This window comes from Lysobacter sp. CFH 32150 (assembly GCF_022758295.1).
Classification (GTDB): domain Bacteria; phylum Pseudomonadota; class Gammaproteobacteria; order Xanthomonadales; family Xanthomonadaceae; genus CFH-32150.
Window position 1 is genome coordinate 1 of record NZ_JALDWJ010000013.1, and the last position, 48,727, is coordinate 48,727.

The 48,727-nt window shown below is 63.9% G+C and carries 42 protein-coding genes and 5 tRNA genes; 32 read left to right on the top strand and 15 right to left on the bottom strand.

Going from position 1 to position 48,727, the window contains the following annotated elements; all coding sequences use genetic code 11:
• The 3 genes from MO486_RS15945 to MO486_RS15955 form a co-directional block, all read left to right on the top strand.
• Positions 1-299 (top strand): proprotein convertase P-domain-containing protein (locus tag MO486_RS15945; protein WP_242910276.1); only part of this gene is annotated, 299 nt, incomplete at its 5' end.
• Positions 300-799: 500 nt separating this feature from the next.
• A complete protein-coding gene (locus MO486_RS15950; RefSeq protein WP_242910286.1) occupies positions 800-3,010 on the top strand; it encodes a M4 family metallopeptidase in 2,211 nt (736 codons plus the stop codon).
• A gap of 193 nt (positions 3,011-3,203) precedes the next feature.
• The gene (locus tag MO486_RS15955; RefSeq protein ID WP_242910288.1) at positions 3,204-5,420 is read left to right on the top strand and encodes a M20/M25/M40 family metallo-hydrolase; all 2,217 of its coding nucleotides are present in this window, start codon (positions 3,204-3,206) and stop codon (positions 5,418-5,420) included.
• A gap of 66 nt (positions 5,421-5,486) precedes the next feature.
• Here MO486_RS15955 and MO486_RS15960 read toward each other — a convergent pair whose 3' ends face one another.
• The 3 genes from MO486_RS15960 to wrbA all read right to left on the bottom strand — a co-directional run bounded on the left by MO486_RS15960 (position 5,487) and on the right by wrbA (position 6,965).
• A complete protein-coding gene (locus MO486_RS15960; protein WP_242910290.1) occupies positions 5,487-5,972 on the bottom strand; it encodes an asparaginase domain-containing protein in 486 nt (161 codons plus the stop codon).
• A gap of 73 nt (positions 5,973-6,045) precedes the next feature.
• Entirely contained in the window at positions 6,046-6,378 is a 333-nt protein-coding gene (locus tag MO486_RS15965; RefSeq protein WP_242910291.1) for a DUF2069 domain-containing protein, read from the bottom strand.
• Complete coding sequence (gene wrbA / locus MO486_RS15970; protein WP_242910293.1) at positions 6,375-6,965, bottom strand: NAD(P)H:quinone oxidoreductase; 591 nt, start codon at positions 6,963-6,965, stop codon at positions 6,375-6,377. The genes MO486_RS15965 and wrbA overlap by 4 nt, the downstream gene beginning before the upstream one ends.
• A gap of 164 nt (positions 6,966-7,129) precedes the next feature.
• Between wrbA and MO486_RS15975 the strand changes: the two genes are divergently transcribed.
• The 3 genes from MO486_RS15975 to MO486_RS15985 are packed head-to-tail and all read left to right on the top strand — an operon-like array spanning position 7,130 to position 9,227.
• Entirely contained in the window at positions 7,130-8,395 is a 1,266-nt protein-coding gene (locus MO486_RS15975; protein ID WP_242910302.1) for a YihY family inner membrane protein, read from the top strand.
• Between the two features lie 5 nt (positions 8,396-8,400).
• The gene (locus tag MO486_RS15980; RefSeq protein ID WP_242910329.1) at positions 8,401-8,958 is read left to right on the top strand and encodes a redoxin domain-containing protein; all 558 of its coding nucleotides are present in this window, start codon (positions 8,401-8,403) and stop codon (positions 8,956-8,958) included.
• Positions 8,958-9,227, top strand: a complete 270-nt coding sequence (locus tag MO486_RS15985) for an acylphosphatase (protein ID WP_242910331.1) — start codon at positions 8,958-8,960, stop codon at positions 9,225-9,227. The genes MO486_RS15980 and MO486_RS15985 overlap by 1 nt, the downstream gene beginning before the upstream one ends.
• Positions 9,228-9,269: 42 nt before the next feature.
• Here MO486_RS15985 and MO486_RS15990 read toward each other — a convergent pair whose 3' ends face one another.
• The 6 genes from MO486_RS15990 to MO486_RS16015 form a co-directional block, all read right to left on the bottom strand.
• Positions 9,270-12,551 (bottom strand): EAL domain-containing protein, encoded by a 3,282-nt coding sequence (locus MO486_RS15990; protein WP_242910350.1) that lies wholly within the window; start codon positions 12,549-12,551, stop codon positions 9,270-9,272.
• A complete protein-coding gene (locus tag MO486_RS15995) occupies positions 12,530-13,339 on the bottom strand; it encodes a response regulator (protein WP_242910351.1) in 810 nt (269 codons plus the stop codon). The genes MO486_RS15990 and MO486_RS15995 overlap by 22 nt, the downstream gene beginning before the upstream one ends.
• Before the next feature lie 5 nt (positions 13,340-13,344).
• The gene (locus MO486_RS16000; RefSeq protein WP_242910364.1) at positions 13,345-15,216 is read right to left on the bottom strand and encodes a PAS domain S-box protein; all 1,872 of its coding nucleotides are present in this window, start codon (positions 15,214-15,216) and stop codon (positions 13,345-13,347) included.
• A gap of 405 nt (positions 15,217-15,621) precedes the next feature.
• A complete protein-coding gene (locus tag MO486_RS16005) occupies positions 15,622-16,386 on the bottom strand; it encodes a sterol desaturase family protein (RefSeq protein WP_242910366.1) in 765 nt (254 codons plus the stop codon).
• Positions 16,386-17,207 carry a DUF2145 domain-containing protein gene (locus MO486_RS16010; RefSeq protein ID WP_242910375.1) on the bottom strand — a complete coding sequence of 274 codons (822 nt, stop codon included), beginning with the start codon at positions 17,205-17,207 and terminating at the stop codon, positions 16,386-16,388. The genes MO486_RS16005 and MO486_RS16010 overlap by 1 nt, the downstream gene beginning before the upstream one ends.
• Entirely contained in the window at positions 17,204-17,635 is a 432-nt protein-coding gene (locus MO486_RS16015) for a hypothetical protein (RefSeq protein ID WP_242910389.1), read from the bottom strand. The genes MO486_RS16010 and MO486_RS16015 overlap by 4 nt, the downstream gene beginning before the upstream one ends.
• Before the next feature lie 123 nt (positions 17,636-17,758).
• Here MO486_RS16015 and MO486_RS16020 point away from each other — a divergent pair, with 123 nt between their 5' ends.
• Positions 17,759-18,490, top strand: coding sequence for a helix-turn-helix transcriptional regulator (locus MO486_RS16020; protein WP_242910391.1), 732 nt, complete (start codon positions 17,759-17,761; stop codon positions 18,488-18,490).
• 4 nt (positions 18,491-18,494) lie between these two features.
• On the opposite strand, the gene ppk2 is transcribed toward MO486_RS16020, so the two are convergent.
• From ppk2 to hemA, 6 genes are read right to left on the bottom strand one after another with little or no spacing between them, the layout of a single operon-like run.
• Positions 18,495-19,274 carry a polyphosphate kinase 2 gene (gene ppk2, locus MO486_RS16025; RefSeq protein WP_242910492.1) on the bottom strand — a complete coding sequence of 260 codons (780 nt, stop codon included), beginning with the start codon at positions 19,272-19,274 and terminating at the stop codon, positions 18,495-18,497.
• A complete protein-coding gene (locus MO486_RS16030) occupies positions 19,271-19,630 on the bottom strand; it encodes a helix-turn-helix domain-containing protein (RefSeq protein ID WP_242910494.1) in 360 nt (119 codons plus the stop codon). The genes ppk2 and MO486_RS16030 overlap by 4 nt, the downstream gene beginning before the upstream one ends.
• A gap of 3 nt (positions 19,631-19,633) precedes the next feature.
• Positions 19,634-20,152, bottom strand: coding sequence for a molybdenum cofactor biosynthesis protein B (gene moaB, locus MO486_RS16035; RefSeq protein WP_242910516.1), 519 nt, complete (start codon positions 20,150-20,152; stop codon positions 19,634-19,636).
• 52 nt (positions 20,153-20,204) lie between these two features.
• A complete protein-coding gene (locus tag MO486_RS16040; protein ID WP_242910518.1) occupies positions 20,205-20,651 on the bottom strand; it encodes a GNAT family N-acetyltransferase in 447 nt (148 codons plus the stop codon).
• A 37-nt stretch (positions 20,652-20,688) separates the two neighbouring features.
• A complete protein-coding gene (gene prfA, locus MO486_RS16045; protein ID WP_242910540.1) occupies positions 20,689-21,774 on the bottom strand; it encodes a peptide chain release factor 1 in 1,086 nt (361 codons plus the stop codon).
• Entirely contained in the window at positions 21,771-23,039 is a 1,269-nt protein-coding gene (gene hemA / locus MO486_RS16050) for a glutamyl-tRNA reductase (protein ID WP_242910549.1), read from the bottom strand. Before hemA ends, prfA begins: the two co-directional genes overlap by 4 nt.
• A gap of 84 nt (positions 23,040-23,123) precedes the next feature.
• Here hemA and MO486_RS16055 point away from each other — a divergent pair, with 84 nt between their 5' ends.
• The 25 genes from MO486_RS16055 (at position 23,124) to tuf (MO486_RS16175) (ending at position 48,727) form a co-directional block, all read left to right on the top strand.
• Positions 23,124-24,797, top strand: coding sequence for a tetratricopeptide repeat protein (locus tag MO486_RS16055; RefSeq protein WP_242910556.1), 1,674 nt, complete (start codon positions 23,124-23,126; stop codon positions 24,795-24,797).
• A complete protein-coding gene (gene lolB, locus MO486_RS16060; protein WP_242910573.1) occupies positions 24,794-25,420 on the top strand; it encodes a lipoprotein insertase outer membrane protein LolB in 627 nt (208 codons plus the stop codon). The genes MO486_RS16055 and lolB overlap by 4 nt, the downstream gene beginning before the upstream one ends.
• Complete coding sequence (gene ispE / locus MO486_RS16065; protein ID WP_242910580.1) at positions 25,417-26,334, top strand: 4-(cytidine 5'-diphospho)-2-C-methyl-D-erythritol kinase; 918 nt, start codon at positions 25,417-25,419, stop codon at positions 26,332-26,334. The genes lolB and ispE overlap by 4 nt, the downstream gene beginning before the upstream one ends.
• Positions 26,297-26,373 (top strand) — tRNA-Gln (locus tag MO486_RS16070). Before ispE ends, MO486_RS16070 begins: the two co-directional genes overlap by 38 nt.
• A 78-nt stretch (positions 26,374-26,451) precedes the next feature.
• Complete coding sequence (locus MO486_RS16075) at positions 26,452-27,411, top strand: ribose-phosphate diphosphokinase (protein WP_242910610.1); 960 nt, start codon at positions 26,452-26,454, stop codon at positions 27,409-27,411.
• A gap of 89 nt (positions 27,412-27,500) precedes the next feature.
• Positions 27,501-28,172: a 50S ribosomal protein L25/general stress protein Ctc gene (locus tag MO486_RS16080; protein ID WP_242910612.1), complete on the top strand. Its 672-nt coding sequence runs from the start codon at positions 27,501-27,503 to the stop codon at positions 28,170-28,172.
• 48 nt (positions 28,173-28,220) lie between these two features.
• On the top strand, positions 28,221-28,802 hold the full coding sequence (gene pth, locus MO486_RS16085; protein ID WP_242910628.1) for an aminoacyl-tRNA hydrolase: 582 nt from the start codon (positions 28,221-28,223) through the stop codon (positions 28,800-28,802).
• A gap of 80 nt (positions 28,803-28,882) precedes the next feature.
• Positions 28,883-29,974 carry a redox-regulated ATPase YchF gene (ychF, locus tag MO486_RS16090; protein ID WP_242910667.1) on the top strand — a complete coding sequence of 364 codons (1,092 nt, stop codon included), beginning with the start codon at positions 28,883-28,885 and terminating at the stop codon, positions 29,972-29,974.
• 38 nt (positions 29,975-30,012) lie between these two features.
• A tRNA-Tyr gene (locus tag MO486_RS16095) sits at positions 30,013-30,098 on the top strand.
• A gap of 45 nt (positions 30,099-30,143) precedes the next feature.
• Positions 30,144-30,217 (top strand) — tRNA-Gly (locus MO486_RS16100).
• 48 nt (positions 30,218-30,265) lie between these two features.
• Positions 30,266-30,341: transfer RNA gene (locus tag MO486_RS16105), tRNA-Thr, on the top strand.
• 58 nt (positions 30,342-30,399) lie between these two features.
• Positions 30,400-31,590: an elongation factor Tu gene (tuf, locus tag MO486_RS16110; RefSeq protein ID WP_242910681.1), complete on the top strand. Its 1,191-nt coding sequence runs from the start codon at positions 30,400-30,402 to the stop codon at positions 31,588-31,590.
• 120 nt (positions 31,591-31,710) lie between these two features.
• A tRNA-Trp gene (locus tag MO486_RS16115) sits at positions 31,711-31,786 on the top strand.
• Between the two features lie 37 nt (positions 31,787-31,823).
• Positions 31,824-32,204 carry a preprotein translocase subunit SecE gene (gene secE / locus MO486_RS16120; protein ID WP_242910768.1) on the top strand — a complete coding sequence of 127 codons (381 nt, stop codon included), beginning with the start codon at positions 31,824-31,826 and terminating at the stop codon, positions 32,202-32,204.
• Positions 32,205-32,218: 14 nt separating this feature from the next.
• Positions 32,219-32,791, top strand: a complete 573-nt coding sequence (nusG, locus tag MO486_RS16125; RefSeq protein WP_242910703.1) for a transcription termination/antitermination protein NusG — start codon at positions 32,219-32,221, stop codon at positions 32,789-32,791.
• An 87-nt stretch (positions 32,792-32,878) separates the two neighbouring features.
• Positions 32,879-33,307 (top strand): 50S ribosomal protein L11, encoded by a 429-nt coding sequence (rplK, locus tag MO486_RS16130; RefSeq protein ID WP_242910709.1) that lies wholly within the window; start codon positions 32,879-32,881, stop codon positions 33,305-33,307.
• Between the two features lie 3 nt (positions 33,308-33,310).
• Positions 33,311-34,003, top strand: a complete 693-nt coding sequence (gene rplA, locus MO486_RS16135; protein WP_242910718.1) for a 50S ribosomal protein L1 — start codon at positions 33,311-33,313, stop codon at positions 34,001-34,003.
• A 367-nt stretch (positions 34,004-34,370) separates the two neighbouring features.
• Positions 34,371-34,904 (top strand): 50S ribosomal protein L10, encoded by a 534-nt coding sequence (gene rplJ / locus MO486_RS16140; RefSeq protein ID WP_242910726.1) that lies wholly within the window; start codon positions 34,371-34,373, stop codon positions 34,902-34,904.
• A gap of 66 nt (positions 34,905-34,970) precedes the next feature.
• Entirely contained in the window at positions 34,971-35,339 is a 369-nt protein-coding gene (gene rplL, locus MO486_RS16145) for a 50S ribosomal protein L7/L12 (protein WP_242910728.1), read from the top strand.
• 227 nt (positions 35,340-35,566) lie between these two features.
• Positions 35,567-39,763 carry a DNA-directed RNA polymerase subunit beta gene (rpoB, locus tag MO486_RS16150; RefSeq protein ID WP_242910736.1) on the top strand — a complete coding sequence of 1,399 codons (4,197 nt, stop codon included), beginning with the start codon at positions 35,567-35,569 and terminating at the stop codon, positions 39,761-39,763.
• Between the two features lie 65 nt (positions 39,764-39,828).
• Positions 39,829-44,043 (top strand): DNA-directed RNA polymerase subunit beta', encoded by a 4,215-nt coding sequence (gene rpoC, locus MO486_RS16155; protein WP_242910738.1) that lies wholly within the window; start codon positions 39,829-39,831, stop codon positions 44,041-44,043.
• A 342-nt stretch (positions 44,044-44,385) separates the two neighbouring features.
• On the top strand, positions 44,386-44,760 hold the full coding sequence (gene rpsL / locus MO486_RS16160) for a 30S ribosomal protein S12 (protein ID WP_242910746.1): 375 nt from the start codon (positions 44,386-44,388) through the stop codon (positions 44,758-44,760).
• A 52-nt stretch (positions 44,761-44,812) separates the two neighbouring features.
• Complete coding sequence (rpsG, locus tag MO486_RS16165) at positions 44,813-45,280, top strand: 30S ribosomal protein S7 (RefSeq protein ID WP_242910753.1); 468 nt, start codon at positions 44,813-44,815, stop codon at positions 45,278-45,280.
• Between the two features lie 134 nt (positions 45,281-45,414).
• Positions 45,415-47,505, top strand: coding sequence for an elongation factor G (fusA, locus tag MO486_RS16170; protein WP_242910766.1), 2,091 nt, complete (start codon positions 45,415-45,417; stop codon positions 47,503-47,505).
• A gap of 31 nt (positions 47,506-47,536) precedes the next feature.
• Positions 47,537-48,727: an elongation factor Tu gene (gene tuf / locus MO486_RS16175; protein ID WP_242910681.1), complete on the top strand. Its 1,191-nt coding sequence runs from the start codon at positions 47,537-47,539 to the stop codon at positions 48,725-48,727.

A 48,727-nucleotide genomic window follows, 5' to 3' on the forward strand; every position in this document is an offset into this window, starting at 1 on the left:
CGACCGGCATTTCGAGTCCGATCGCGGTGTCTGGCCGCACCGGCAATGCACCGACGAACGCGTCGATCTCGGTCAACGTGGTGCATCCGTATGTCGGCGACCTGAAGCTGGACCTGATCGCGCCGGATGGCACGGTCTACAACCTGCGCAGCAACACCGGTGGCAGTGCCGACAACATCGTCGAGACGTACACCAAGGATCTGTCGAGCGAGCCGCTCAACGGCACCTGGAACCTGCGTGCGGTGGACAACGCCGGTGCCGACGTTGGTTACATCAACAGCTGGAGCGTCACGTTCTGATTGCTCAACATGCTCGATTGAGCATGTTCACGTAGTGACTTATGCTCGCTTTACGACCCCGGCCATGTGCCGGGGTCTTTTTTTGCGAATCAATATTTCGCAATCGCCTGTTGCGACGCAGCACAAGCGAGAAGTTAATTCTGTAAACATGCGCCGCCGCTATTGCGTTGCAGCGCGGGCTCAAGCACGCATTGAAGCCATTTCCAGTCGCGTTCTGTTGCGTAGCGACAGCATCTCCTTCACGCGATCAAAACAATTGATTTCGTGCGCATTGACGTATCAGCAGGCGCGTCCTAGCGTCCGACGGTCGCCACGGGCATACCGCTTGTGCCGATATCCGAAGACATCTGCCTCCATCACGCCTTGTGACACTGGCGTGGGTGGAGAGGACATGCAGGTGACAGGGGCGGATGCAGGACCGCAGTCAGGAGGCCGCAATTTCGGCCATTTCGACACTCTATCGGGGGTAACAATCTGTGAATCGTGAACATTCGCTACGGATGCAAGGACTCGCTGTCGCCACTGCTCTAGGACTTGCCGCAGGTGCGGCTACAGCTGCCGATCGCATCGATCTTCATCGCCAGGACATCAATCAACTCAACGCGCAATACAAGTCCGCCGTCGCAAGCAGCGGCATTGCCGCCATGGCGCACAGTCGCCACGAGCAGTTGCTGCAACTCGATCCCGAGTCGCGCCTCGTGCTCAAGAGTCGTAATACCGACCACGGCGTGCGCAACACGCGCTACCAGCAGACCTTCCGCGGCATCCCCGTGTTCGGCGAGCAGGTGATCGTCAGCGAAGACGGCAACGGCAACGTGCGCACGCTGTTCGGTCGCAAGGTCGAAGGCCTGGCCGGCGAATTGCCGGCGACGAGGGCCAAGCTGGACAAGGCCCAGGCCCTGGCGATCGGCAAGCGTGCCGGGATGGGCGTCCGCGCCACGTCGCTGATCACCCGGAACGAGAAGTCCGAGCAGATGATCTTCATCGACGACAACGGCCGTGCGCACCTGGCGTATGTCGTGTCGTATTTCGCCGATGCGGCGAAGGGCGGTGCGCCGACGCGTCCGTTCGTGATCGTCGACGCCAACAGCGGTGCGGTGTTGAAGCAGTGGGACAACCTGCAGCACGCGCTGATCGGCACCGGCCCCGGCGGCAACCAGAAGACCGGCCAGTACGAGTACGGCACCGACTTCGGGTTCAACGACGTGACGCAGAGTGGCAGCACCTGCACGATGAACAACGCCAACGTCAAGACGGTCAATCTCAATCACGGTACCAGCGGCAGCACGGCGTTTTCGTACACCTGCCCGCGCAACACCGTGAAGACCATCAACGGCGCGTACTCGCCGCTCAATGACGCGCACTACTTCGGCGCCGTCGTGTTCAACATGTACCAGGCGTACATGAGTGCGCCCCCGCTGACTTTCCAGCTGTCGATGCGCGTGCATTACAGCAACAACTACGAGAACGCGTTCTGGGACGGTTCGTCGATGACCTTCGGTGATGGCGCCACGACCTTCTATCCACTGGTCAGCCTCGACGTGTCCGCGCACGAGGTGTCGCACGGTTACACCGAGCAGCAGTCGAACCTGACCTATTCCGGTCAGTCCGGCGGCATCAACGAAGCCTATTCCGACATCGCCGGCGAAGCGGCCGAGTTCTTCATGCGCGGCACCAACGATTTCAACGTGGGCGCCGAGATCTTCAAGGCCAGCGGTGCGTTGCGCTATATGTGCAATCCAACCCAGGACGGCCGGTCGATCGACCATGCCTCCAATTACACCAGTGGCATGGACGTGCACCATTCGTCCGGCGTGTACAACAAGGCGTTCTGCCTGTTGGCCAAGACGGCTAACTGGGACACCAAGGAAGCGTTCCAAGTCTTCGCCCGCGCCAACCGCGACTACTGGACTGCGAGCACCAACTTCAACCAGGGTGCTTGCGGTGTGGAAACGGCAGCGACCGACCTGGGCTTCACCAAGGCCGATGTCACTGCGGCGTTCACTTCGGTGGGCGTGAGCTGCGGCGGCGGTGGTGGTGGCACCCCGACCCCGTTGACCAACGGGGTGCCGGTCACTGGCATCAGCGGCGCGGCAGGCAGCGACAAGTTGTATACGCTGGTCGTGCCGGCGGGTGCTTCGGGCCTGAAGTTCATCACCAGTGGTGGCACGGGCGATGCAGACCTGTACGTGAAGTTCGGCTCGGCGCCCACCACGAGCAGCTATGACTGCCGCTCGTATGGCAGCACCAATGCCGAGACCTGCAACATCGCCACGGCCCAGGCTGGCACCTACTACGTGTTGATCCACGCCTACTCGACGTTCTCGGGTATGAGCCTCACCGGCAGCTACACCACCGGTGGCGGCGGTACGCAGACCTACAGCAACACCACCGACTACACGATCAGCGACAACGCCACGGTGGACAGCCCGATTACGGTGTCCGGTCGCAGCGGCAATGCCCCGAGCAACGCCTCGGTGACGGTCGCGATCGTGCATACCTACATCGGTGACCTGAAAGTCGACCTCGTGGCCCCGGACGGTTCGCTCTACAACATCCACAACCGCACCGGCAGCAGCACCGACAACATCAACAAGACGGTGACGCTGAACCTGTCGACGGAAGCGTTGAACGGCACCTGGAAGCTGCGCGTCAACGACAACGCCAATCTGGATACCGGCAAGATCGACAGTTGGAGCGTGACGTTCTGATCGTTAGCGATCGGTAACGACCATTGCAACAAGGCAACCCCGGTTTCGGCCGGGGTTGCCGCATGCAGATCCACGCGGCGCGGCATGCCACTTCGATGGCTCGCGCACATCCCACACGAACGATGGCCAGCATGGATGGCGGCGCGTCCCGCCGTGGAAGACATCCCATGCGGCCAGGACCAGGAGTGTTCTGATGAAACTGCACAGCATCCTTCTTGCCACGCTGGTGGCCGCCGTATTCGGCGCACCAGCTTTGGCAGGAAATTCCCATTCGCACGCCGGGGCCGAGCTTGCCTCGCTCCAGCTCGAGCGGGATCCGTTTGCGCCCGTCTACATCGTCACCTCGCGCACTACCTTCGACGGCATTCGCACGATCGCCCGCAATGGCGAGGCACGCCGCGACAGCGTCGGCACCGCCTTGGTGGTCTCGGAGATCAAGGCGCACCAGCTCAGCGAAGTGAGCGAACACATCCACCAGCGCGAACTGCGCTGCGGTGGCTACTTCGCTTTCAAGAGCCGTGCCGAAGCCGATGCGTTCATCCGCTCGGATCGCTCGGCTGAAATCGCGCAGCGGTCGTTGCTCGTTACCTACACCATCGACAACCAGGCGACGGTCAATCCCTGGCTGCCGCTGACCAGCGAAACCAACATCTACAACACCATCAACCACCTTTCCGGCTACCAGAACCGTTACTACACCAGCCCCACCGGCAAGACTTCGGCGGAATGGATCCGTACCACCTGGCAGGGCCTCGCGGGGTCGCGTACCGATGTCAGCACCGAGCTGTTCTCGTGCGGCACCTGTTCGACCCAGCCCTCGGTGATCCTGACCATCCAGGGCGCGGAACTCCCGAACGAGATCGTGGTGCTCGGCGCGCACCTGGATTCGATCAACTCGTCCGGGGGTGGCAGCACCACGCAGGTCGCCCCCGGCGCCGACGACGACGCGTCCGGCATCGCCACGCTGACAGAAGTCATCCGCGTGGCCCTGGCCAGCGGCTGGCAACCCAAGCGCACGGTGAAGTTCATGGGCTATGCGGCCGAGGAAGTCGGACTGCGGGGTTCCAACGCCATCGCGCAGTCCTTCAAGACGGCCAACAAGAACGTGGTCGGCGTGCTGCAGCTGGACATGACCAACTACAAGTCCGGGTCGGTCGAGGACATGCAGTTGATCACCGACTATTCGAACGCCGACCTCAAGACGTTCCTGACCAGCCTGTTCGACACCTACCTGGCACCGACCGGCCTGACGCGCGGTACCTACACCTGCGGTTACGGCTGCTCCGACCATGCCTCGTGGACGAGTGCAGGTTATCCGTCGGCGATGATGTTCGAAGCCGGCGATGCCGGTGGCTACTTCCCGTACATCCATTCCGCCAATGACACCCTGGCGAACATGGGCGAGTCGGCGCAGCACAGCGTCAAGTTTGCCAAGCTGGGGCTGGCCTTCCTCGGCGAACTGGCCAAGACCGCCGGTGGCAATCCCACCAACACGCCGCCGGTCGCGAACTTCACGTTCACGACCTCGAACCTGACCGCCACATTCACCGACAGCTCCACCGACAGCGACGGCACCATCGCCACGCGCTCGTGGAACTTCGGCGACGGCACGGCTGCTTCGACGGCAACCAACCCGAGCCACCCCTTTGCCGCGGCGGGCACCTACAACGTGGCGTTGACGGTGACCGACAACGGCGGCGCGAGCCATAGTGTGACCAGGGCGGTCACTGTCACGGCTCCACCAGGCGGCAACACGCTGCAGAACGGCGTGCCGGTTACCGGCATCAGCGGGGCGACCGGCAGCGAGCAGCGCTGGACGATGCAGGTCCCCAGCGATTCCACCAGCCTGAAGTTCGTCACCAGCGGCGGGAGTGGTGACGCCGACCTCTACGTCAAGTTCGGCACGGCCCCGACCACCAGCAGCTATGACTGCAAGTCCGAAGGCAGCACGAACGCGGAGGCCTGCAACCTTGCCACGGCGACACCCGGCACTTGGCACGTGCTGGTCAAGGGTTACGCCGCGTTCTCCGGCATGAGCCTCACCGGCAGCTACACCATCACCGGGCCGCGGATGACCTACAGCAACACCACCGACTACACGATCAGCGACAACGCCACGGTGGACAGCCCGATCACGGTGTCCGGCCGCAGCGGCAATGCCCCGAGCAACGCCTCGGTGACGGTCGCGATCGTGCACACCTACATCGGTGACCTGAAAGTCGACCTCGTGGCGCCGGACGGTTCGCTCTACAACATCCACAACCGCACCGGCAGCAGCACCGACAACATCAACAAGACGGTGACGCTGAACCTGTCGACGGAAACGTTGAACGGCACCTGGAAGCTGCGCGTGAACGACAACGCCGCACAGGACACCGGCAAGATCGACAGCTGGAGCGTCACGTTCTAGGCGTCAATCGCGATGCAAAACAAAAGACCCCGGCATTACCGGGGTCTTTTTGCGGCGGGCGCTAGATCAAACGGCCTCGAACCGATTCGCCGCCACGTTCTTGCGCACCTTGGTCGGATCCCAGATGCGGCCGTTCATCGCGATATACACGCCCGGTGGCAGCGATTGCACCGCGCCGACCGCGCAGCCGACGTTGAACTCGGCATCCGAACCACGGAACCGTGCCGGGCTCAGTGCTCCGGTCAGGACGATGGTCTTGTCGGTGAGGCTGGCCAGCACCTTGGCGGTCTCGACCATGGTGTCGGTGCCATGGGTGACCAGCACGTGGTTTGCCGGTTGCGCCGCGATTGCCGCACGGATCAGTTCGCGGTCGGCTTGGGTGATGTGCAGCGAATCCTTGCGGATGATCGGAATCACGTTGAACTCGAAGGCGACCCCGAGTTCGCGCAGGATGCTGCCGATCTGCGGCTCGCCGATCTGGTAGTCCGACTTGTCGTCGAAGTAGATCTTGTCGATCGTGCCGCCGGTGGTGACGATGCAGAGCTGGTCCATCGCGATGCTGTCGGTGTTCGGGAGCGCGCAATTATACGACCCGGGCGCGCCAGGCATCGGGAGTGGCGGCTCTTCAGCGTTTCTTGCGGAAACGCTCCTGCAATCCCGGCAGGCTCGCTGCGAACACGACCACCAGCGCCAGCACGATCTCGATCGAGGCCAGCTGGCTTTCCTGTGGCCGTGTCCACGTCACCATCACGCCATGGCTGAACCATGCCAGCGCCAGTACAGCGGACAGGAACGCAGCGCGTTGCCATCCGGCCCATGTCGCCAGCGCCAGCAGCGCCGGTGGCGCTGCGAACACCATGAGCGCCGGCATGGGTTTGGCGTCGTTGGCAAACCAGAACACATACAGGCCTGTCAGCGCGGACAATGCGAGGATCAGCAATCGGGTGGTGAGCGTCATGCCAACCTCACTGCGAGTTGTGCGATGCGACGGCCGAGCGCGCGTGCGAGTACGGCTTCGTCGTCGCTCAATTGCGGATCGTCCTTCAATCCGGCGACGTGGCTGGCGCCGTAAGGCGTGCCGCCGGTTCTGGTGCTGTTGAGCGCAGGTTCGGTATAGGGAATGCCAGCGAGCACACAGCCGTGGTGCAACAGCGGGATCATCATCGCCAACAAGGTCGCTTCCTGTCCGCCGTGCATGGTCGAAGTCGAGGTGAACGCGCCAGCCGGCTTGCCCACCAGTGTGCCACTGACCCATTCGCTGCCGAGGCCGTCGATGAAGTGCTTGAGTGGCGCAGCCATGTTGCCGAAGCGCGTGGGGCTGCCGAGGACCAGGCCGGCGCATTCGGCGAGGTCGCGCTTCTCGACATAGGGCGCGCCTTCGTCCGGCACCGGTGGCGCTGCGGCCTGGGTGACTGCCGCGACTGGCGGCACCGTACGCAGGCGCGCGCTCATGCCGGCGACTTCACCGACGCCGCGCGCAACCTGGCGTGCGAGGTTCGCCACCGAGCCGCCGCGGCTGTAGTACAGGATCAATACTTCGGGCATGCGCCACCTCGAAAAAGGGGTCAGGGTGAAGTTTCGCATGGAGGCGTTGCACGAACGGCGGGTTCTGACGTGCGAAATTCACTCTGACCCCTTTTTCGGACCCCTTTTTCGGCGTGCAGGATAGGCGATGCAGCACCCACGGCGCATGCGTTAGGCTTCGGCCAATGGAACCGCTGGATTCGATCTACCGCTGGAGCGAGCGCATGCGCGACCGCGCGCGGGCCGGGACGTTCTTCCGCTTTTTGTGGAAGCGCTTCCTCGATGACCGCCTGTTCGAGTCCGCCGGCGCGCTGTCCTACACCACCGTGTTCGCGCTGGTGCCGCTGTCGATGGTGGTGTTCGGCGTGCTGTCGGCGTTCCCGGTGTTCGATCGCTGGAGCGACCAGCTCAGCGACTACATCTTCTCCAACTTCGTGCCGAGTTCGGCGCGCGCTGTGGAAACCTACCTCAAGCAGTTTTCAGCGAACGCTGGGCAACTGACCACGGCCGGCATCGTCGCGCTGGTAGCATCGCTGCTGATTACCTTGAACAGCGTCGAGACCACGTTCAACCGCATCTGGCGGGTGAAGACACCACGGCCGAAGTTCGCGCGCTTCCTGGTGTACTGGACCGTGTTCACCCTCGGCGCGCTGGTCGCCGCGACCAGCCTGGCGCTGTCGACACGCTTCTTCGCCTTGGCGATCTTCGAAACCCAGCCCGGACAATGGCTGGAACATCTGCTGTTGAACCTCGCGCCGATGACCATCGAACTGCTCGCGTTCGCCGCGATCTACCGAGTGGTCCCGCACCGGACAATCCAGTGGCGGCATGCGCTCGCCGGCGCCTTACTCGCGATGCTGCTGTTCGAAGGCGTGAAGTGGGGCCTCAGTATCTTCATCGGCAACTTCAGCAGCTACGGCAAGGTCTACGGCACGCTCGCGTTCGTGCCGATCTTCCTGGTCTGGATCTATCTGGGCTGGGTGTCGATCCTGCTCGGCGCCTCGTTCGCTTCGTCGATGTCGGCATTCCGATACCAGCCGGCGTCGATGCGTTTGCCGCTTGGCTACGAGTTGTACGGCCTGCTGCGCATGCTCGGTCGCTTCGGTGCGGCGCGCGAACGGGGCAGGGGCCTGCATAGCGATGAAATCCAGAAGCTCGAACCGATCCTGACCGACGGACTGGTGCAGCAGATGCTGGCGCAACTCTGCGAAATCGGCCTGCTCAGCCGTGCCGAATCGGGCGAATGGCTGCTCGCGCGCGACCTCGACCACCTCAGCCTGGCCGAATTGTACGAAGCCTGCCAGCTGCGGATTCCAGTCGCGGAAGCCCACCTGCCATGCCGTGACGACGCACTCGGCCATGCCGCGATCGCCGCGCTCGACGAATTGCGGTTACCCCTGCGCGAACTGCTCAAGCGGCGCGTATCCTCGATCTACGCCGACGTGGAGTGATGCGGATGAAGATGCGTTTGTTGCCTGTCTTGTTCGTGGTGCTCGCGCTCGCCAGCTGCAAGCAACCTGCTACGGAACCGCCCAAGGCAGAGGCGCCAGTCGCCCCGGCGCCTACAGCGAAACCGGTGGAAGCAAAGCCGAAGCCCGAACTCCCCGACCTGCGCCTGGCGACCATCGATGGCACGGAGTACGACCTGGCCGCGCATCGCGGCAAATGGGTCGTGGTGAATTTCTGGGCGACCTGGTGTTCGCCGTGCCTGAAGGAAATGCCGGAACTGTCCGCTCTCGACGCGATGCGCGAGCACATCGAGGTACTGGGCCTGGCCTATGAGGAAATCGAGCCCGCGTCGATGCGGGAATTCCTCAAGGAGCACCCGGTGGTGTATCCGATCGCCGTCGTCGATGTGTACAACCCGCCTGCGGACTTCGCCACGCCACGCGGCCTGCCGATGACGTATCTGATCGCGCCCGACGGCAAGGTCGCTAAACAGTTCCTTGGCCCGGTCACGGCAAAGGACATCGAAAGCGCGATCGCAGCGGCAGGTGGACCGAAGATCGGCTGATGGCAGCTGCGCGTTTCATCGTCAGCGGCAAAGTGCAGGGCGTGTGGTTCCGCGCCTCCGCCCGCGACCAGGCCGTGCCGCTCGGGTTGCGCGGCCATGCCCATAACCTCGCCGACGGTCGTGTCGAAGTGCTTGCCGTTGGCGATGAAGCGGCGATCGACGAACTTGCGGCATGGCTGCGACTAGGTCCAGCGCAGGCGCGCGTCGATGAACTCGAACGCCTCGATGCGCACGAGGACGAAGCCGGCACGGGCTTCACCATCGGTTGACTTCGCCGAACGCGATTGCGTTCGCCGTCCTAGCGCTTTTTTTCAAACCGCGCCGAATGCATCCGCGGTCTGGGTGGTGCGGTACAGGGTTTCCAGCTCTGCGGCCGGCAAGGGCCTGGAGATGTAAAAGCCCTGGATCTCATCGCAGCCGTTGGCGCTGAGGAGGTCGTATTGCGCGCGGGTTTCGACGCCCTCGGCGACTACCTTCAGCTTCAGGCTCTGGGCCATCTCGATCACGGCGATGGCGATGGCCGCGGCGTCGGGCTTGACAGTGATGTCGCGGATGAAGCTCATGTCGATCTTCAACGTATCGATCGGGAAACGCTTGAGATAGGCCAGGTTCGAATAGCCGGTGCCGAAATCGTCCATAGAAATGCCGATGCCCAGGGCTTTGAGCTTGTGCAGCACGGTGTCGGTCTCGTCCACGGGCACCATCAGCGAGCTTTCGGTGATCTCGATCTCGAGCAGGGACGGATCGACGCTGTGCTCTTGCAGTGCGGAGGCGATCAGGTCCGGCAAGGCGTCCAGCACGAACGACTTGCCGGAAACGTTCACCGCCATTCGGAATGGACCGATCCCTGACTGGCGCCATTGACTGATCTGGCGACAGGCCGTGTCGATGACCCAGGCGCTGACCGGCACCGCCAGCCGGGTACCCTCGATGATGGGAATGAAGATCGATGGCAGCACGAGCCCGTGCTCGGGCCGGTTCCACCGCAGCAATGCTTCGACGCCACTCCAGCGCCCGTTGTCGGTACGCACCTTTGGCTGGTAATACAGCTCAAACTCGCCTTGGGACAACGCTTTGCGCAACGCGTTGTCCAGTTCCAGTTGTTCCAGCGCGAGAGCATTCATCTCGGCGCGATAGAACCGGAACGTGTCCTGTCCCGCCTCCTTGGCCTTGTACATCGCGGTGTCTGCGTATTTGAGCAACGTGTCCGGATCGCTGGAATCGGTCGGGAACACCGAAATGCCGATGCTTGCGGTGATGGCGACTTCGCGACCGTCGAGCAGGAATGGTTTGTGCAGGGCATCGTGGATGCTGTTGGCGACATCCACGGCGGAGCCCTGCTGGCCCTCGGTACTGACCAGCACCAGCGCGAATTCGTCGCCGCCTAGCCGCCATACCGTCTCCCGGATCTCCAGCCAGCCGGTCAGGCGCTGGCTCACCTGCAGCAGCAATTCATCGCCGAGCGCGTGCCCGAGGGTGTCGTTGATGTTCTTGAACCGATCGAGGTCGACGAGCATGACCGATACGGTCCAGCGGTGTTCCACGGCCTGGCTGATGGTCCACTTCAACGATTCGTTGAACAGCATCCGGTTCGGCAGTCCGGTCAGCGCATCGTAGTTGGAAACGTAGTCGAGCTTCTCGCCTTTCGCGATGTGCTCGAGTCCGAACGCGATATCGCCCACCAGCTCCTGCAGCAGCTCGATTTCCTCACGATCGAAGAAATCGATCTCGCCGGCGAACAGTGTCAGCACGTGGACGCGCTCCTGGACGACCAGCGGAAACGCTGCCATGGCGCGGTGGCCGCGCCTGATCAACTCGGCTTTCACAGGCGCAACCGTGGGATCGAGTCGCAGATCGTTGCAGACGATCGGCCGCAGCTCGCGCACGGCACGGTTGATGGGTCGATCCTGGTAAGGCGAGTCGGGTTTCGCGGTCAGGCGGACCTCATCGATATAAGCTTCCGAGCCTCCGCTCCATGCCACTATGCGGCCGTCGGACGTATCCGGGTCGATCGATCCGATCCAGGCCAGTTTGAACAGGCCGACCTCGACTGCCACGCGGCAGGCTTCCTCCAGCAACTCGTTGCGGTCGCGAATGCGCACGACGGCCGAATTGATGCCGCTCCGTACTTCCTTGATGCGAGTCAGCCGCTTGATCTTTTCCTGCTGGTTCCTGACTTCGGTGATGTCCGCAGCGACGCCGGCGACGCGGTAGATGCGGCGACCGGCGCTGTGGATCGGGAAACTACGCATGCGGATCCAGCGCACCACGCCGTCCGGGCGCACGATCCGGTACTCGTGGTCGGACGGCCTCCTGGCGTTCCGCGTGTCGAAGATCGCCATCGCGCGTTCGCGATCGTCGGAATGGACCAGCTCCAGCCATGACCGGGGCGCGGCGAGGATGCTCGCGCAACTTCGCCCGTAGATCGTCTCGAAGGCCGGACTGACATACAGGAGCTGCCCACTCCGCGGGTCGATCAGGAAGAAGGCCTCGTTGATGTTCTCTGCGAGTTGCCGGAATCGCAGCTCGCTCTCGCTCAGTTCTTCGACCGCACGCTTGCGTTCTGTCACCTCGACCTGAAGCAACTCGGCGTGTTGCCTGATCTCCATGTACAGGCTGCCGTTCTCATAGATTCGCCCGGCCTGCGCGGCCAGGATGCCAAGCAGTCGCTCGTCTTCGGCACTGAACTCATCCGCACCTAGCTTGTCGCTGAGGCAGACCCAACCATAGACATGGGCAAGCGATACGATCGGCGCGACCAACAGGGTGTGCACTGGTGGATGCGTGTCGGGCAGCCCGACTGCAACGGGATCGCCATCGGGATTACGCATGCGCAAGGATTTGCGCTGGATGTTCGAACTGCCGACCACGCCGTGGTTGAGCAATGGCCGGCCCAACTCGTAGACCGAATCCCCTCCCATGCCGCTGGTGGCGACGAATTCCGCCTCACCCCCGTCGTCGCGCTTGCCGATCGCCAGCATCGCGTGCTTCGCACCGATCAAATCACGCGCGGCCCGACAGACCATCTCGAGCAGGCGCCTTGGATCGCGCTCCGAGGCCAGTTGCAGGTCGATGTCGATCAACGCGGTCAGGCGCGCGTTGGTCAGTTTCAGCGCATTGGCAGTTTCCGACAGCTTGTCGGTGATCAGGCGCAAATGCCGTTCGCCGAACTCGCTTGCGGGAGGTGGCAAGGACTTCGTGATTGCGGACAGCACCTGCTCGACCGTACGCAAGATCAGCTCGGGCTCGCACGGTTTGACGAGGATGTTCTGCACGCCACAGGCTTCGGCCAACTCCTCTGCTTCGGGACCGCGGAAGTGCGCGGTGTAGAACACGACCGCGATCTGTGCAGTCGCCGGTTCGGCGCGCAGGCGGCGCACGAACTCGTAGCCGTCCATGGTCGGCATCAGTACGTCGGTGATCACCAGGTCGGGATGCTCGGCATGCGCCAGTTCCAGCGCTTCGGCGCCGTCGCGCGCTACCAGCAGGCGATACCCTTTGTATCCGAGCAGCGTAGCCAGGAAATCGCGGTTTTCGACGCGATCGTCGACGATCAGGATCGTGGCCGTGCTCATCCGTGCTTGCGGAAGCATGCTTCGATTTCCTTGAGCAATCGTTGCGGTTCGATCGGCCGGAACAGGTATTTTTCCGCGCCATGCGCCAATCCTTTCCTGCGGGCCTCCTCATTGGTGAAAGTCGAGGAAATGAATACGAACGGTATTTCGCGCAAATTGGGATCAGCCTTGACCGCATCGATCAGGTCGTAGCCATTGCCATGGGGCATGCAAACGTCCGAAAGGATCAGGTCCGGGAGTGAACTCCGCGCCAGTTCCAAGGCCTGCCCGGCGTTGCTGGCGGTGATGACCTGGTAGCCGAGCACGCCGAACAGACCTTCGATCAGTTCGAGATTGGCCGGCAGGTTGTCGATCGCAAGGATGGTGCGGCCATTTGCATTGGCGGCGGCGGGTGCTGCGTGGGTGTCGGTCTGCGATCTCTTCGACGCATTGCGCAGCTCAGGCTGCAGGTAGGCCTCGACTTGATGCATGAATGTGGTTGGATCGATCGGCTTGGATAGATACCCGTTGAAGCCGGCGGCCAGGACCTTGGCCCGGTCGCCGACCATGGCCAGCGCAGTGACGGCGATGATGATGAGTCCCGAAATCTCAGGGAGGCTGCGGATGCGCCGCACGACTTCGTAACCGTCGATATCGGGCAACTGTACGTCGCACAGGACCAGGTCCGGGCGCTCGCGTTCCGCCATTGCAACGCCGCTGATGCCGTCACGCGCAGTCAGTGCGGGATAGCCGAACGCCTCCAGCAGGTAACGCATCAATTCCAGGTTGTCCGGATTGTCGTCGATGGCCAGGATCCGAGCGGCCATGAGCATCACTCCTTCAGTATCAACGTAAAGGTACTGCCCTTGCCACGCACGCTATGGAACACGATCTCCCCGCCCAGCAGCTCCGCCAGTTTCTGGCTCAGGTGCAGCCCGAGCCCAGTGCCTTCGTGTCGGCGCCCGGCCGAAGAGTCGACTTGTGCAAAGGCCGCGAACAACTTCGCCTGGTCTTCGTCGCCGATGCCGATACCGGTGTCCGCGACGCTGATCTCGGTCAAGATCTGCCCGTCTGCGTGACGTTCGCGTACATGCAGGTGCACGCTGCCTTCATCGGTGAACTTGATCGCGTTGCTGGTCAGGTTGAGGATGATCTGGGTCAACGCGCGCTTGTCGGTACGCAGCATCAGGTCCGACTCCGGCATCGTCATCAGCAAGGGCAGTGCCTTGGCCTCCGCCTGCGGTCCAAGTGAGGCAACCACGTCGGCGATCACGCGCTGGCAGACGATGGGTTCGATCCGCAGCTCCACCTTGCCTGCTTCGATCTTGGCCAGGTCGAGCAGGTCGTTGATCAACGCAAGCAGGTGGCGTGCGCTGCCTTGCACGGTCTTGAGCTGCTTTTCCTGGTCGGTGTTCAGCGGGCCCGGCAGTTTCATCAGCAAGGTGCCAGTAAAGCCGATGATGGCGTTGAGCGGCGTTCGCAACTCGTGGCTCATGCTCGCAAGAAAACGATCCTTGGCCAGGTTGGCGTTGGATAACTCCACGTTCTTCTCCTGCAGTGCCTGCTCGAAACGCTTGCGCTCTGTGATGTCGCGCACGATGGCAGTGAAGAACACGCCACGTGCGGTGCTCCAGGTGGCGATGGAGATATCGATGGGAAATACGGTCCCGCCCTTCTTCCGTGCCTGGATTTCGATGGTCTTGCCGATAAGGTGCGATCGCCCGGTCGTCAGGTATCGGCTGAGTCCTGCCTTGTGTGCAGCCTTGTATTGCTCCGGCATAAGCAACTCCAGCAGTTCGCCGCCGACCTCAGCCAACGGGTAACCGAACATGCGTTCCGCGGCTGCATTGAGGTAGGTGATCCGGCCTTGCTGGTCGGCCGATACGATGGCATCGCTCGCGGTCTCGGCGACCGCACGGAACTGTTCGCGACTTTCGCGCAGTTCTGCTTCGAAGTTCTTGCGCTCCGTGATGTCGCGGATGGCGCTGGAAACGAAGACGCCTTCTTCCGTGTGCAACGGACTCAGGCTGATCTCGATCGGAAACTCCCTGCCGTTCTTGCGGCGGCCGTAAAGCTCCAGCCCGACGCCCATCGGCCGCGCGCGCGGTTCGGAAAAGAATCCGTCGCGATGGCCGGGGTGCTGGCCGCGGTAACGCTCCGGCAACAGGAGTTCGACCTGCTGGTCGAGGAGCTCGTCGCGCGAATACCCGAAGACCGTCTGGGTCTGCGCGTTGACCAGCACGATCCGGCCTTGCCGATTGACGATGACGATCGCGTCGGGCGCGGATTCGAGCAGATCGCGGAATTTTTGTTCGGCCTTCTTGCGCTCACTGATGTCCCGGATCGCGCTCACCACCAGCGTATCGTCCCCGCTCTGCATCGGGCTCAGGCTGATCTCTACCGGGAATTCCTTGCCGTCCTTGCGCAGGCCATAGAGTTCAAGGCCCATGCCCATCGTGCGCGTGCGGGGCTGTTCGAAATAACCCGAACGATGGTCGGCATGCACGCCGCGATAGCGGGCGGGAAGCAACTGCTCGATCGAGCGCCCGCGCAATTCCCCGCTCTGGTACCCGAAGAGCCGTTCGGCCTGTGAGTTGGAGTGGACGATGCGGCCGCTCTGGTCGACCATCAGGATGCCGTCGGGCATCGATTCGAGCAGGTCGCCGAACCGGGTCTCGACCAATGTGGCCTTTTCGTCGTTCATCAGGCCTGGTCCCTCAGGCCCGCCGCCATGGCGGCTGGAGGCGGCGGCTGGCTGCGCTGAGAGGGCCGGTCCCATACGCCAGCCAGCCAAATGGCACGGTGAAGTTCACCCGACGGCGCCACACCGGCGCCGGTTGGTCCATCAACTGGCCGCATGGCGACATCGACGATCACCCTCCCTGGAAAATCACCCCAAGAAATATCTGCCCATTTGGGTTCAACGTGTTCGGCAACCCAAACAGGACTAGGGGCGATTACAGCTTGGCCTTCACCGGAGTGTCCCGGTCAGCCAGGGGGTCGACAGGCAGGGGTTGAGGAGCCGTAAAAGCAGAGCCGTCGGGGTGGAATGCGGCTGCTGTCGCTTGGGACGCTGCTTCCGCAAACGCCTGGTCCGTGGCCTTCAGTTTCATTTCAACGTCGATCGGCGACAGGATGCCGTCGCGTGCCGGGGTTCGTCGTCGTGCACGTCTCGATACAAAAGCATGTCCACCAGCTGCTGTTCCTTCGACTCATCGAACCCGCACGTGTGGACGAAGTCCCGCGGGTTTTCATAGGTGCCGAAGAGCATGTCCCACCAGACGATGTCGCCATAGTTGTTGCGGTGCCGGGCGTGCTGGTGATGGATGCGGTGCATCTCCGGCCGCTGGAAGACATAGCCGATCCATCGGGGTGTCCTCACGTTGGTGTGATAGAAAAATTCACCAAGCGCCGTGCAGGTCGTATAGACCACGCCAGCTTCCGGGGAAAGACCGAGCAAGGCGTACACGAGCATGCTGCCGATCAGAGAGTTGACGATCATTTCCCCTGGATGCTTGTAGAAGGACGTGATCACCTCGATCCGTTGCGGGCTGTGATGGATCTGATGGAAGCCCAGCCACAGCCAATGGACTTCGTGCCGCCATCGGTGCCACCAATAGAACACGAACGTGGCGATGAAATACGAGACGAGTCCGCCCACCAGCGGCGAAGCATGCTGCGATAGATGCAGCAGCGACCAGGCCGAGAACCAGCGTTCCCATGTCACCCCGGCGAGCAGGACGACGCCGAGTTGCACGAGGTTGACCAGTACGACCCGCATCGGCCAAGTCCTGACGCGCGCGAGTTTCCAGCCCGGTTTAACGCGTTCAAGCACGAAACAGAAAGCCGCCACCGTAAAGATGAGCCAAAGCATCAGCCGGGTCCCGGCCGTGATTGCAGGCGGCCGTTGCGCCACTCGCGCTGTTGCACCGCGTATCCGCGTGCCTGCAGGTAGTGCAGGATCGAGCGCACCGTGATCACCGGATAGTCGCCCGACAGCCGTGTCCCGACCGGGTGATCGGTGAAAGCGGCATTGGCCGAGAACAGGCCGCCAAGGATGCGTTTGGAATAGGCGATGTGGATGCGGTCGGGCTGGAAGCCGTCGTGCTCTGCGTAAGCGTATGCGCGGCTGCGATCATGCAAGGTGCCGGCTTCCGGCAGGGCGGCCGCCAGTGTTTCCAGCACCCAGGCAGTGGAGTTCTGGTAGTCGCGGCTACCCGGTCGCGCGATGATGTTGTAATGCGGCTGATGCAGCGCATTGCGTGGCAATGCGCGCAGCTGCGAGGCCAGGCGCTGCGCCAGCGCCGGCTGCAACCAGACGATGCGCGCATCCTGGTTGACGAGGTCGTCGGCGAAGAAATTCACCAGGCCTTGTGCGTGCAGCGCCGAACGGTCGGTGCCGCAGGCGTTGAGCAGGTGCAACACCGTCCAGCGGCCGTCGGGATGATCGCGCAAGGCGAAACCGACATGGCTGTACACCAGGCCGTGTTTCGACAGGTCGGTACCGACGCGTGCCACCAGTGCGACCGGCGCGTCGACGTCGTCCAGTGCCGCCACGGTGTGCATCGCGGTTTCAGCCGCGGCCGCAACTTTCGCCGGCGAGACGGCGGCCGCCTCGCAGTTGGCACCAGCGCGTGCCTGCATCGGCAACCAGGCGCATGCAAGCAGTGCGAAGGCTGCTAATGCGCGCCTCACGGCGTGACCTGTCGCGAATGGACATGCACGCGTGCCGACTCGTTGGCGATGAAGCACAGCACTTCGCCGGCCGCACTGAGCAACCAGCCGCTAGCCACTGCGGTTACGCTGATGGCCGTACCGGCGGCGATGCCCAGCTCGCGTACGGTTTCGGCCGCGATGTAGACCACGAACGACGCGCCGACGCCGACGGCCGACACGGTCACCGCGACCGTCTCGCCGCTGGCGGCGACCGAGGCCACCACAAACTTGCCGCCTTCCGACAGGGCGGCGGCCACCGCCGCCGGGACATCGATCGAGGCCGCGAGGCTCGCCTCGGACTGGCGGCTGGCGGCATCGGATTGCACCGCGGCCCATGCGGGTGCGCTGGCCAGCGACAACAGCACGAGCCAGCGTGCTCGGGATCGACCGGGGGCCTTGAGGATCATGTGCCTGCCTTTTATGAAGTTGGGGCAGGGTGTCCAAAGCATCGCGGGGGTTGCAACAATAATCGACAAAGTGCTGGAAATGTGACAATTTAGTATCGTATTTTGATACTTATGGCGATTTCAGTGGAGCTAACCGATGCCCTGAAGCGATCCCTGCGCACGCAGGGACTCACTTATCGCGATCTCGCCATTCGCCTGCGACTGAGCGAGGCGGCGGTGAAACGCATGTTTTCGCTTCGCGCCATGAGCCTGCGGCGGCTGGAACAGGTCTGCGACATCCTCGACATCGGCCTCGGCGAACTTGCTGCCGAAGCTGCACGCGGACGCAATGTGATGGCGAACCTCAGCGAGGCGCAGGAACAGGCGCTGGTCGATGAGCCGGCGTTGCTGCTGGCGCTGTTCCTCACCCTCAATCGTTGGCGCCAGGAAGAGGTGCAGGCGCACTTCGCCTTCACCACCGCACAGTGGACGGCGTTGCTGGTGAAGCTTGATCGGCTCGGCATCATCGAACTGATGCCGGGCAACCGTGGCCGTCCGTTGACCGCGCGTAATTTCCGCTGGCGTGCCGACGGACCGATGGAACGCTACTTTCGCCACACCCTGTTGAGCGACTACTTCGCCGATCCATTCGATGGCGAACAGGATGCGCTGTTGCTGCTCAGCGGCAGCCTCAGCCCCGATGGCATCAAGCAACTGAAGGAACGGTTGGGCGAACTGGCCCGCGAATTCGACGCATTGCTCGCGCGTGATGCCGCCCTGTCCGCACAGGATCGTATGGGCGTGGCCCTGGTGTTGGCGCAGAAGCCGTGGTTGTTGCAGCTGTTCCATCCATACCGGCGCGCGCAGGGCGAATGACGCGTCAGCGGTCGCTGGTGGCCTTGATCGGCTTCAACGCGCCGTAACGTTCCTTCTGCGGCTTGCCCTTGAGCGGCGGGAATTCCAGCTCCGGCGTCGGGCATTCGGTGTCGGGGAGGCGGTCGAGCAGGTTGCGGATCAGACTCAGGCGGCCGCGTTTCTGGTCGTCGAAGTCGACGAGGGTCCACGGCGCATAGGTGGTGTGGGTGGCTTTCAGCATCGCTTCGCGTGCCTGGGTGTACTCGCCGTACTTGCGTCGCGCTTCGACGTCGATGGGCGAGAGTTTCCAGCGTTTGAGCGGATCGGCGAGGCGTTCGCTGAAGCGTTCTTCCTGTTGCGCCTGGTCGCAGCACAGCCAGTACTTGAACAGCAGGATGCCGTCGTCGACCAGCAGCTTCTCGAATGCGGGCGCTGCCTTGAGGAAGGCTTTAACCTCCGCGTCGGTGGCGAAGCCCATGACTTTCTCGACGCCCGCGCGGTTGTACCAGCTGCGGTCGAACAGCACGATTTCGCCGGCAGCGGGCAGATGCGGCACGTAGCGCTGGAAGTACCACTGCGTGGCTTCGCGATCGTTTGGCTTGGGGAGCGCGACGACGCGGCATTGGCGCGGGTTCATGTGCTCGCGGATCGAATCGATCACGCCGCCCTTGCCGGCGGTGTCGCGTCCCTCGAACAGCACCACCACGCGCTTGCCCGTGTGTTGCAGCCAGCGTGCCATCTCCACCAGCTCCAACTGCAGCGCTTGCAGTTGCTGTTCGAATTCCTTGCGCTTGAGCTTGCTCATGCTCTCGCCTTGCGTCGCGCGGGCCTGGGGGCGCTGGTGCCCTGGGCCATGCTGCGCGCGACTTCGAGCAGCGCGCCTTGCTGTTTCGTATTCAGCGCACGATAGGAGGCGAGCAGTTCGTGCTCGCCTTGCGTACGTGCAGGATCGAGCGTGCTGGCGAGTTCGCCCAGCAACGCGCCTGCAGGGACACCGAGCGTGCGTGCCAGTGCGTCGAGCTGGTCCTTGCCGGGCAATTTGTCGCCGGTCAACCACGCCGACACGGTGGCCACGCCGGCGCGGGGAATGGCGGTGGCGAGATCGGCCACGCTCATGCCGCGGGCCTTGGCGAGCAGGCGCAACGTCGATCCAAGTGCCATCGCTTACTCCTTTAGTCGTGGTCGCAGGTTCGCAAGGTTGCAGGGCCTGGTGCGGGCATCGAGTTGGGCATGGATGATCTTTTCCCACGCGGTTCGGCAAGCGGAGGTCGAGCCGGGCAGGGCGAACAGGAACGTGCCGTTTGCCAGTCCGGCGAATGCACGTGATTGCAGGGTGCTGGTGCCGATCTCGTCGAAGCTGATCGCGCGGAACAGCTCGCCAAAGCCCGGCATCTCCTTGTCGAGCAGCGGCAGCAGCGCTTCCGGCGTGGAATCGCGGCCGGTAAAGCCGGTGCCACCGGTGACGAGAATGCCATCGATGGTGCTGTCGGCGATCCATTTCGAGACCAGCGCGCGCAGCTGGTAGCGATCGTCAGGCAGTAATGCGCGGTCGGCGAGGAGATGGCCCGCTGCGGTCAAGGCTTCGACCAGGTAATCGCCCGACGTGTCAGTTGACAGCGTGCGCGTGTCCGACACGGTCAGCACGCACAGGTTCAGCGGAGTGAAGTCGGTGGCGGCGCTCATGCGCGCAGTGTAGGGCGGGTTTTAACCCGCCGCACGGAACCTGGCGTAATGATCACGCCAATGACAGCGAATACCACTGCGTTTCGTCCGCGTGCCAGCCGGCGGCGTGATACAGAGCGCGCGCGGCAGTATTGTCGCGGGTCGTTTCGAGGCTGATGCCGGCGGCGCCGTCATCGCGCGCGTATTGCGCGGCGGCATCGAGCAGCGCACGGGCAACGCCGCTGCGACGCGCCTCATCGGCAACGAACAGATCGTTGAGAATCCAGGTGCGGGCGGTGCGGACCGAGGAAAACATCGGATACAGCTGGGTGAAGCCGGCGGCCACGCCGCCGCGTTCGGCGATGAGCACGACCGACTCGCCGAAGCGCATGCGCGTGCGCAGCCAGTCGCGTGCCCGCACCAGGTCGGCCGGTTGCCCGTAGAAACGACGATAGGCATCAAACAACTCGGCGAGCGCGTCGAGATCCTGTGGTCCGGCGCGGCGGATGGATGTAGTCATATGTGTCTCTTGCTCGTCAAACGTATTGACCGACGGATCAATTGCCAGCTGTCAGGCGCGCCAGTTCGTCGGCCTGGTGCTCGCGCGTCAATCGCTCGACCAGGGCGTCGAGGCTGCCTTCAAGCACATTGGGCAGATCGTAAAGGGTGAGGCCTTCCACGCGATGGTCGGTGATCCGGCCCTGCGGATAGTTGTAGGTGCGGATGCGCTGGCTGCGGTCGCCGCTGCCGACCTGCAGCTTGCGGTCCTGCGCCTGCGCGGCTTCGCGCTTGGCGGTTTCGGCTTCGACCAGCATCGCCTTCAGTCGCTTCATCGCCTTGTCGCGGTTGGCGTGCTGCGAGCGCTCGGTCTGGTTCTCGACCACCACGCCGCTGGGCACGTGGGTAATGCGGATCGCCGATTCGGTCTTGTTGACGTGCTGGCCGCCGGCGCCGGAGGAACGGAAGGTGTCGATGCGCAGGTCGGCCGGGTTGATCTCGATGGCGATGTCGCCGACGTCCTCGGGGATGATCGCCACGGTCGCGGCCGAGGTATGTATTCGGCCCTGCGATTCGGTTTCCGGCACGCGTTGCACCCGATGGGTGCCGGATTCGAATTTCAGCTTGGAATACGCGCCACGGCCTTCGATGCGCGCGACGACTTCCTTGTAGCCGCCGTGTTCGCCCGGACTGGCCGATTCGATCTCGAGCTTCCAGCCCTGGCGTTCGGCGTAGCGCGCGTACATGCGGAACAGGTCGCCAGCGAAGATCGCGGCTTCGTCGCCGCCGGTGCCGGCGCGGACTTCGAGGTAGAGGTTGCCTTCGTCGCGTGGGTCTTTGCGCACCAGGTGCGCCATCAGCTCGACGTCGAGTTCCTCAAGGCGTTGCGTGGCCGCGGCGATTTCCTCCTCGGCCAGTTCGCGCAGCTCCGGATCGGAACGCATCGCTTCGGCCGCGGCGAGGTCGCGGCGTGCCTGCGCTTCTGCGGCGAACGCGGCGGCGAGCGGCTCCAGTTGCGAGAACTCGCGCGAGAACGTGCGGAAGCGCTCGGCATCGCCGATCACGCCGGGGTCGGCGAGTAGGCGTTCGAGTTCCTCGCGGCGCTCGAGCAGCGCTTCGAGTTTGCGGCGCAGGCTGGGGATCATTCGTCTGTTTCGCTCTCGCCGCTGAGCGGTGGGAACAATTTTTCGGTCGCGCGCGCGAGTTCGGCATCGCCGCTGAGCGCGGCTTCGCGCAGTGCCGCGGTCGGGGCGTGCAGCAGGCGGTTGGTCAACGTGTTGGCGAGCAGGTTCAATACTTCCTGCGGATCGCGTCCGCTGGCGAGTTGCTGCCGTGCTTTCGCGAGGGCTTCGTCGCGTGCGCGTTCTCCGTGTGCACGCAGACGCTTGAGCGGGGCGTGGCGGGTAGCGGCGAGGGAAGTCTCGACGAAGCGAGCGGTCTGCAATTCGACGATCGCCTCGGCTTCTTCTGCGGCCTCGCGACGGCTGCGACGGTTATCTTCGATCGCGCGTTCGAGATCGTCGACGGTGTAGAGGAACACGTCTTTGAGTTCGGCGACGTCGGCGGCGATGTCCCGCGGCACGGCGAGGTCGAGCAGCAGCATCGGCCGGTGCTTGCGCTGCGCCAAGGCAGCGGCGACCTGCGGCTTGTGCAGGATCGGTTCGCGGCTGGCGGTGGCGGACAGCACGATGTCGGCCTCAGAGAGGTGGCGATCGAGTTCGGCCAGGGGCAGGGCGACGCCGCCGTGGCGGCTGGCGAGTTCCTGCGCATGGGCGAGGGTGCGGTTGGCGACCAGGAGGCGCTTGACCTTGCCTTCGCTGAGGTGGCGCGCGGCGAGTTCGATGGTTTCGCCGGCGCCGATCAGCAGCACGGTCGAATCATCGAGCCGGGCGAACGATTCCTGCGCCAGTCGCACGGCGGTCGAAGCCACCGACACCGGATTCACGCCGATGCGGGTGTCGGTACGTGCGCGCTTGGCGGTGGCGAAGGCGTGCTGGAACAGGCGATCGAGTTGGGTGCCAAGGGTGCCGGCGTTGCGCGCCGCGGCCCAGGCTTCCTTGACCTGGCCGAGGATCTGCGGCTCGCCCAGCACGAGCGAATCCAGGCCAGTGGCAACGCGGAACAAGTGGCGTACCGCGTCAGCGTCTTCGTGCTTGTACAGGTAGGCGTGCAGGTCGCCGGCATCGGCGGGGTGGGTGGCCAGCCAATCTGCCAGCGCCTGGCCCTCGTCTTCGCTCAGCGCATACAGCTCGGTGCGATTGCAGGTCGACAGCAACGCCACCTCACGCACCTGTGGCAGTGCGCGCAACGACGCCAGCGCACGCGGCAGCGCCTCGGCGCCGAACGCGACGCGTTCGCGCAGGCTGACCGGTGCGGTCTGGTGATTGATGCCGAGTACAAGCAGGCTCATTGGCGCTGGAAAATCATCCGTTCAGTTGCGTGCGCTAAGCTGCAAGCGAGTCAGGCCGCCATTCTACCGGCCCGGTTGCATTCGATGCCCGTCATCCTGCGTTCGTTGTTGCTGTTGTCGTTCATGGTGTCGCTGGCCCTGCCGGCACAGGCGGCCAAGCGTGCAGGCGCCGATACCGCCGAATCGGCGGCGCTGCAAAACACGTTGGCCGGTGAATTCGCCCTCCAGGCCGGGCAGCTGAAGGATGCCGCGCGCTGGTACTTCGAAGCCGCACGTGCGGTCGATGACGCCGGCCTGGCCGAGCGTGCGACCCGGATCGCGCTGTTGGCGAACGACGACGACCGCGCCGCCGATGCGCTGAAACTGTGGCGCCAGCGTGCGCCGCGTTCGCTGGCGATGCGCGCGGCCGAGGCGACCTTGTCGCTGCGCCGCGACCAGGCCGGCCCCGCCCGCCGCGAACTGGAAGCGCTGCTGCGCGACAAGGACGATGACGGCTGGCGCTACGCGCATGTGGCGCTGTATGGCGGTGGCAAGAACCAGAAACTGGCCGGTCGCCTGCTCGGCGAGCTGGTCGAAGCTGGCGCGATTCCCAACCAACTGCAGCCGTGGCTGGCCTTCGGCAGCCTGGCGCAACGGCTGGAGCAACCGCAGCTGGCCGAAACGATGATCGACCAGATCGTCAAGCGCTTCCCCGATGAACCGCGCGTCGCCCTGTTGCACGCCAGCCAACTGCGCGAAGCCGGCAAGAAAGACGAAGCGCGGCGGGTGCTGGCCGGGCTGGAAAATGCTTCGCGCCTCGTCGAAGAGCTGCGCCTGAACGTAGCGGCCGAATACGACGCGCTCGGCGACTACACCACTGCCGCGGGCGTGCTCGCGCGCGGCCCGCAGGATGAGCAGAGTTACACCCTGCGCGCCTCGCTGCTGGCGAAGGCCGAAGACAATGCCGCCCTCGCCAAACTCTATGACGAGCTGCGAGGCGAGTCCGTCCGTCCGGATCCACAGCGGCGCTTGTTACTCGGCCAGGTCGCGGAGTTCCTCAAGCGCCACGCCGAGGCGCTGGACTGGTACCGCAGCGTGCCCGGCGGACCGCAACGCTGGATCGCGCGTCTGCGCGGCGCCAACGTGCTGCACGAACTCAAGCGCGGCACCGAGGCCTACGACGAACTACGCAAACTGCAGGGCGATGCGACTGCAGACGAAGACACGCGCCGCGACGCGTATCTGCTCGAGGCCGAGCTGCGGCACAGGGACGGGGACGACGCGCGGGAACTCGACGTCTTCGCTCGCGGCCTTGCGGCGTATCCGGACGATGGCGCGCTGTTGTATTCGCGCGCACTGGCCTGGGAGCGTCGCGACGACATCGCTCACGCCGAAGCCGATTTCCGCAAGATCCTGGTGGCGGACCCCGACAACGTCAATGCACTCAACGCGCTGGGTTATACGCTCGCCGATCGCACCACGCGCTACGCCGAAGCGTTGGAGCTGATCGCCCGTGCCCGCGCCGCCGAACCCGACAGCGCCGCGATCATCGACAGCTATGGCTGGGTGCTGTATCGGCTCGGCCGCAATGCTGAAGCGCTGGCCGAGCTGCGTCGCGCTTTCACGCTGCAGAAGGATCCCGAGATCGCCGCGCATCTCGGCGAAGTGCTGTGGATGAGTGGTAACAAAGAGGAGGCGCGCAAGTACTTCGACGAGGCGCGCAAGCTCGATCCGGACAATCGTTCGCTCAAGCGCGCACTGGAGAAAACCGGGGCATGAGCCGGCTGCGGGGAACGATCGCCGCGGTCTGCGCGCTGTTGCTGACGGCGTGCGTGGCGCAGCCGGTGCGTGAAGCGTTGCCGCCGATTGCGGGTACGCCGGAAACGCATCAGGCGCAACGGGAAGCGATGTTGGCGGACAAGGCACAGTGGTCGTTGCAGGGCCGGGTCGCGTTGTCGAATGGTCGCGACGGCGGCAGCGGCCGCATCGACTGGCGGCAGGATGGGACCCATTACGACGTCGCGTTGAGTGCGCCCGTGACCCGGCAAAGCTGGCGGTTGAGCGGCGACGAAGCCGGTGCTCAGCTCGAAGGCCTCGAAGGCGGTACCCGCATCGGCCCCGACGCGGCCGAACTGCTGCGCGAGGCGACCCGCTGGGAAATCCCGGTTGCAGCCTTGTCGTCGTGGGCGCGCGGCCTGCGCGCAGACCCACGGCATGGTCCGGCGACCGTGCATTACGCCGCCGACGGCCGTTTGGGCCGTATCGAGCAGGCCGGCTGGGTCATCGATTACAACGGCTGGCAGGCGGATGCGACGGGGATAGAGCTGCCGAACCGGCTGAACGCCAGCAAGGGCGAGGCAAAAGTGAGGCTGATCGTCGACCGCTGGGAGGCGGCGCCATGACGGCCGAGGCTGGTTGGTCGGCTTGGCCGGCTCCGGCGAAGCTCAACCTGTTCCTGCAGATCACCGGCCGCCGGCAGGACGGCTACCACGCTCTACAGACCGTGTTCCGGCTGCTGGAATGGGGCGACACACTACGGCTGCGGATCCGTGAGGATGGCGCCATCGTCCGCCATGGCGCGTCCGCCCCTGGCGTCGCCGAGGTCGATGATTTGGCAGTCCGTGCGGCCAAATTGCTGCAATTTGAAGCCAAAGTGGCATTAGGTGCCGACATCGTCGTCGAAAAACGAATCCCTGCCGGCGGCGGTTTTGGTGGGGGGTCCTCGGATGCAGCCACCGTCCTGGTCGCCTTGAACGCCTTGTGGGGCACGGGCTACGACCCGGATCGGCTGGCCGATCTGGGCCTCCGTCTGGGTGCCGACGTCCCGGTCTTCGTTCGCGGCGACAACGCGTGGGCCGAGGGCGTCGGTGAGCAACTGACCCCGCTCGAGCTCCCGCCGGCCTGGTACGTCCTCGCCGACCCTGGCGTGCACGTGCCAACCGCGGCGTTATTCCAAGCCCCTGAATTGACGCGGAATGCGCCGCCCGCGACAATGTCCGACTTCGTTTCGGGTGCTGTTGGACAGCGTGCAGTGCTCGGCAATGCGTTCGAGCCGGTGCTGCGCCGCCGCGAACCGGCCATTGAGGCCGTGTTCGAAGCGTTGGCGCGGATCGGCACGCCGCGTTTGACCGGGTCGGGCAGCGGCTGCTTCGTCGAATTCGCCAATCGCGAGTCCGCCGAAGCTGCGCTGGCCATGTTGCCTTCTGGTCTCCAGGCCTGGGTGGCGGCGGGTGCGGCGGTATCGCCTCTGCGCGCGGCACTCGAATCGAACCGCCTGCAGGGGCGTCGCCAAGAGGCCCAAGGCACCAGGTTTTGATCCTGGCATTCGTAGGTTCGAATCCTACCGCCCCTGCCAAAACGAATCGCAGGGTTCGCACGCGCTTGTGCGGACCTCCATGAAACCCGCAACGGTCAGAGCGCAGCGGAGAAGACAATGCAAGACGATCGCAACCTGCTTGTCTTCACGGGCAACGCCAACCGGCCCCTGGCCGAAGCGGTGTGCAAGGAACTGGGCATCCGCCTCGGCAAGGCGCAGGTAGGCAAGTTTTCGGACGGCGAGGTCCAGGTCGAGATCGACGAGAACGTGCGCCGGCAGGAAGTGTTCGTGATCCAGCCGACGAACGCGCCGAGTGCGGAAAACCTGGTCGAGCTGCTGGTGCTGATCGACGCGCTCAAGCGCGCATCGGCATCCAGCGTGACCGCGGTGGTGCCTTATTTCGGCTACGCCCGTCAGGATCGCCGCCCCAGGTCGGCACGCGTGCCGATCACCGCGAAAGTGGTGGCGAAGATGTTCGGTTCGGTCGGGGCCGACCGGGTGCTGACCGTGGACCTGCACGCCGACCAGATCCAGGGTTTCTTCGATATCCCGGTCGACAACGTGTACGCCTCGCCGCTGCTGCTCGCCGATATCTGGCGCGCGCACGGCACGGACAACCTGATCGTGGTGTCGCCGGACGTCGGCGGCGTGGTGCGCGCGCGGGCGATCGCGAAGCGCCTCGATGATGCGGAACTCGCGATCATCGACAAACGCCGTCCACGCGCCAACGTCGCCACGGTGATGAACATCATCGGTGACGTCAGCGGCAAGATCTGCGTGCTGGTCGATGACCTCGTCGACACCGCAGGCACCTTGTGCGCGGCGGCTGCAGCGTTGAAGGCGCAGGGCGCGATCAAGGTGGTCGCGTACTGCACCCATCCGGTGCTGTCGGGCGCTGCGCTCGACAACATCAACAAGTCGCAGCTCGACGAGCTGGTGGTGACCGACACCGTCCAACTCTCGGCAGCCGCGAAGGCCTGCAGCAAGATCCGCCAGCTCAGCGTGGCGGAGTTGCTGGCGGAGACGATCCGCCGCATCGCCTTCGGAGAATCCGTCAGTTCGCTGTATGTCGATTGACAGCAGGGACTGACAAACCACTCACCTGGTCGCGGGTGAGTGATATCACCGCCGCGAGGCGGTTCATGCAAGCAAAGCGAGTAACGAAAATGTCCGATCACAACATCACGGCCACCAGCCGCAACGACGAAGGTAAGGGTGCGAGCCGCCGCCTGCGTCGTTCCGCGCAGATCCCGGCCATCGTCTATGGCGGCGACGTCGCCCCGCAAAGCATCCAGCTCGACCACGAGAAGACCTGGGTCGCCAGCCAGAACGAGTGGTTCTACTCCTCGATCCTGTCGCTCGACCTCGACGGCAAGGTGCAGAAGGTGCTGCTGCGTGACATGCAGCGCCATCCGTACAAGCAGCAGATCATGCATCTGGACTTCCAGCGCGTGAACGAGAACCAGGCGATCCGCGTCGCCGTGCAGCTGCACTTCCTCAACGAAGACAAGTCGCCGGCCGGCAAGTCGGCCGAGGTCGTGGTCACCCACGAGCTGACCGAAGTCACCATCAGCTGCCTGCCGAAGGACCTGCCGGAGTTCCTCGAAGTCGACCTGAGCCAGTTGGACGTCGGCACGATCATCCACCTGTCGGAGCTCAAGCTCCCGGCCGGCGTGGAGATCCCTGAGTTGAAGCTGGGCAAGGAGCACGACCTCGCCGTCGTCATTGCCAAGCACGGCAAGGAAGAAGTCGAAGTCGTCGAGGCGCCCGAAGCTGCGGAAGTCCCGGCGGCCAAGGTGGCCAAGAAGGACGAGCCGAAGAAGGACGACAAGAAGTAAACCGCTGCAGGCGCGCCCGCTCGCACGGGCGCGCCACGGTTTTCCGTCATGGCAGGCTTGCGCCTAATTGTCGGACTGGGCAATCCCGGTCTCGAACACGCCCGGACCCGGCACAACGCCGGGTTCCGTTTTGTGGACGTGCTCGCTGAAAAAGCCGGCGCGCGCTTCGGGCTGGAGAGCAAGTTGTTCGGCGAGACCGCGAAGGTCGACGTCGCCGGGCATCAGGTCTGGCTGCTGAAGCCGGCCACGTTCATGAACCTCAGCGGCAAGTCGGTCACGGCTGCCTTGCGCTACTGGAAGATCGAACCGGAAGAGGCGCTGCTGGCGCACGACGAACTGGATCTGCCGCCGGGAACGGCGCGGCTCAAGTTCGACGGTGGCCACGGTGGCCAGAACGGCTTGCGCGACACCATGCGCCTGTTGGGACACGGAAAATTCCACCGCCTGCGCATCGGCATCGGCCATCCGGGGCACAAGGACAAGGTCACGCCGTGGGTGCTGGGCAAGGCCGGGCGCGACGACGAGGCGGCGATCGAACGCGCCATCGATGACGCGATCGGCGTGCTGCCGCTGGCGGTCGCCGGCGATTTCAACGAAGCGATGAAGCGGCTGCATACGCCGCAAACCTGAAGCCCGAGAGCTCGCTCGAAGGGCCGAACAAACTCACATGGAACGGCCAAGGCCGGTCCATCCAGCTGGAGCAAGGCCCCATGGGCATCAAATGCGGCATCGTCGGCCTGCCCAACGTCGGCAAGTCGACCCTGTTCAACGCCCTGACCAAGGCCGGCATCGCCGCGGCCAATTTCCCGTTCTGCACGATCGAACCCAACGTCGGCGTGGTGCCGGTGCCGGATCCGCGCCTGAACGCGCTGGCGGAGATCGTCAAGCCGCAGAAGTGCATCCCGACCGCGGTCGAGTTCGTCGACATCGCGGGCCTGGTGGCTGGCGCGGCCAGCGGCGAAGGGCTGGGCAACAAGTTCCTGGCCCATATCCGCGAGGTGGACGCCATCACCCATGTGGTGCGCTGCTTCGAAAATCCCGACGTTATCCACGTCAACAACAAGATCGACCCGCTCTCGGACATCGACACCATCGACACCGAGTTGGCCCTGGCCGACCTGGATTCGGTCGACAAGGCGCTAAACAAGGCCGAGCGCTCGGCCAAGACCGGCGACAAGGACGCCAAGGCCCGCGCTGAGGTGCTGGGCCGCATCAGCGCCGGCCTCAATGCGGGCAAGTCGGCGCGTTCGCTGGGCCTGTCCGATGATGACAAGGCCGCGGTCCGCGACCTGTTCCTGCTGACCCTGAAGCCGGTGATGTACGTGGCGAACGTGCTCGAGGACGGTTTCGAGAACAACCCGCACCTCGACGCCGTGCGCGCCCGCGCCTCAGGCGAGGGCGCCGAGGTGGTGCCGGTCTCGGCTGCCATCGAGGAAGAGCTGAGCCAGCTCGAAGACGTCGACCGCGATGCCTTCCTGCACGACCTGGGCCTCGACGAGCCAGGCCTGAACCGGGTGATCCGTGCCGCCTACAAGCTCCTGGGCCTGCAGACCTATTTCACCGCCGGCGTGAAGGAAGTCCGCGCCTGGACCGTGAAATCGGGCTCAACCGCCCCGCAGGCCGCGGCGGTGATCCATACCGACTTCGAGAAGGGCTTCATCCGCGCCGAGACCATCGGTTACGACGATTTCATCAAATACAGGGGCGAATCCGGGGCTCGCGACGCCGGCCGGCTGCGCCTGGAAGGCAAGGAATACCGGGTGCAGGAAGGCGACGTGCTCCATTTCCGCTTCAACGTTTGACTTCCCCTCCACCCCACACCAAAATAGCGGGCTCTTTTGGAGGGATACCCAAGCGGCCAACGGGGGCAGACTGTAAATCTGCTGGCTTACGCCTTCGGTGGTTCGAATCCACCTCCCTCCACCAGAAAGTTTTGGCTTCAGAAGTATCCAGCAACACATGGTTCCCGGTGCGGGAGTAGTTCAACGGTAGAACCTCAGCCTTCCAAGCTGATGGTGCGGGTTCGATTCCCGTCTCCCGCTCCATTGAACATCGCGCGACAGGCTCCATTAGTTTCAGACAACCAGTTCATCGCTCACGTAGCTCAGTCGGTAGAGCACCTCCTTGGTAAGGAGGAGGTCGATGGTTCGATTCCATTCGTGAGCACCAGTTTTTAGACAGTACGTTCTTCAGTACGGCCAACCACTAAACCATCCGAGAAGCGACCATGGCAAAGGGTAAGTTCGAGCGCACCAAGCCCCACGTGAACGTGGGCACGATTGGTCACGTTGACCACGGCAAGACGACGCTGACGGCGGCGCTGACGAAGGTGGGCGCGGAGCGGTTTGGTGGTGAGTTCAAGGCGTACGACCAGATCGACGCGGCGCCGGAAGAGAAGGCGCGCGGTATTACGATTTCGACGGCGCACGTGGAATACGAATCGGTGAACCGCCACTACGCGCACGTGGATTGCCCGGGCCACGCCGACTACGTGAAGAACATGATCACGGGTGCGGCGCAGATGGACGGCGCGATCCTGGTGTGTTCGGCCGCGGACGGCCCGATGCCGCAGACGCGCGAGCACATCCTGCTGGCGCGTCAGGTCGGCGTGCCGTACATCGTGGTGTACCTGAACAAGGCGGACATGGTCGACGACGCCGAGCTGCTCGAGCTGGTCGAGATGGAAGTGCGCGAGCTGCTGTCGAAGTACGACTTCCCGGGCGACGACACCCCGATCATCACGGGTTCGGCGCTGAAGGCGCTGGAGAATGACCAGTCGGAGATTGGCGTGCCGTCGATCCTGAAGCTGGTCGAGGCGCTGGACACCTACATCCCGCAGCCGGAGCGTGCGATCGACCGTCCGTTCCTGATGCCGGTGGAAGACGTGTTCTCGATCTCGGGCCGCGGCACCGTGGTGACCGGGCGTATCGAGCGCGGCGTGATCAAGGTGGGCGACGAAATCGAAATCGTCGGTATCCGTCCGACCCAGAAGACGACCGTGACCGGCGTCGAGATGTTCCGCAAGCTGCTGGACCAGGGCCAGGCGGGTGACAACGCCGGCCTGCTGCTGCGCGGCACCAAGCGTGACGACGTGGAGCGTGGCCAGGTGCTGGCCAAGCCCGGTTCGATCACCCCGCACACGGAGTTCGAGGCTGAGGTGTACGTGTTGTCGAAGGACGAGGGCGGCCGTCACACGCCGTTCTTCAAGGGTTACCGCCCGCAGTTCTACTTCCGCACGACGGACATCACCGGTGCCGTGACCCTGCCGGAAGGCGTGGAAATGGTCATGCCGGGCGACAACATCAAGATGGTGGTGGACCTGATCAACCCGGTGGCGATGGACGATGGCCTGCGCTTCGCGATCCGCGAAGGCGGCCGGACCGTCGGCGCGGGCGTCGTCGCCAAGATCCTCAAGTAACTCTGGCGTACGAGCGACTGGGTCGCTCGACATCGGAGAAGGCGACAACAAAGGCGAGTCGGCGACGACTCGCCGTTGCCGTCTAAAGCAAACCCTCATTTGAGGCCGCACAACTTAGATACGCCAGTAGCTCAATTGGCAGAGCAGCGGTCTCCAAAACCGCAGGTTGGGGGTTCGAGTCCCTCCTGGCGTGCCATACACAGACGTGCCTTTAACAGCGTGGGATGGTTGGATTGAACAGCAAGGTCGAACAATCGAAAGCCGCCGGGTCCGCTGGCGACCTCGTCAAGTACGTACTGGCGGTACTGCTGGTCGCGGCGGGCGTGTTCGCCTTCTACTGGTTCGGTCAGTGGCCGGCCGCGCTGCGTGGGCTGGCGGTGATCGGTGGCCTGATCGCCGGTGGCGTGGTCTTCATGACCAGCGCCAAGGGCGCGCAGACCCGTGAGTTCCTCGCCGAATCGCGGTTCGAGCTGCGCAAGGTGGTGTGGCCGACCCGGCAGGAAGCCGGGCGCGCGACGCTCATGATCATCATCGCAGTGACAGTGATCAGCCTGATCCTGGCCGGCTTCGATGTCGTGATCCAGGCGGGCGTGAAGTGGTTGTTGGGTCGTTGATGGAGACTGCAACGTTGGAATCGAACGTCGTCAAACGCTGGTACGTGGTCCACGCCTATTCCGGCTTCGAGAAGTCGGTGGCGCAGGCGCTGCGCGATCGCATCGTGCGCACCGAAATGCAGGACCGCTTCGGCGACGTGCTGGTGCCGACCGAGGAAGTGGTGGAGATGCGCTCCGGCCAGAAGCGCCGTTCCGAGCGCAAGTTCTTCCCCGGCTACGTGCTGGTGCAGATCGCGACCCATGACGAGGGCGGTATTCCGCGCATGGACAACGAGAGCTGGCACCTGGTCAAGGAAACGCCGAAGGTGATGGGCTTCATCGGCGGTACCGCCGACCGCCCGCTGCCGATCCGCGACGAGGAGGCTGCCGCCATCCTCAACCGCGTGCAGGAAGGCGTGGAGAAGCCGAAGCCGAAGGTGCTGTTCGAGCCGGGTGAGATGGTCCGCGTCACCGATGGTCCGTTCAACGACTTCAACGGCGTGGTCGAGGAAGTCAATTACGAGAAGAGCCGCCTGCGCGTCGCAGTGCTGATCTTCGGCCGTTCCACTCCGGTGGAGTTGGAGTTCGGTCAGGTCGAGAAGGCCTGACAAAAAAAGAATTCGCCGGGACGAGTGGTTCGTCCAGGCAAGTAAGCGAGGAGCCGATAAGGCGCCAGCACTCGCAGGAGCAAAGCAATGGCAAAGAAAGTCGTCGGTTACATCAAATTGCAGGTCAAGGCCGGCCAGGCCAATCCGTCGCCGCCGGTGGGCCCAGCCCTCGGCCAGCGCGGCCTGAACATCATGGAATTCTGCAAAGCGTTCAACGCCGCCACGCAGAAGCTGGAGCCGGGTCTGCCGACTCCGGTCATCATCACCGCGTACTCGGACCGTACCTTCACCTTCATCACCAAGAGCACGCCGGCTTCGGTGCTGCTGAAGAAGGCCGCGGGCATCCAGTCCGGTTCCAAACGCCCGAACACCGAGAAGGTGGGCAAGGTCACGCGCAAGCAGCTCGAAGACATCGCCAAGGCGAAGGAAGCCGATCTGACTGCAGCCGATCTGGACGCAGCGGTGAAGACGATTGCGGGCTCGGCCCGTTCCATGGGTCTGGTGGTGGAGGGCTAAGACATGACGACCAAGCGAATCAAAGCTCAGACCAAGATCGAGCCGGGCAAGGCTTACACCATCGATGAAGCCCTGAAGATCATCAAGGACAACAGCAAGGCCAAGTTCGTCGAAGCCGTCGACGTGGCCGTGCGTCTCGGCGTCGACGCCAAGAAGTCCGACCAGCAGGTGCGCGGTTCGACCGTGCTGCCGGCCGGTACCGGCAAGTCGGTGCGCGTGGCGGTGTTCGCCCCGGCCGGCGCCAAGGCTGACGAAGCCATCGCCGCCGGCGCGGAAGCCGTGGGCATGGACGACCTCGCCGAGAAGATGCTCGCGGGCGACCTCAACTACGACGTCGTCATCGCGACGCCGGATGCGATGCGCGTGGTCGGCAAGCTCGGCCAGGTGCTCGGTCCGCGCGGCCTGATGCCGAACCCGAAGGTCGGCACCGTTTCCCCGAACCCGGCGGAAGCAGTGAAGAACGCCAAGGGCGGCCAGGTGCGTTACCGCACCGACAAGGCCGGCATCATCCACTGCACGATCGGCAAGGCCAGCTTCGAAGCCGACGCGCTGAAGAACAACCTGCACGCGCTGCTGCTCGACCTGATCAAGGCCAAGCCGTCGAGCGCGAAGGGCCAGTACCTGCAGAAGATCTCGCTCAGCTCGACCATGGGCCCGGGCGTGATCGTCGACCAGTCGACGCTGACCCTGAAGTAATTCGTTTCAAGCGGGCGACGTTCGCGTCGTCCGCCGCAAGTTTTGAGGGCGTCGCCGAGAGTCGTGTCTGACTCGACGCGATAGCCGTCAAAGACCGCAGGCGCGGTCTGCGCACCACCGACGACGGGCACGGATGCTCGCTTGGCAAGGAGTCGCCGTCGGAGGCAGCGGGATCGCTTAATCCAGCCTCTAGCGAGGCAGGGCCTGCGCAGATGGTGCAGCCCCTCTCTGGAAATTTTCTGGTGATGCCAGATCAGAGAAGGCCACCACCGGGACGTGAGTCTGCGTCCCCGGCACCGAGGGATTGGTGCCGCCCAGGACCGCAAGCGGCAGGAGCCGTGCGCGGAGTTCATTTGGAGGAGTGCTAATGGCTCTCAATCTGTCCCAGAAGCAAGTAGTTGTCGCCGAACTGGCAGACGTTGCCGCGAAGGCCCACTCCTTGGTCGCTGCCGAGTACGCGGGCACCACGGTCAGTCAAATGACCGCGATGCGCAAGAAGGCCCGTGAAACCGGTGTGTACTTGAAAGTCGTCAAGAACACGCTGGCTTCGCGCGCTGTCGGCGGTACCGATTTCGAGGTCGTCAAGGACGCTCTCGTCGGTCCGCTGCTGTACGCGTTCTCGATGGAAGAACCCGGCGCTGCCGGGCGTCTGATCAAGGAATTCGCCAAGGGCAACGACAAGCTCAAGGCCAAGGTCGTGTCGGTGGAAGGCAAGTTGCTGCCTGCCGCGCACGTCGAGGTGTTGGCTTCGCTGCCGACCCGCGACCAGGCCCTGGCCATGCTGGCCCGCGTCCTCGCCGAACCCGCTGCGATGTTCGCCCGTGCCGTCAAGGCCGTGGCCGACAAGCAAGGCGGTGGCGAAGTCGCAGCCGAAGCTGAAGCCCAGGCCGAACCGGCCTAAGTTCGACGCCAGACGTTATCGGTTCGTGCGAACCGCAAACCAATTCAATTTCCAGAGGTAATCAACATGTCCCTTTCCAACGAACAGATCGTCGACGCGATCGCCACCAAGTCGCTGATGGAAGTGATGGACCTGGTCAAGGCCATCGAAGAGAAGTTCGGCGTCTCCGCTGCCGCCCCGGTCGCTGCTGCCGGTCCGGCCGCCGTTGCCGCCCCGGTCGAAGAGCAGACCGAATTCACCGTCGTCCTGAAGGCCGCCGGCGAGAAGAAGGTCGAAGTCATCAAGGCCGTCCGCGCCATCACCGGCCTCGGCCTGAAGGAAGCGAAGGACCTCGTCGAAGCCACCGGCATCGTCAAGGAAGCCGTGTCGAAGGACGACGCTGCCAAGATGAAGAAGGACCTCGAGGCCGCAGGCGCGACCGTCGAAGTGAAGTAAGCAGTATTGCGTCGCCGGGTGTCATCGGCGACCACCTGAGGCTGGGGACGAAAGTCCCCGGCCTTTGGCCGTTCCTGAAGTAGTGTCAAAAAATCCTGAGTTGGCAGTTGGAAGTAGCGGGAGAGGGCGTGCTGGTGCCGGCAATACCAGCGACTCCCAACTGGCAATTTTGTTCCCCCTGGACCGCGGCCACGCGATCCATAGAAAAACCGAGGCGGTAGCTCACCATGACCACAGCTTCTACATCGACCACAGCTTCCAAACAGGATTACTCCTTCACCGAAAAGAAGCGCATCCGCAAGGATTTCGGTAAGCGCAAGTCGATCCTCGAAGTGCCGTTCCTGCTCGCGATCCAGGTCGATTCCTATCGCGAATTCCTGCAGGAGAACGCCGAGCCCGGCAAGCGCGAAGACCGCGGCCTGCATGCGGCCCTGAAGTCGGTGTTCCCGATCTCCAGCTATTCCGGCAACGCTGCCCTCGAATATGTCGGCTACCGCCTCGGCGACCCGGCCTTCGATGAGCGCGAATGCCGCAACCGCGGCCTGAGCTACGGCGCACCGCTGCGCGTGACGGTGCGCCTGGTGATCTACGACCGCGAGTCGTCGGTCAAGGCGATCAAGTACGTGAAGGAGCAAGAGGTCTACATGGGCGAGATCCCGCTCATGACCGGCAACGGCACCTTCATCGTCAACGGCACCGAGCGCGTCATCGTCTCGCAGCTGCACCGCTCGCCGGGCGTGTTCTTCGACCACGACCGCGGCAAGACCCACAGCTCGGGCAAGCTGTTGTACAGCGCCCGCATCATTCCTTATCGCGGTTCCTGGCTGGACTTCGAGTTCGACCCGAAGGACGCGCTGTTCACCCGTATCGACCGTCGCCGCAAGCTGCCGGTATCGGTGCTGCTGCGCGCGCTCGGCTACTCCAACGAGGAGATGCTGCGCGCGTTCTTCGAGATCAACACCTTCCATATCGATCCGACGGAAGGCGTGCAGCTTGAGCTCGTGCCTGAGCGCCTGCGCGGCGAAACGCTGGACTTCGACCTCGCCGATGGCGAACACGTCATCGTCGAAGCCGGCAAGCGCATCACCGCGCGCCACGTGAAGCAGCTCGAGCAGGCCGGCGTTGCCGCGCTGGCCGTGCCGGACGCTTACCTGGTCGGCCGCATCCTGGCGCACGACGTCGTCGACGCGAAGACCGGCGAACTGCTGGCCCTCGCCAACGACGAGATCAACGACGACCACCTGGCCAAGTTCCGCAAGGCCGGTATCGATTCGGTTGGCACGATCTGGGTCAACGACCTCGACCGTGGTCCGTACCTGTCCAACACCCTGCGCATCGATTCGACCAAGACCAAGCTCGAAGCGCTGGTCGAGATCTACCGCATGATGCGTCCGGGCGAGCCGCCGACCAAGGACGCCGCCGAGAACCTGTTCCACAACCTGTTCTTCACTTTCGAGCGCTACGACGTCTCCGGCGTCGGCCGCATGAAGTTCAACCGCCGTATCGGCCGCAAGGAAACGACCGGCCCGTCGGTGCTGTACGACCGCAAGTACTTCGGCGAATACAAGAACGGCAAGGACGAGGAAGCGCAGCGCCTGATCGCTGCGCAGGGCGACACCTCCGACATCCTCGACGTGATCCGCGTGCTGAGCGAAATCCGCAACGGCCGTGGCACCGTCGACGACATCGACCATCTGGGCAACCGTCGCGTGCGTTCGGTCGGCGAAATGGCCGAGAACGTGTTCCGCGTTGGCCTGGTCCGCGTCGAGCGCGCCGTCAAGGAACGCTTGTCGATGGCCGAGTCCGAAGGCCTCACGCCCCAGGAACTGATCAACGCCAAGCCTGTGGCCGCCGCGATCAAGGAGTTCTTCGGCTCCTCGCAGCTGTCGCAGTTCATGGACCAGAACAACCCGCTGTCGGAAGTGACGCACAAGCGTCGCGTTTCCGCACTGGGCCCGGGCGGCCTGACCCGCGAGCGCGCCGGCTTCGAAGTGCGCGACGTGCATCCGACCCATTACGGCCGCGTCTGCACCATCGAGACGCCGGAAGGCCCGAACATCGGCCTGATCAATTCGCTCGCCGTGTTCGCGCGCACCAACAAGTACGGCTTCCTCGAGACGCCGTACCGCAAGGTCGTCAACGGCAAGGTGACCGACGACGTCGAGTTCCTGTCGGCGATCGAAGAAAACGAGTACGTCATCGCCCAGGCCAACGCGCCACAGGACGAGAAGGGCACGTTGACCGCGCAGTTCGTGGCTTGCCGCTTCCAGGGCGAATCGCTGCTGAAACCGCCGTCCGAGATCCACTTCATGGACGTCTCGCCGATGCAGACCGTGTCGGTCGCGGCGGCGCTGGTGCCGTTCCTCGAGCACGACGACGCCAACCGCGCACTGATGGGCGCCAACATGCAGCGCCAGGCCGTGCCGACGCTGCGTGCGCAGAAGCCGCTGGTCGGCACCGGTATCGAGCGCGCCGTGGCGCGCGACTCGGGCGTGACGGTGAACGCACTGCGCGGTGGCGTGATCGAGCAGATCGACGCGGGCCGCATCGTGGTCAAGGTCAACGAGAACGAAATCGTCGGCCAGACCGATGCCGGCGTCGATATCTACACGCTGATCAAGTACACGCGTTCCAACCAGAACACCTGCATCAACCAGACGCCTCTGGTGAACGTCGGTGATCGCGTCGCCCGCGGCGACGTGCTGGCCGACGGTCCTTCGACCGACATCGGTGAGCTCGCGCTTGGCCAGAACATGCTGGTCGCGTTCATGCCGTGGAACGGCTACAACTTCGAAGACTCGATCCTGCTCTCCGAGCGCGTGGTCGAAGAGGATCGTTACACCACGATCCACATCGAAGAGCTGACCTGCGTCGCACGCGACACCAAGCTCGGTCCGGAGGAAATCTCCGCCGACATCCCGAACGTCTCCGAGCAGGCGCTGAACCGCCTCGACGAGTCGGGCGTGGTGTACATCGGCGCCGAAGTGCGTGCCGGCGACATCATGGTCGGCAAGGTCACGCCGAAGGGCGAGTCGCAGCTGACGCCTGAAGAGAAGCTGCTGCGCGCGATCTTCGGCGAGAAGGCGTCCGACGTGAAGGACAGCTCGCTGCGCGTGCCCCCGGGCATGGACGGCACCGTCATCGACGTGCAGGTCTTCACCCGCGACGGCATCGAGAAGGACAAGCGCGCGCGCCAGATCGAGGAAAACGAGATCAAGCGCGTCAAGAAGGACTTCGACGACCAGTTCCGCATCCTCGAAGGCGCGATCTACGCCCGCCTGCGTTCGCAGCTGGTCGGCAAGGTCGCCAACGGCGGCCCGGGCCTGAAGAAGGGCGACACGGTCAGCTCGCTGGTGCTCGACGGCCTGAAGAAGACCGAATGGTTCCAGCTGCGCATGAAGGACGACGACGCCAACGACGCGATCGAGCGCGCGCAGAAGCAGATCGACGCGCACGAGAAGGAATTCGAGCGCCGCTTCACCGACAAGCGCAGCAAGATCACCCAGGGCGACGACCTCGCACCGGGCGTGCTGAAGATGGTCAAGGTGTTCCTCGCCGTGAAGCGCCGCATCCAGCCGGGCGACAAGATGGCGGGCCGCCACGGTAACAAGGGCGTGGTGTCGACGATCGTTCCGGTCGAAGACATGCCGTACATGGCCGACGGCAGCACCGTCGACATCGTGCTGAACCCGCTCGGCGTGCCGTCGCGTATGAACATCGGCCAGATCCTCGAAGTGCATCTGGGCTGGGCCGCCAAGGGCCTGGGCCAGAAGATCCAGCGCATGCTGGATGCACAGCAGAAGATTGCCGACCTGCGCAAGTTCCTCGACGAGATCTACAACCACGACGCCAAGGTGCATGGCGAGCGCGTCGATCTGAAGCAGTTCAGCGATGAAGAACTGTTGCGGTTGGCCAACAACCTGACCGATGGCGTGCCGATGGCGACGCCGGTGTTCGACGGCGCGGCCGAGAGCGAGATCAAGAAGATGCTCGAACTCGCCGACCTGCCGCTCAGCGGCCAGACCGTGCTGCACGACGGTCGTACCGGCGAAGCGTTCGAGCGTGAAGTCACCGTCGGTTACATGCACATGCTGAAGCTGAACCACCTGGTCGACGACAAGATGCACGCGCGTTCGACCGGTCCGTACTCGCTCGTCACCCAGCAGCCGCTGGGCGGCAAGGCGCAGTTCGGCGGCCAGCGTTTCGGCGAAATGGAAGTCTGGGCGCTGGAAGCCTACGGCGCGGCCTACACCCTGCAGGAAATGCTGACGGTGAAGTCCGACGACGTGCAGGGCCGCAACCAGATGTACAAGAACATCGTCGACGGCGAACACGAAATGGTCGCTGGCATGCCGGAATCCTTCAACGTGTTGGTGAAGGAAATCCGCTCGCTCGCGATCAACATGGAGCTGGAAGAGACCTAAGGGACGGCCTAGATCGAAACATCTAGCGACTACCTCACCTCATTCCCGCTCCACTGGAGAAAGAAATGAAAGACTTGCTCAATCTGTTCAACCAGCAGCGACCGGCCCTCGACTTCGACGCGATCAAGATCGCGTTGGCGTCGCCGGACCTGATCCGTTCGTGGTCCTACGGCGAAGTGAAGAAGCCGGAGACCATCAACTACCGTACCTTCAAGCCGGAACGCGACGGCCTGTTCTGCGCCGCGATCTTCGGGCCTATCAAGGACTACGAGTGCCTGTGCGGCAAGTACAAGCGCATGAAGCATCGTGGCGTGGTCTGCGAGAAGTGCGGCACGGAGGTCACGCTGGCCAAGGTGCGCCGTGAACGCATGGGTCACATCGACCTGGCGAGCCCGGTCGCGCACATCTGGTTCCTGAAGTCGCTGCCGTCGCGCATCGGCCTGATGCTCGACATGACCCTGCGCGACATCGAGCGCATCCTGTACTTCGAAGCGTTCGTCGTTACCGAGCCGGGCCTGACCCCGCTCGAGCGCGGCAACCTGCTGACCGAAGAGCAGTTCATGACCGCGCGCCAGGAACATGGCGACGACTTCGACGCCGCAATGGGCGCCGAGGCCGTGTACGAGCTGTTGCGCACGATCGACCTGCAGGCCGAGATGCTGCGCCTGAAGGAAGAAATCGCCGCCACCAATTCCGAGACCAAGCTCAAGCGCCTCACCAAGCGCATCAAGCTGGTCGAAGCGTTCCTGGAATCGGGTAACCGTCCGGAATGGATGGTGATGACGGTGCTGCCGGTGCTGCCGCCGGACCTGCGTCCGCTGGTGCCGCTGGACGGCGGCCGCTTCGCGACCTCCGACCTCAACGACCTGTATCGCCGCGTCATCAACCGCAACAACCGCCTCAAGCGCCTGCTCGAGCTCAACGCGCCCGACATCATCGTGCGCAACGAGAAGCGCATGCTGCAGGAATCGGTCGATGCGCTGATGGACAACGGCCGTCGCGGCCGCGCCATCACCGGCACCAACAAGCGCCCGCTCAAGTCGCTCGCCGACATGATCAAGGGCAAGCAGGGCCGCTTCCGCCAGAACCTGCTCGGCAAGCGCGTCGACTACTCCGGCCGTTCGGTCATCGTGGTCGGCCCGACCCTGCGCCTGCATGAGTGCGGCCTGCCGAAGAAGATGGCGCTGGAGCTGTTCAAGCCCTTCATCTTCGCCAAGCTGCAGCGTCGTGGCCTCGCCACCACCATCAAGGCGGCGAAGAAGCTGGTCGAGCGTGAAGAGGCGGAAGTCTGGGACATCCTCGAAGAGGTGATCCGCGAACATCCGGTCCTGCTCAACCGTGCTCCGACCCTGCACCGCCTCGGCATCCAGGCGTTCGAGCCCGTGCTGATCGAAGGCAAGGCGATCCAGCTGCATCCGCTCGTGTGTACGGCTTTCAACGCCGACTTCGACGGTGACCAGATGGCCGTGCACGTGCCGCTGTCGCTGGAAGCCCAGCTGGAAGCGCGCGCGCTGATGATGGCGTCGAACAACATCCTGTCGCCGGCCAACGGCGAGCCGATCATCGTGCCGTCGCAGGACGTGGTCATGGGCCTGTACTACATGACCCGCGCGCTGGAAAACAAGGCGGGCGAGGGCATGGCGTTCGCCAACGTCGCCGAAGTCAAGCGCGCCTATGACAACCGCGTCGTGCAACTGCACGCCAAGGTCAAGGTCCGCATCAGCGAAACCATGATCAACGACGACGGCTCGCGTACGCCCAAGACCTCGATCATCGATACCACCGTCGGTCGTGCGCTGCTGCGCGAGATCCTGCCGGAAGGCCTGCCGTTCGCGCTGGCCAACGTCGAGCTGACCAAAAAGAACATCAGCCGCCTGATCAACTCCTGCTACCGCATGCTCGGGCTGAAGGACACGGTCGTGTTCGCCGACAAGCTGATGTACACCGGCTTCGCGTACGCCACGCGCGCCGGCGTCTCGATCGGCATCGACGACATGATCATCCCGAACGAGAAGAAGGGCATCCTCGACGAGGCCGAAACCGAAGTCCTGGAAATCCAGCAGCAGTACCAGTCGGGCCTGGTCACCGCCGGCGAGCGCTACAACAAGGTCGTCGACATCTGGTCGCGCACCAACGAACGCGTCGCCAAGGCGATGATGGACGCGATCGGCACCGACACCGTGACCAACGCCAAGGGCGAGAAGGTCGCGCAGAAGTCGATGAACTCGGTCTTCATCATGGCCGACTCCGGCGCGCGTGGTTCGCAGGCGCAGATCCGCCAGCTCGCCGGTATGCGCGGCCTGATGGCCAAGCCGGACGGCTCGATCATCGAGACGCCGATCACCGCGAACTTCCGCGAAGGCCTCAACGTCCTGCAGTACTTCATCTCGACCCACGGTGCTCGTAAGGGCCTCGCGGATACTGCGCTGAAGACGGCGAACTCCGGTTACCTGACACGTCGCCTGGTCGACGTGGCACAGGACGTTGTGATCACCGAAACCGATTGCGGCACGCACGAAGGTCTGACGATGACCCCGATCGTCGAAGGCGGCGATGTGGTCGAGCCGCTGCGCGACCGCGTGCTGGGCCGCATCGTGGCCGAGGACGTGTTCCTGCCGGGCAACGACGAGGATCCGTTCGTCACCCGCAACACCCTGCTCGAAGAAACCTGGGTGCAGAAGCTCGAAGACGCCGGCGTACAGGCGATCAAGGTGCGTTCCACCATCACCTGCGCCAGCTCCTTCGGCGTATGCGCGCACTGCTACGGTCGCGATCTCGGCCGCGGTCACCTGGTCAACCACGGCGAAGCGGTCGGCGTCGTCGCCGCGCAGTCGATTGGTGAGCCGGGTACGCAGCTGACCATGCGTACGTTCCACATCGGTGGTGCGGCTTCGCGTGCGGCGGCGATCGACAACGTCACCGTCAAGACGACCGGTTCGGTCAAGTTCAACAACCTCAAGCACGTCTCGCACGCCAACGGCCACTTGGTCGCGGTGTCGCGTTCGGGCGAGTTGTCGATCCTCGACGGTCACGGCCGCGAGCGCGAGCGCTACAAGCTGCCGTACGGCGCGATGATCATGGTCAAGGACGGCGCCGCAGTGAAGGCCGGCCAGACCGTGGCCAGCTGGGATCCGCATAACCACCCGATCGTGTCGGAAGTGGCGGGCTTCATGCGCTTCGTCGATTTCGTCGATGGCCTCACCGTGATCGAGAAGACCGACGAACTGACCGGCCTCGCCTCGCGCGAGATCACCGATCCCAAGCGTCGCGGCTCGATGGGCAAGGACCTGCGACCGATCGTCCGCATCGTCGACAAGAACGGCAAGGACCTGAACATCCCGGGTACCGACCTGCCGGCGCAGTACCTGCTGCCGCCACGTTCGATCGTCAACCTGCAGGACGGCGCCCCGGTGGGCGTGGGCGACGTCGTCGCCAAGATCCCGCAGGAAGCCTCGAAGACCCGCGACATCACCGGTGGTCTGCCGCGCGTCGCCGACCTGTTCGAAGCGCGCAAGCCGAAGGATCCGGCGGTGCTGGCCGAGCGTTCGGGCATCGTCTCGTTCGGCAAGGACACCAAGGGCAAGCAGCGCCTGATCATCAAGGACACCGACGGCAACGAGCACGAAGAGCTGATCCCGAAGTACCGCCAGATCATCGTGTTCGAGGGCGAACACGTGGAGAAGGGCGAGACCGTGGTGGACGGCGAGCCCACACCGCAGGACATCCTGCGCCTGCTCGGCGTCGAGCCGCTGGCCGCGTACCTGGTCAAGGAAATCCAGGACGTCTATCGCCTGCAGGGCGTGAAGATCAACGACAAGCACATCGAGGTGATCATTCGCCAGATGTTGCGCAAGGTCGAGATCGTCGACGGTGGCGACACCAAGTTCCTGCACGGTGAACAGGCCGAGCGCCAGCGCGTGATCGAGGAGAACGCCAAGGCGCTCGCCAAGAACGAGATCCTGGCCAAGGTCGAACCGGTCCTGTTGGGCATCACCAAGGCCTCGCTGGCGACCGAATCGTTCATCTCGGCGGCATCGTTCCAAGAGACCACCCGCGTCCTGACCGAGGCGGCCGTCCGCGGCACCCGCGACAGCCTGCGCGGCCTCAAGGAGAACGTGATCGTTGGCCGCCTGATCCCGGCGGGTACCGGCTTGGCCTACCACAGCCAGCGTCGCCGCAATGCCTCCGGCCTGACCGAGTCCGAGCTTGAAGCCCTGTCGGGCAGCTCATCGGCCGAAGTCGAGACCGCCGAGGCTGGCGAGGAGTCGAGCGCGTCGTAAGTAGATAGAAGGTGGCATGTACTTTGTGCCACCCGTTTTCGGGTGCCGAGCTCCGCTCGGTACCCGGATACGCTATTATTAATGTGTAACCACCGACGGCCGTCCGCGGCTGTCCAGATCACGAAATGAGGCGCAGGGAGCGCCTCGTGTTCGGCCCAGGGTAGGGCGGGATCGCAGGTATGTTCTTGGTGCGTCCCGTGTGGGCCGCCGGAACAATGAATAGCTCGCGTTGACGGAAACGTCGAACGCGGGCTATACTTTTTCGTCTCGGCGGGCCGGATTGCATCGGCTTGCCGTTCGTTTTCACGCGAGGCCAATCGGCCTCACACCAAAGAGTTCCAGATGGCGACGATCAATCAGCTGGTGCGTAAGCCGCGCAACCCGGAAACCTACAAGAGCACTTCGCCCGCGTTGGCGAATTGCCCGCAGCGCCGCGGCGTCTGCACCCGTGTCTACACCACCACCCCGAAGAAGCCGAACTCGGCGCTGCGCAAGGTGGCCAAGGTGCGCCTGACCAACGGTTACGAAGTCATTTCGTACATCGGCGGCGAAGGCCACAACCTGCAGGAGCACTCGGTCGTGCTGATCCGCGGCGGTCGCGTCAAGGACCTGCCGGGCGTCCGCTACCACACCGTGCGTGGTTCGCTCGACGCCGCCGGCGTCACCAAGCGTCGCCAGAGCCGCTCCAAGTACGGCGCCAAGCGTCCGAAGTCCTAAGCGGATCGTTTTGAACGATCTGTCTACCAAGAGATTCTGAGGGTTATCGAACATGTCGCGTAAAGGTTCCACTCCGCAGCGCACCGTCCTGCCCGACCCGAAGCACGGGAGCGAGACGATCGCCCGCTTCATCAATATGGTCATGCAGAGCGGCAAGAAGTCGGTCGCCGAAAAAATCGTGTACGGCGCCATGGACGTGATCGGCGAGAAGAGTCCCAATGCCCTCGAATTGGTCGAGAAGGCGCTGGGCAACGTTTCGCCGTCGGTCGAAGTCAAGTCGCGTCGCGTCGGCGGCGCCACTTACCAGGTGCCGGTCGAAGTGCGTTCGTCGCGCCGCATGGCGCTGGCGATGCGCTGGCTGATCGAGTCGGCGCGCAAGCGCGGCGAGAACAGCATGCCGCGCAAGCTGGCTGGCGAGCTGATCGATGCATCCGAAAACCGCGGTGGCGCGATCAAGAAGCGCGAAGAAACCCACCGTATGGCGGAAGCCAACAAGGCGTTCGCGCACTACCGCTGGTGATTGACGGGATTCCGGTAACGGAATCCCCACGGCGCATAGCGCCACCGGCACCGAAGCCAAGCTTCGGCGCATGACGAAACCGAAAGCCGCCGCCAGGCGGCATTCGGCCATCCGGACACAAACGAGAGACAGCCGTGGCTCGCACCACTCCCATTGAGCGTTACCGCAATTTCGGCATCATGGCCCACATCGATGCCGGCAAGACCACGACCACCGAACGCATCCTGTTCTATACCGGTGTCAACCATAAGATCGGCGAAGTGCACGAAGGTGCCGCGACGATGGACTGGATGGAGCAGGAGCAGGAGCGTGGCATCACCATCACGTCCGCGGCGACGACGGCGTTCTGGAAGGGCATGGACATGTCCTTCCCGGAACACCGCTTCAACATCATCGACACCCCCGGGCACGTCGACTTCACGATCGAAGTCGAGCGTTCGCTGCGCGTGCTCGACGGTGCCGTGTTCGTGTTGTGCGCCGTCGGCGGCGTGCAGCCGCAGTCGGAAACCGTGTGGCGCCAGGCCAACAAGTACAACGTGCCGCGCCTTGCGTTCGTCAACAAGATGGACCGCACCGGCGCCAACTTCGACAAGGTCGTCGAGCAGCTGAAGTCGCGCCTGGGTGCCTACCCGGTGCCGATGCAGGTGCCGATCGGTGCCGAGGAAAACTTCGAAGGCGTGATCGACCTGCTCAAGATGAAGGCGATCGTGTGGGACATGGAGTCGAAAGGCACCAAGTTCGACTACGCCGAGATCCCGGCCAACCTCGTAGAGGAGGCCACGGCAGCGCGCGCGTTCATGATCGAGGCCGCCGCCGAGGCGTCCGAAGAGCTGATGGACAAGTACCTCAACGAAGGTGAGCTGTCCGAAGACGAGATCATCGCCGGCATCCGTGAGCGCACCCTGAAGTGCGAAATCATCCCGGCGCTGTGCGGCACCGCGTTCAAGAACAAGGGTGTGCAGGCGATGCTGGACGCGGTCATCCGCTACCTGCCGTCGCCGTCCGATCGTCCGCCGGTCGCCGGCATGGACGACAACGACAAGGAAGACACGCGCAAGGCGCTGGATTCCGAGCCGTTCTCGGCGCTCGCGTTCAAGATCATGACCGACCCGTTTGTCGGTTCGCTGACCTTCTTCCGTGTCTACTCGGGCACGTTGAAGTCCGGCGACGCGGTGTTCAATCCGATCAAGTCGAAGAAAGAGCGTGTCGGCCGCATCCTGCAGATGCACGCCAACAACCGCGACGAGATCAAGGAAGTTTGCGCCGGCGACATCGCCGCGGCAGTCGGCCTGAAGGACGTGACCACCGGCGACACGCTGTGCGCGCAGGATCACATCATCACCCTCGAGCGCATGATCTTCCCGGAGCCCGTCATCTCGATGGCGGTCGAGCCGAAGACCAAGTCAGACCAGGAGAAGATGGGCCTGGCGCTGGGTCGCCTGGCGCAGGAAGACCCGTCGTTCCGCGTGCGGACCGACGAAGAATCCGGTCAGACCATCATCGCCGGCATGGGCGAGCTGCACCTGGAAATCCTCGTTGACCGCATGAAGCGCGAGTTCAATGTCGAGGCCAACGTCGGCAAGCCTCAGGTCGCCTACCGCGAGACCATCCGCAAGGCGGTCAAGGCCGAAGGCAAATTCGTGCGCCAGTCCGGCGGTAAGGGCCAGTTCGGCCACGTCTGGCTGGAGATCGAACCGCAGGAGCGTGGTCTCGGCTATACGTTCGAGAACGCGATCGTCGGCGGCGTCGTGCCGAAGGAATACATCCCGGCGGTCGACAAGGGCATCCAGGAAGCGGTCGCCAACGGCATCATGGCCGGCTATCCGATCGTGGACGTCAAGGTGAAGCTGATCGACGGTTCGTACCACGAAGTCGACTCGTCGGAAATGGCGTTCAAGATCGCCGGTTCGATGGGCTTCAAGGAAGGCTTCAACCGCGCCAGCCCGGTCCTGCTCGAGCCGATGATGAAGGTCGAGATCGTCACGCCAGAAGATTACCTGGGCGACGTGATGGGCGACGTCAGCCGTCGTCGCGGCATCCTGCAGGGTCAGGACGACAGCCCGGGCGGCAAGGTCATCAACGCGATGGTGCCGCTGGGCGAGATGTTCGGTTACGCGACGTCGCTGCGTTCGATGTCGCAGGGTCGCGCCACCTTCACGATGGAATTCGACCACTACGCGGAAGCGCCGGCGAACATCGCCGAAACGGTCATCAAGAAGAACTGATTTCAGAATTATTTTTTAAGGACACACAGTCATGGCAAAGGGTAAGTTCGAGCGCACCAAGCCCCACGTGAACGTGGGCACGATTGGTCACGTTGACCACGGCAAGACGACGCTGACGGCGGCGCTGACGAAGGTGGGCGCGGAGCGGTTTGGTGGTGAGTTCAAGGCGTACGACCAGATCGACGCGGCGCCGGAAGAGAAGGCGCGCGGTATTACGATTTCGACGGCGCACGTGGAATACGAATCGGTGAACCGCCACTACGCGCACGTGGATTGCCCGGGCCACGCCGACTACGTGAAGAACATGATCACGGGTGCGGCGCAGATGGACGGCGCGATCCTGGTGTGTTCGGCCGCGGACGGCCCGATGCCGCAGACGCGCGAGCACATCCTGCTGGCGCGTCAGGTCGGCGTGCCGTACATCGTGGTGTACCTGAACAAGGCGGACATGGTCGACGACGCCGAGCTGCTCGAGCTGGTCGAGATGGAAGTGCGCGAGCTGCTGTCGAAGTACGACTTCCCGGGCGACGACACCCCGATCATCACGGGTTCGGCGCTGAAGGCGCTGGAGAATGACCAGTCGGAGATTGGCGTGCCGTCGATCCTGAAGCTGGTCGAGGCGCTGGACACCTACATCCCGCAGCCGGAGCGTGCGATCGACCGTCCGTTCCTGATGCCGGTGGAAGACGTGTTCTCGATCTCGGGCCGCGGCACCGTGGTGACCGGGCGTATCGAGCGCGGCGTGATCAAGGTGGGCGACGAAATCGAAATCGTCGGTATCCGTCCGACCCAGAAGACGACCGTGACCGGCGTCGAGATGTTCCGCAAGCTGCTGGACCAGGGCCAGGCGGGTGACAACGCCGGCCTGCTGCTGCGCGGCACCAAGCGTGACGACGTGGAGCGTGGCCAGGTGCTGGCCAAGCCCGGTTCGATCACCCCGCACACGGAGTTCGAGGCTGAGGTGTACGTGTTGTCGAAGGACGAGGGCGGCCGTCACACGCCGTTCTTCAAGGGTTACCGCCCGCAGTTCTACTTCCGCACGACGGACATCACCGGTGCCGTGACCCTGCCGGAAGGCGTGGAAATGGTCATGCCGGGCGACAACATCAAGATGGTGGTGGACCTGATCAACCCGGTGGCGATGGACGATGGCCTGCGCTTCGCGATCCGCGAAGGCGGCCGGACCGTCGGCGCGGGCGTCGTCGCCAAGATCCTCAAGTAA

Coding starts and splice junctions, on each gene's coding strand:
- prfA (WP_242910540.1), bottom strand. CDS start 21,774: ATGATCCCCAGCCTGCGCCGCAAACTCGAAGCGCTGCTCGAGCGCCGC.
- rplL (WP_242910728.1), top strand. CDS start 34,971: ATGTCCCTTTCCAACGAACAGATCGTCGACGCGATCGCCACCAAGTCG.
- rplJ (WP_242910726.1), top strand. CDS start 34,371: ATGGCTCTCAATCTGTCCCAGAAGCAAGTAGTTGTCGCCGAACTGGCA.
- MO486_RS15950 (WP_242910286.1), top strand. CDS start 800: ATGCAAGGACTCGCTGTCGCCACTGCTCTAGGACTTGCCGCAGGTGCG.
- MO486_RS15960 (WP_242910290.1), bottom strand. CDS start 5,972: ATGGACCAGCTCTGCATCGTCACCACCGGCGGCACGATCGACAAGATC.
- MO486_RS16055 (WP_242910556.1), top strand. CDS start 23,124: ATGCCCGTCATCCTGCGTTCGTTGTTGCTGTTGTCGTTCATGGTGTCG.
- tuf (WP_242910681.1), top strand. CDS start 47,537: ATGGCAAAGGGTAAGTTCGAGCGCACCAAGCCCCACGTGAACGTGGGC.
- rplK (WP_242910709.1), top strand. CDS start 32,879: ATGGCAAAGAAAGTCGTCGGTTACATCAAATTGCAGGTCAAGGCCGGC.
- rpoC (WP_242910738.1), top strand. CDS start 39,829: ATGAAAGACTTGCTCAATCTGTTCAACCAGCAGCGACCGGCCCTCGAC.
- ispE (WP_242910580.1), top strand. CDS start 25,417: ATGACGGCCGAGGCTGGTTGGTCGGCTTGGCCGGCTCCGGCGAAGCTC.
- MO486_RS16015 (WP_242910389.1), bottom strand. CDS start 17,635: ATGATCCTCAAGGCCCCCGGTCGATCCCGAGCACGCTGGCTCGTGCTG.
- wrbA (WP_242910293.1), bottom strand. CDS start 6,965: ATGCCCGAAGTATTGATCCTGTACTACAGCCGCGGCGGCTCGGTGGCG.
- tuf (WP_242910681.1), top strand. CDS start 30,400: ATGGCAAAGGGTAAGTTCGAGCGCACCAAGCCCCACGTGAACGTGGGC.
- MO486_RS15985 (WP_242910331.1), top strand. CDS start 8,958: ATGGCAGCTGCGCGTTTCATCGTCAGCGGCAAAGTGCAGGGCGTGTGG.
- MO486_RS15980 (WP_242910329.1), top strand. CDS start 8,401: ATGAAGATGCGTTTGTTGCCTGTCTTGTTCGTGGTGCTCGCGCTCGCC.
- rpsG (WP_242910753.1), top strand. CDS start 44,813: ATGTCGCGTAAAGGTTCCACTCCGCAGCGCACCGTCCTGCCCGACCCG.
- ychF (WP_242910667.1), top strand. CDS start 28,883: ATGGGCATCAAATGCGGCATCGTCGGCCTGCCCAACGTCGGCAAGTCG.
- MO486_RS16005 (WP_242910366.1), bottom strand. CDS start 16,386: ATGCTTTGGCTCATCTTTACGGTGGCGGCTTTCTGTTTCGTGCTTGAA.
- moaB (WP_242910516.1), bottom strand. CDS start 20,152: ATGAGCGCCGCCACCGACTTCACTCCGCTGAACCTGTGCGTGCTGACC.
- MO486_RS16000 (WP_242910364.1), bottom strand. CDS start 15,216: ATGAACGACGAAAAGGCCACATTGGTCGAGACCCGGTTCGGCGACCTG.
- rplA (WP_242910718.1), top strand. CDS start 33,311: ATGACGACCAAGCGAATCAAAGCTCAGACCAAGATCGAGCCGGGCAAG.
- MO486_RS16030 (WP_242910494.1), bottom strand. CDS start 19,630: ATGGCACTTGGATCGACGTTGCGCCTGCTCGCCAAGGCCCGCGGCATG.
- lolB (WP_242910573.1), top strand. CDS start 24,794: ATGAGCCGGCTGCGGGGAACGATCGCCGCGGTCTGCGCGCTGTTGCTG.
- MO486_RS16040 (WP_242910518.1), bottom strand. CDS start 20,651: ATGACTACATCCATCCGCCGCGCCGGACCACAGGATCTCGACGCGCTC.
- MO486_RS15955 (WP_242910288.1), top strand. CDS start 3,204: ATGAAACTGCACAGCATCCTTCTTGCCACGCTGGTGGCCGCCGTATTC.
- hemA (WP_242910549.1), bottom strand. CDS start 23,039: ATGAGCCTGCTTGTACTCGGCATCAATCACCAGACCGCACCGGTCAGC.
- rpsL (WP_242910746.1), top strand. CDS start 44,386: ATGGCGACGATCAATCAGCTGGTGCGTAAGCCGCGCAACCCGGAAACC.
- MO486_RS15965 (WP_242910291.1), bottom strand. CDS start 6,378: ATGACGCTCACCACCCGATTGCTGATCCTCGCATTGTCCGCGCTGACA.
- pth (WP_242910628.1), top strand. CDS start 28,221: ATGGCAGGCTTGCGCCTAATTGTCGGACTGGGCAATCCCGGTCTCGAA.
- MO486_RS16075 (WP_242910610.1), top strand. CDS start 26,452: ATGCAAGACGATCGCAACCTGCTTGTCTTCACGGGCAACGCCAACCGG.
- ppk2 (WP_242910492.1), bottom strand. CDS start 19,274: ATGAGCAAGCTCAAGCGCAAGGAATTCGAACAGCAACTGCAAGCGCTG.
- MO486_RS15975 (WP_242910302.1), top strand. CDS start 7,130: ATGGAACCGCTGGATTCGATCTACCGCTGGAGCGAGCGCATGCGCGAC.
- MO486_RS16080 (WP_242910612.1), top strand. CDS start 27,501: ATGTCCGATCACAACATCACGGCCACCAGCCGCAACGACGAAGGTAAG.
- rpoB (WP_242910736.1), top strand. CDS start 35,567: ATGACCACAGCTTCTACATCGACCACAGCTTCCAAACAGGATTACTCC.
- MO486_RS15995 (WP_242910351.1), bottom strand. CDS start 13,339: ATGGCCGCTCGGATCCTGGCCATCGACGACAATCCGGACAACCTGGAA.
- MO486_RS15990 (WP_242910350.1), bottom strand. CDS start 12,551: ATGCTTCCGCAAGCACGGATGAGCACGGCCACGATCCTGATCGTCGAC.